This is a genomic window from Bradyrhizobium sp. CIR18 (assembly GCF_014198295.1).
Classification (GTDB): Bacteria; Pseudomonadota; Alphaproteobacteria; order Rhizobiales; family Xanthobacteraceae; genus Bradyrhizobium.
The window spans coordinates 221611-274565 of record NZ_JACIHF010000001.1 but is presented as its reverse complement, the minus strand read 5'-3'; the positions used below and the strand labels follow the sequence as shown (position 1 = coordinate 274565).

At 64.2% G+C, this 52955-nt stretch carries 67 protein-coding genes and 3 tRNA genes (2 of these 70 only partly in view); 34 read left to right on the top strand and 36 right to left on the bottom strand.

The annotated features are described in order from the left end of the window. Positions 1–1131 carry the 5' end (the start) of an alpha-2-macroglobulin gene (locus GGD65_RS01460; RefSeq protein ID WP_183234221.1) on the bottom strand. The gene continues 4074 nt to the left of window position 1, outside the view, so the window shows 1131 of its 5205 coding nt (coding positions 1–1131); it begins with the start codon at positions 1129–1131; its stop codon lies off the left edge, out of view. A 408-nt stretch (positions 1132–1539) separates the two neighbouring features. Between GGD65_RS01460 and GGD65_RS01455 the strand changes: the two genes are divergently transcribed. Both GGD65_RS01455 and GGD65_RS01450 read left to right on the top strand, forming a co-directional pair. Beyond that, positions 1540–1616, top strand: a tRNA-Arg gene (locus tag GGD65_RS01455). Positions 1617–1734: 118 nt separating this feature from the next. Next, positions 1735–1986, top strand: coding sequence for a hypothetical protein (locus GGD65_RS01450; RefSeq protein ID WP_092258365.1), 252 nt, complete (start codon positions 1735–1737; stop codon positions 1984–1986). Between the two features lie 33 nt (positions 1987–2019). On the opposite strand, the gene GGD65_RS01445 is transcribed toward GGD65_RS01450, so the two are convergent. Continuing rightward, on the bottom strand, positions 2020–3306 hold the full coding sequence (locus tag GGD65_RS01445) for a hypothetical protein (protein ID WP_183234220.1): 1287 nt from the start codon (positions 3304–3306) through the stop codon (positions 2020–2022). A gap of 116 nt (positions 3307–3422) precedes the next feature. On the opposite strand from GGD65_RS01445, the gene GGD65_RS01440 reads away from it, so the two are divergent. Then, positions 3423–3650, top strand: coding sequence for a DUF2171 domain-containing protein (locus tag GGD65_RS01440; protein WP_018323146.1), 228 nt, complete (start codon positions 3423–3425; stop codon positions 3648–3650). Between the two features lie 139 nt (positions 3651–3789). On the opposite strand, the gene GGD65_RS01435 is transcribed toward GGD65_RS01440, so the two are convergent. Next, on the bottom strand, positions 3790–4008 hold the full coding sequence (locus tag GGD65_RS01435) for a hypothetical protein (protein ID WP_018323145.1): 219 nt from the start codon (positions 4006–4008) through the stop codon (positions 3790–3792). A 700-nt stretch (positions 4009–4708) separates the two neighbouring features. Between GGD65_RS01435 and GGD65_RS01430 the strand changes: the two genes are divergently transcribed. Further along, the gene (locus GGD65_RS01430; protein WP_183234219.1) at positions 4709–4867 is read left to right on the top strand and encodes a hypothetical protein; all 159 of its coding nucleotides are present in this window, start codon (positions 4709–4711) and stop codon (positions 4865–4867) included. 454 nt (positions 4868–5321) lie between these two features. Here GGD65_RS01430 and GGD65_RS01425 read toward each other — a convergent pair whose 3' ends face one another. From GGD65_RS01425 to GGD65_RS01415, 3 genes are all read right to left on the bottom strand, one after another. Continuing rightward, positions 5322–6113: a hypothetical protein gene (locus GGD65_RS01425; protein ID WP_183234218.1), complete on the bottom strand. Its 792-nt coding sequence runs from the start codon at positions 6111–6113 to the stop codon at positions 5322–5324. A 175-nt stretch (positions 6114–6288) separates the two neighbouring features. After that, positions 6289–6507 carry a hypothetical protein gene (locus GGD65_RS01420; protein WP_092258373.1) on the bottom strand — a complete coding sequence of 73 codons (219 nt, stop codon included), beginning with the start codon at positions 6505–6507 and terminating at the stop codon, positions 6289–6291. Between the two features lie 79 nt (positions 6508–6586). Continuing rightward, on the bottom strand, positions 6587–6823 hold the full coding sequence (locus tag GGD65_RS01415; RefSeq protein ID WP_026202882.1) for a hypothetical protein: 237 nt from the start codon (positions 6821–6823) through the stop codon (positions 6587–6589). A gap of 265 nt (positions 6824–7088) precedes the next feature. On the opposite strand from GGD65_RS01415, the gene GGD65_RS01410 reads away from it, so the two are divergent. Further along, entirely contained in the window at positions 7089–7436 is a 348-nt protein-coding gene (locus GGD65_RS01410) for a DUF6481 family protein (protein WP_018323139.1), read from the top strand. Between the two features lie 109 nt (positions 7437–7545). Here the strand turns inward: GGD65_RS01410 and GGD65_RS01405 are convergent, their stop codons facing one another. Further along, complete coding sequence (locus GGD65_RS01405; protein WP_018323138.1) at positions 7546–7791, bottom strand: pentapeptide MXKDX repeat protein; 246 nt, start codon at positions 7789–7791, stop codon at positions 7546–7548. 333 nt (positions 7792–8124) lie between these two features. Between GGD65_RS01405 and dctP the strand changes: the two genes are divergently transcribed. From dctP to GGD65_RS01390, 3 genes are read left to right on the top strand one after another with little or no spacing between them, the layout of a single operon-like run. Beyond that, complete coding sequence (gene dctP / locus GGD65_RS01400; protein WP_018323137.1) at positions 8125–9147, top strand: TRAP transporter substrate-binding protein DctP; 1023 nt, start codon at positions 8125–8127, stop codon at positions 9145–9147. Further along, positions 9144–9698 carry a TRAP transporter small permease gene (locus GGD65_RS01395; RefSeq protein WP_183234217.1) on the top strand — a complete coding sequence of 185 codons (555 nt, stop codon included), beginning with the start codon at positions 9144–9146 and terminating at the stop codon, positions 9696–9698. The genes dctP and GGD65_RS01395 overlap by 4 nt, the downstream gene beginning before the upstream one ends. Further along, a complete protein-coding gene (locus GGD65_RS01390; RefSeq protein ID WP_018323135.1) occupies positions 9695–11053 on the top strand; it encodes a TRAP transporter large permease in 1359 nt (452 codons plus the stop codon). Before GGD65_RS01395 ends, GGD65_RS01390 begins: the two co-directional genes overlap by 4 nt. Positions 11054–11156: 103 nt before the next feature. Here the strand turns inward: GGD65_RS01390 and GGD65_RS01385 are convergent, their stop codons facing one another. Beyond that, positions 11157–11849, bottom strand: a complete 693-nt coding sequence (locus GGD65_RS01385) for a GntR family transcriptional regulator (RefSeq protein WP_183234216.1) — start codon at positions 11847–11849, stop codon at positions 11157–11159. A gap of 211 nt (positions 11850–12060) precedes the next feature. Here GGD65_RS01385 and GGD65_RS01380 point away from each other — a divergent pair, with 211 nt between their 5' ends. The 4 genes from GGD65_RS01380 (at position 12061) to GGD65_RS01365 (ending at position 15958) form a co-directional block, all read left to right on the top strand. Further along, positions 12061–12684, top strand: coding sequence for a TRAP transporter small permease (locus tag GGD65_RS01380; protein ID WP_018323133.1), 624 nt, complete (start codon positions 12061–12063; stop codon positions 12682–12684). Then, positions 12684–13949 (top strand): TRAP transporter large permease, encoded by a 1266-nt coding sequence (locus GGD65_RS01375; RefSeq protein WP_183234215.1) that lies wholly within the window; start codon positions 12684–12686, stop codon positions 13947–13949. Before GGD65_RS01380 ends, GGD65_RS01375 begins: the two co-directional genes overlap by 1 nt. 24 nt (positions 13950–13973) lie before the next feature. Continuing rightward, complete coding sequence (locus GGD65_RS01370) at positions 13974–14957, top strand: TRAP transporter substrate-binding protein (RefSeq protein ID WP_183234214.1); 984 nt, start codon at positions 13974–13976, stop codon at positions 14955–14957. A gap of 74 nt (positions 14958–15031) precedes the next feature. Next, positions 15032–15958: a dihydrodipicolinate synthase family protein gene (locus tag GGD65_RS01365; protein ID WP_179730528.1), complete on the top strand. Its 927-nt coding sequence runs from the start codon at positions 15032–15034 to the stop codon at positions 15956–15958. A gap of 160 nt (positions 15959–16118) precedes the next feature. Here GGD65_RS01365 and GGD65_RS01360 read toward each other — a convergent pair whose 3' ends face one another. The 4 genes from GGD65_RS01360 to GGD65_RS01345 are packed head-to-tail and all read right to left on the bottom strand — an operon-like array spanning position 16119 to position 21796. Continuing rightward, entirely contained in the window at positions 16119–17030 is a 912-nt protein-coding gene (locus GGD65_RS01360; protein WP_183234213.1) for a hydroxymethylglutaryl-CoA lyase, read from the bottom strand. 1 nt (position 17031) lies between these two features. After that, complete coding sequence (locus GGD65_RS01355; protein ID WP_183234212.1) at positions 17032–19035, bottom strand: acetyl/propionyl/methylcrotonyl-CoA carboxylase subunit alpha; 2004 nt, start codon at positions 19033–19035, stop codon at positions 17032–17034. A 4-nt stretch (positions 19036–19039) separates the two neighbouring features. Then, a complete protein-coding gene (locus GGD65_RS01350; RefSeq protein ID WP_183234211.1) occupies positions 19040–20644 on the bottom strand; it encodes a carboxyl transferase domain-containing protein in 1605 nt (534 codons plus the stop codon). A gap of 24 nt (positions 20645–20668) precedes the next feature. Further along, on the bottom strand, positions 20669–21796 hold the full coding sequence (locus tag GGD65_RS01345; protein WP_085964294.1) for an isovaleryl-CoA dehydrogenase: 1128 nt from the start codon (positions 21794–21796) through the stop codon (positions 20669–20671). Between the two features lie 167 nt (positions 21797–21963). Between GGD65_RS01345 and GGD65_RS01340 the strand changes: the two genes are divergently transcribed. Then, on the top strand, positions 21964–22992 hold the full coding sequence (locus GGD65_RS01340; RefSeq protein ID WP_092258391.1) for an AraC family transcriptional regulator: 1029 nt from the start codon (positions 21964–21966) through the stop codon (positions 22990–22992). An 89-nt stretch (positions 22993–23081) separates the two neighbouring features. Here the strand turns inward: GGD65_RS01340 and GGD65_RS01335 are convergent, their stop codons facing one another. From GGD65_RS01335 to GGD65_RS01325, 3 genes are all read right to left on the bottom strand, one after another. After that, on the bottom strand, positions 23082–23375 hold the full coding sequence (locus GGD65_RS01335; RefSeq protein ID WP_092258394.1) for a DUF3551 domain-containing protein: 294 nt from the start codon (positions 23373–23375) through the stop codon (positions 23082–23084). 243 nt (positions 23376–23618) lie between these two features. After that, positions 23619–24110, bottom strand: a complete 492-nt coding sequence (locus tag GGD65_RS01330) for an Lrp/AsnC family transcriptional regulator (protein ID WP_183234210.1) — start codon at positions 24108–24110, stop codon at positions 23619–23621. 279 nt (positions 24111–24389) lie between these two features. Continuing rightward, positions 24390–24695: an ETC complex I subunit gene (locus GGD65_RS01325; RefSeq protein ID WP_018323123.1), complete on the bottom strand. Its 306-nt coding sequence runs from the start codon at positions 24693–24695 to the stop codon at positions 24390–24392. A 253-nt stretch (positions 24696–24948) separates the two neighbouring features. Here GGD65_RS01325 and GGD65_RS01320 point away from each other — a divergent pair, with 253 nt between their 5' ends. Next, positions 24949–26124: an OpgC domain-containing protein gene (locus GGD65_RS01320; RefSeq protein ID WP_018323122.1), complete on the top strand. Its 1176-nt coding sequence runs from the start codon at positions 24949–24951 to the stop codon at positions 26122–26124. Between the two features lie 110 nt (positions 26125–26234). Here GGD65_RS01320 and GGD65_RS01315 read toward each other — a convergent pair whose 3' ends face one another. From GGD65_RS01315 to GGD65_RS01295, 5 genes are all read right to left on the bottom strand, one after another. Further along, entirely contained in the window at positions 26235–26429 is a 195-nt protein-coding gene (locus GGD65_RS01315; RefSeq protein ID WP_018323121.1) for a hypothetical protein, read from the bottom strand. 761 nt (positions 26430–27190) lie between these two features. Then, positions 27191–27267, bottom strand: a tRNA-Pro gene (locus tag GGD65_RS01310). Between the two features lie 91 nt (positions 27268–27358). Beyond that, positions 27359–27844, bottom strand: coding sequence for a DUF192 domain-containing protein (locus GGD65_RS01305; RefSeq protein ID WP_183234209.1), 486 nt, complete (start codon positions 27842–27844; stop codon positions 27359–27361). A 169-nt stretch (positions 27845–28013) separates the two neighbouring features. Beyond that, positions 28014–28676 carry a cold-shock protein gene (locus GGD65_RS01300; RefSeq protein ID WP_026202878.1) on the bottom strand — a complete coding sequence of 221 codons (663 nt, stop codon included), beginning with the start codon at positions 28674–28676 and terminating at the stop codon, positions 28014–28016. A gap of 197 nt (positions 28677–28873) precedes the next feature. Continuing rightward, positions 28874–29635 (bottom strand): NAD-dependent protein deacetylase, encoded by a 762-nt coding sequence (locus tag GGD65_RS01295; RefSeq protein WP_183234208.1) that lies wholly within the window; start codon positions 29633–29635, stop codon positions 28874–28876. Positions 29636–29873: 238 nt separating this feature from the next. Between GGD65_RS01295 and GGD65_RS01290 the strand changes: the two genes are divergently transcribed. After that, entirely contained in the window at positions 29874–30038 is a 165-nt protein-coding gene (locus GGD65_RS01290; RefSeq protein WP_162832225.1) for a hypothetical protein, read from the top strand. A 68-nt stretch (positions 30039–30106) separates the two neighbouring features. Here the strand turns inward: GGD65_RS01290 and GGD65_RS01285 are convergent, their stop codons facing one another. After that, entirely contained in the window at positions 30107–30397 is a 291-nt protein-coding gene (locus GGD65_RS01285) for a hypothetical protein (RefSeq protein ID WP_091956770.1), read from the bottom strand. A gap of 281 nt (positions 30398–30678) precedes the next feature. Here GGD65_RS01285 and GGD65_RS01280 point away from each other — a divergent pair, with 281 nt between their 5' ends. Next, positions 30679–30909, top strand: coding sequence for a hypothetical protein (locus GGD65_RS01280; RefSeq protein WP_179730536.1), 231 nt, complete (start codon positions 30679–30681; stop codon positions 30907–30909). 85 nt (positions 30910–30994) lie between these two features. Next, positions 30995–31120 carry a hypothetical protein gene (locus tag GGD65_RS40695; RefSeq protein WP_283813642.1) on the top strand — a complete coding sequence of 42 codons (126 nt, stop codon included), beginning with the start codon at positions 30995–30997 and terminating at the stop codon, positions 31118–31120. Between the two features lie 8 nt (positions 31121–31128). Here the strand turns inward: GGD65_RS40695 and GGD65_RS01275 are convergent, their stop codons facing one another. The 5 genes from GGD65_RS01275 to GGD65_RS01255 form a co-directional block, all read right to left on the bottom strand. Then, entirely contained in the window at positions 31129–31326 is a 198-nt protein-coding gene (locus GGD65_RS01275) for a hypothetical protein (protein ID WP_179730537.1), read from the bottom strand. A gap of 326 nt (positions 31327–31652) precedes the next feature. Next, positions 31653–31799 carry a hypothetical protein gene (locus GGD65_RS01270; protein ID WP_183234207.1) on the bottom strand — a complete coding sequence of 49 codons (147 nt, stop codon included), beginning with the start codon at positions 31797–31799 and terminating at the stop codon, positions 31653–31655. A gap of 183 nt (positions 31800–31982) precedes the next feature. Next, positions 31983–32132: a hypothetical protein gene (locus GGD65_RS01265; protein ID WP_018323111.1), complete on the bottom strand. Its 150-nt coding sequence runs from the start codon at positions 32130–32132 to the stop codon at positions 31983–31985. A 224-nt stretch (positions 32133–32356) separates the two neighbouring features. Next, positions 32357–32494 carry a hypothetical protein gene (locus tag GGD65_RS01260; protein WP_162832227.1) on the bottom strand — a complete coding sequence of 46 codons (138 nt, stop codon included), beginning with the start codon at positions 32492–32494 and terminating at the stop codon, positions 32357–32359. A 675-nt stretch (positions 32495–33169) separates the two neighbouring features. After that, positions 33170–33466, bottom strand: a complete 297-nt coding sequence (locus GGD65_RS01255) for an HU family DNA-binding protein (protein WP_018323108.1) — start codon at positions 33464–33466, stop codon at positions 33170–33172. A gap of 347 nt (positions 33467–33813) precedes the next feature. Between GGD65_RS01255 and GGD65_RS01250 the strand changes: the two genes are divergently transcribed. The 5 genes from GGD65_RS01250 (at position 33814) to GGD65_RS01230 (ending at position 37174) form a co-directional block, all read left to right on the top strand. Beyond that, positions 33814–34305 (top strand): hypothetical protein, encoded by a 492-nt coding sequence (locus GGD65_RS01250; protein WP_183234206.1) that lies wholly within the window; start codon positions 33814–33816, stop codon positions 34303–34305. Between the two features lie 113 nt (positions 34306–34418). Further along, positions 34419–34721 (top strand): hypothetical protein, encoded by a 303-nt coding sequence (locus tag GGD65_RS01245; protein WP_018323106.1) that lies wholly within the window; start codon positions 34419–34421, stop codon positions 34719–34721. 184 nt (positions 34722–34905) lie between these two features. Then, positions 34906–35172 carry a hypothetical protein gene (locus GGD65_RS01240; RefSeq protein WP_026202876.1) on the top strand — a complete coding sequence of 89 codons (267 nt, stop codon included), beginning with the start codon at positions 34906–34908 and terminating at the stop codon, positions 35170–35172. Between the two features lie 609 nt (positions 35173–35781). Further along, positions 35782–36234, top strand: coding sequence for a VOC family protein (locus GGD65_RS01235; RefSeq protein WP_018323103.1), 453 nt, complete (start codon positions 35782–35784; stop codon positions 36232–36234). Positions 36235–36535: 301 nt separating this feature from the next. After that, positions 36536–37174 (top strand): glutathione S-transferase family protein, encoded by a 639-nt coding sequence (locus GGD65_RS01230; RefSeq protein WP_018323101.1) that lies wholly within the window; start codon positions 36536–36538, stop codon positions 37172–37174. Between the two features lie 127 nt (positions 37175–37301). Here GGD65_RS01230 and GGD65_RS01225 read toward each other — a convergent pair whose 3' ends face one another. From GGD65_RS01225 to GGD65_RS01215, 3 genes are read right to left on the bottom strand one after another with little or no spacing between them, the layout of a single operon-like run. Beyond that, positions 37302–37469, bottom strand: coding sequence for a hypothetical protein (locus GGD65_RS01225; RefSeq protein WP_183234205.1), 168 nt, complete (start codon positions 37467–37469; stop codon positions 37302–37304). A 5-nt stretch (positions 37470–37474) separates the two neighbouring features. Continuing rightward, positions 37475–37720 (bottom strand): hypothetical protein, encoded by a 246-nt coding sequence (locus GGD65_RS01220; protein ID WP_018323100.1) that lies wholly within the window; start codon positions 37718–37720, stop codon positions 37475–37477. 56 nt (positions 37721–37776) lie between these two features. Continuing rightward, complete coding sequence (locus tag GGD65_RS01215; protein ID WP_018323099.1) at positions 37777–38031, bottom strand: PilZ domain-containing protein; 255 nt, start codon at positions 38029–38031, stop codon at positions 37777–37779. 227 nt (positions 38032–38258) lie between these two features. On the opposite strand from GGD65_RS01215, the gene GGD65_RS01210 reads away from it, so the two are divergent. From GGD65_RS01210 to GGD65_RS01175, 8 genes are all read left to right on the top strand, one after another. Continuing rightward, a tRNA-Glu gene (locus GGD65_RS01210) sits at positions 38259–38333 on the top strand. 245 nt (positions 38334–38578) lie between these two features. After that, positions 38579–39151, top strand: a complete 573-nt coding sequence (locus tag GGD65_RS01205) for a hypothetical protein (protein ID WP_246783177.1) — start codon at positions 38579–38581, stop codon at positions 39149–39151. Between the two features lie 215 nt (positions 39152–39366). Continuing rightward, the gene (locus GGD65_RS01200) at positions 39367–39993 is read left to right on the top strand and encodes a PilZ domain-containing protein (RefSeq protein ID WP_183234203.1); all 627 of its coding nucleotides are present in this window, start codon (positions 39367–39369) and stop codon (positions 39991–39993) included. Between the two features lie 122 nt (positions 39994–40115). After that, entirely contained in the window at positions 40116–41105 is a 990-nt protein-coding gene (locus GGD65_RS01195) for an acyl-CoA desaturase (protein ID WP_183234202.1), read from the top strand. 137 nt (positions 41106–41242) lie between these two features. Continuing rightward, positions 41243–41500: a hypothetical protein gene (locus tag GGD65_RS01190; protein WP_183234201.1), complete on the top strand. Its 258-nt coding sequence runs from the start codon at positions 41243–41245 to the stop codon at positions 41498–41500. Between the two features lie 499 nt (positions 41501–41999). Further along, a complete protein-coding gene (locus GGD65_RS01185; RefSeq protein ID WP_183234200.1) occupies positions 42000–43040 on the top strand; it encodes a PrsW family glutamic-type intramembrane protease in 1041 nt (346 codons plus the stop codon). Positions 43041–43109: 69 nt separating this feature from the next. Beyond that, positions 43110–43688, top strand: a complete 579-nt coding sequence (locus tag GGD65_RS01180; RefSeq protein ID WP_092258444.1) for an HdeD family acid-resistance protein — start codon at positions 43110–43112, stop codon at positions 43686–43688. Positions 43689–43921: 233 nt separating this feature from the next. After that, positions 43922–45007 (top strand): 3-deoxy-7-phosphoheptulonate synthase, encoded by a 1086-nt coding sequence (locus GGD65_RS01175; protein WP_183234199.1) that lies wholly within the window; start codon positions 43922–43924, stop codon positions 45005–45007. 59 nt (positions 45008–45066) lie between these two features. Here the strand turns inward: GGD65_RS01175 and GGD65_RS01170 are convergent, their stop codons facing one another. From GGD65_RS01170 to epmA, 3 genes are read right to left on the bottom strand one after another with little or no spacing between them, the layout of a single operon-like run. Then, on the bottom strand, positions 45067–45327 hold the full coding sequence (locus tag GGD65_RS01170) for a hypothetical protein (protein ID WP_183234198.1): 261 nt from the start codon (positions 45325–45327) through the stop codon (positions 45067–45069). Positions 45328–45370: 43 nt separating this feature from the next. Then, positions 45371–46465 carry a lysine-2,3-aminomutase-like protein gene (locus GGD65_RS01165; RefSeq protein ID WP_183234197.1) on the bottom strand — a complete coding sequence of 365 codons (1095 nt, stop codon included), beginning with the start codon at positions 46463–46465 and terminating at the stop codon, positions 45371–45373. After that, positions 46462–47526, bottom strand: a complete 1065-nt coding sequence (gene epmA, locus GGD65_RS01160; RefSeq protein ID WP_183234196.1) for an EF-P lysine aminoacylase EpmA — start codon at positions 47524–47526, stop codon at positions 46462–46464. The genes GGD65_RS01165 and epmA overlap by 4 nt, the downstream gene beginning before the upstream one ends. Before the next feature lie 162 nt (positions 47527–47688). On the opposite strand from epmA, the gene efp reads away from it, so the two are divergent. The 3 genes from efp (at position 47689) to GGD65_RS01145 (ending at position 50979) form a co-directional block, all read left to right on the top strand. After that, on the top strand, positions 47689–48255 hold the full coding sequence (efp, locus tag GGD65_RS01155) for an elongation factor P (protein WP_018323088.1): 567 nt from the start codon (positions 47689–47691) through the stop codon (positions 48253–48255). Between the two features lie 24 nt (positions 48256–48279). Further along, on the top strand, positions 48280–49902 hold the full coding sequence (locus GGD65_RS01150) for a peptidoglycan DD-metalloendopeptidase family protein (protein WP_018323087.1): 1623 nt from the start codon (positions 48280–48282) through the stop codon (positions 49900–49902). Between the two features lie 84 nt (positions 49903–49986). After that, on the top strand, positions 49987–50979 hold the full coding sequence (locus tag GGD65_RS01145; RefSeq protein ID WP_183234195.1) for a DUF808 domain-containing protein: 993 nt from the start codon (positions 49987–49989) through the stop codon (positions 50977–50979). A gap of 7 nt (positions 50980–50986) precedes the next feature. Here the strand turns inward: GGD65_RS01145 and GGD65_RS01140 are convergent, their stop codons facing one another. Beyond that, positions 50987–51490 (bottom strand): cupin domain-containing protein, encoded by a 504-nt coding sequence (locus GGD65_RS01140; RefSeq protein WP_183234194.1) that lies wholly within the window; start codon positions 51488–51490, stop codon positions 50987–50989. A 20-nt stretch (positions 51491–51510) separates the two neighbouring features. Further along, the gene (locus GGD65_RS01135; RefSeq protein ID WP_183234193.1) at positions 51511–51990 is read right to left on the bottom strand and encodes a carboxymuconolactone decarboxylase family protein; all 480 of its coding nucleotides are present in this window, start codon (positions 51988–51990) and stop codon (positions 51511–51513) included. A 54-nt stretch (positions 51991–52044) separates the two neighbouring features. Between GGD65_RS01135 and GGD65_RS01130 the strand changes: the two genes are divergently transcribed. Beyond that, on the top strand, positions 52045–52572 hold the full coding sequence (locus GGD65_RS01130; RefSeq protein ID WP_179730551.1) for a MarR family winged helix-turn-helix transcriptional regulator: 528 nt from the start codon (positions 52045–52047) through the stop codon (positions 52570–52572). Between the two features lie 7 nt (positions 52573–52579). Here the strand turns inward: GGD65_RS01130 and GGD65_RS01125 are convergent, their stop codons facing one another. Next, positions 52580–52765, bottom strand: a complete 186-nt coding sequence (locus tag GGD65_RS01125; RefSeq protein WP_183234192.1) for a hypothetical protein — start codon at positions 52763–52765, stop codon at positions 52580–52582. An 82-nt stretch (positions 52766–52847) separates the two neighbouring features. Then, on the bottom strand, positions 52848–52955 hold the final stretch of the coding sequence (locus tag GGD65_RS01120) for a hypothetical protein (protein WP_183234191.1). The gene runs 144 nt beyond the window's last position; 108 of the gene's 252 nt are visible here — the last part of the coding sequence; its start codon lies beyond the right edge, outside the window; it ends in the stop codon at positions 52848–52850.

Here is a 52955-nt window from a genome sequence, read left to right as displayed (position 1 = left end):
GCCCGGCTGAAGCTCGCCGAGTGCCTGGTCGACCGGGAATGCCGTGGTGACGTCTTGGTTCAGCGTCATCGCGGTCGCGAGCTCGCCGGTCCAGACTTTTACGCCGCGCTCATCGCCGAGATCGGAGAGCTGGTATTTCGACAGCGTCTTCTGGAAATCGCTGTCGACCACCGTGTTGATCAGATTGCGGTCGCCGATCCGGAACACGTTGATATTGACAGCGGGCGTGTTGACGCTGACCACGGGAATGCCGCGCTGGCCGGTTCGGGGCAGCACATAAGCCCGGCTGGTGAAGCGCACGAACGGCTTGCGGTCGCGCACATAGACGTTGAACTCGGCCGATTTCGGCAGCCCCTCCTTCACGGTGGACGGCAGGCCGGCGCGCAGATTGATGTTGTAGCGCTCGCCGTGCTTCAGCCCGTCGACGCAGAGCTGCTTGCCTTCGGCCGACAGCGCCGGCTTGTCCTGCCCCGCCAGCGCGAGGTACGGCGCGAAGTCGGTGCGTTTTGCCAATTCCTCGGAGAACTGGAAGCAGGCCCGCGGGCTCGCCGAATCCGAGTCCACGGTGTAGTCGAGCAGCCGGAAGCCATGCTCGTCCCGCATCTTCTCATATTGGCCGCGGACGTCGGCGACTTCGCGCAGGTCGAGCGACAGCCGCAGCGAATCCAGCGCCGGCCGCCACAGCTTGCGCTCCGACAGCGACTTGCCGAGCACCGCAAGCGCGTCGGCCTCCTCGCCCGGATTGCCGGCGCGCAGGTAGGCGATGTAGGCCGCGGTCGAGGCGCGTTCCAGCAGGAAGGTCTGCTCGCTCGAGCTCTTCGGCGATATCTGGAAGATGGCTTTGGCAAGCCGCAGCCAGTTGCCAGTGTCTTCCGGCGTGGTCGCCGCGATCTGGCCGAGCACCGACAGGCCGGTGCGGTAATCATTGCGCCGGAAGGCGGCATCGGCGTCCGTCTTCAGCGTCGCATTGGTCTTGGCGACGGGCCCCGCCTCGCTCTTGATCTGGGCCTCCAGCTTGATCGCGGAATCGGCGAGGTCGTCGCGCTTGAACGCCTTGTCGGCAGCGTGTGTTGCGCTAAGGCCGAGCGCCAGCGTGGCGCAGATTGTGACGGCGCGAACAAGACCGATCATGGTGGACTCCCGGAAATCGCGGACAGCCGCCCGCTGGCAGCATGAAATGCGCGGAAAGGTGACGGACTCAAGGCGATGGTACCAAAGGTGCAAATCGTCGCATTCGCCATGGAAAGGCAAGCCCAGAGGAGACCGATCAAGATACCGCCGCTCACGCCGTCCTGATGGCGCAGCGATACCCGACCCGTCGACCGGCGGCCACATCCCGGAAGCTGGCCAGCGTTCCCGGCGATGTGATCCATCGTCCAGTCCGCGGCCGCTCAACCCGGCACCCTGACATGCCACCGTCTCGCTTTGTCGCGGCTCTGAGGAAAAGGGTTCGGTTCAGACTTGGCGAAAGACGATATTTTTCATATTTGGCATGGTAGATGAACCAGCCGGCCTCCCAACGGAGGCTGGCGTAGCGACGGTCCCATAGCTCAACTGGATAGAGTAGCGGATTTCTACTCCGCGGGTTGCAGGTTCGAGTCCTGCTGGGATCGCCAGTCTCATTTATATCCACCGCCCTTCACGAACGCGTGGGTAACCATACGCCGACCTTTGAACGGCGCAGATCAGCCCTATGTATGCGCCGGGCGAATTGCGCCCGCGTTAAGGACTCCGATGCTTCCTACCGAATGGACGAGAATGGCTATCGCATCTGCGGTGGCGATCGTCGCGATGTCGTATCTGGCAATCGACGCAGGCGTGGTGAACACCAGTGTGGTCACAAGGCCCATCAAGGTAGCTCAGGCATCGATCATTGGCGCTGGAATGGGCCAGCATCACCTTGCCTTCGCCGTTCAGGAGTGGGCGCGTCCCAGCCGCGACAACAACGAAAAGCCGGCCCTGGAGCATTGCCTGGCGATCGACTGATCGAGACGCCCTCGTCCGCGCAAGCGACGACATTCATCCTCCGCCACCAGTCGACTGACGAACCTGCCACCAGCGCGCAATCGCTGAGGTGAGATCGCCCCAGACCTCTGTCGGCAAATCCGAGACCGCCACCCGCACACTATATTGGTCCGTGGTCGCGTCGTGAAACCACTCGGTCGCGGCAAAGTCGAAACCGAAGCTGCCGGCATGGCGAATCGGGAGGCCCTCAGCGCGCAGTTCGTTGCTCATGTCCTCGGCGGCCTGCCGCGCGCTCGCCTCGTCGAGAGGACGCCTGCCCCGCAAGGTGACATAGAGACCGTGGGCGAAATGGAGCTCGGCCGAGAGCGCCGGGAGCTTTGCAGCAAAATGGCGGCCCATGCTTCGGCCGTTGCGCAGGATCGCCGCAACACGCCGCTTCGTGAGGGCCCAGTAGACCGCGCTGCCGACAAAGGGCGGGAAGTGCGCCGGCAAAGCGGCGCCGCCGAGAAGCCGCACCGCGTTGCGGGTTTCGGCTGCGAGACGTGTCCAATCAGGCCGCCCTGCCCGCTGCCGGTCCTCATCCCCCTGCACGAAAACCGCCGAGCCGAGGCGGCCATATTCCGCCCCGAGCGAATCGAGCTTGTTGTGACTTCGCACCAGCACCAGTGGAATTCCGTATCGCCGGGCCCAGCTCAGGACGCGCCGGATCCGGCCCGAGCTGCCCGCGAAGCATGTCGTATCGAAAATCACGAGATCGAGACCCGAGCCGTCGCTTCGGATCGCCGCCTCAAAAGCGCCGGCGCGGGAGCAGGAATCCAACAGAAGAATTTTCGGGGAATTCGCCGAAGCAAACGCATCGCTCAGCGGCAGACTCAAAGCCACGAGCCGAAGATGAGGAACAAGACCCCGGATCAGCTCCAGTGTCTCGCCATAGGAGCCGGGAAGCACCAGCAAATCAGCCTTTTCGACGATTTGCGCGGAGGCGAGCAGCACGGCGGAGATCGCAGCCATGCCTGAGGCAGTATAGATCGCCGCGCTCATGCAGCCGCCGTCGAGGTCATAGAAGGAAGGACCGCGCACCGTAAGATCGGCACGCTGGTAATCGTAACTGAACTTGAAGGGCCCGCTGACGGGATCGGCGGTGTGCGACCAGGCTGTTTCCGTTGCCTTCCACTCGTGCAGCTCGTGCTCTGCCCTGAGCGCCGCAGTGATCTGGAATTTGGACCTGACGACCTCGTCGACCGATCGCGGACGCGTCAAATCGAGCCGATGCCTCAGGCAGTCATTGAACAGCCCGAGTTCCCAGTGCTTCCGTTCGAGATAGGCCTGAATGGTCTCCATGCGCGTCTTGGGCAGATCCGATCGGATGACAACGTGCGGAAATCGCCTTGGGTCCAACGCGCGCCCGCTGCAACGAACGTCCATCCTGGCCGTTGAGACGGTGCAAGGAGGACAACATGTCTGAGATCAGAGAGCACATGAAGATCATCGGCAAGGACGGCGCACATGTCGGCACGGTCGACCGCGTCGAGGGCAACCGCATCAAGCTGACGCGGAAGGACAGCCCGGAAGGTCACAAGGACCATCATCACTACATCGACACGAAATATGTGGGTGCCGTCGAAGGCGATGTCGTCAAGCTCTCAATGAATGCCGACGCCGTGCCGAAGACGGAAGCCGCCTGAACATTGAGCCCCTTCGGGGGCTTTTTGTTTGTTCACGATCCGACTCCGCTTCGTTCCAAAAGCACGAATCGTAATCGCAAAATCGGCGCTGCGCTTTTCTTAACATCGCGTTTCGTCAGATCGATCACGTAGCCATCGATCACGTAGCCATGGGCACGAGCGTCGGCCGCAGCAGGTACGCGTCGATCGCAGCGTTCGACAACAACAGCCTGCGGCGCTCTCCTCGCAGCATCAACCTATCGATCCGGTTCAGGATGAAGCGAGCGGAGTCCTCGTGCTCGCCTGTGAGCAGGCCGGATCGGTCGAGATATTTCCAGGCAATGTCGAAGGATTGGGCGCGTAACTCGGGGTCGGTCATGGACGGCCAACGTCCGCGGGGAACGGAGGTTCCTGAGCGTGAGCGAGGCGTTGCCCCGCGCAACGCCAGGCGTATCAAGCAGAGCACAACAAAATGCACAGCGGCGGGGAACGAGATCACGACCTGTACGTTGGATGGCTTGAAATCAGGTGGTGCCGACCTGCCAGCCCCGGTCGGCTTTGAAGGGCCCCGTGCTTGTCCCCCGAGCACGGGGCTTTCTCATGCAGATCAACCTATCGGCCGGGCTCGGCCCGTCATCGTCTGACGCGAAATTCCCCTGCGTTTGCCCTCAGTCCGCCCGCTCGTCGCGCCGCTCGCGGGCCAGCTCGTGCCAGGCCAGCGCCAACTGGATCAGCCGTTGCCGATCGGCGCCTTCCGATGCCGCGGCCCGCTTCATCGCGGCCTCCGCTTCGTGCTGTGGGTCGTACTTGGTACACATGAGACCGACTCTAGCCGGCCATCTGGACAAGCCCATGGCAATTTCGTCCGTATGATTGCGGGGTAACGTCCGCGTCTGCCGGACTGAGGCAAACGGCCGGCACGACTGCTTCACTGCGTGCATGCGCTGATTGCGAAGCCATTTGGCTGGGCTTTCATCCAGGCGATCTGTGAATTGTGTCACAGTCCGCGACCTGCATCTCGGTTAGACCATGTCTCGACGCTCCAGCAGCCCGCGAAGGCATCGATGGTATTTCCCGTCATGACACAAGAAGCAGCAGCTCCGGCCAACGTCCCGACGCAACGAAAAAGGACCGACCTGCTCGGCATCGCCTATCTCGGGACCATCGGCATCGTGATGCTGGCCTGGATCGCCGGCCTGGTCTGGGGCGCGATTGCGTTCTTCAACTGGCTCGTGTGACGCAGGCCGATCCGTCGCGCTGGCGAGCAAGGCTCGCGGCAGCGATCGTGCGCTAAAGCATGATCCGGAAAAGTGCGAAGCGGTTTTCCGGAAAGATCATGCGCAAACAACAACCGAAAGCGCGATGACGATTCATCCAAATCTCATCGCGCTTTAGAACAGGCAGTGCACCACCTGCCCCAGCTTGATCCCGCCGCAAACGATCATGGCCCAAAGCGCCAAGCTGATCTGGATTGCATCCAGCATGTCCCACGTCCCCGCGAATCGTTTTCCCAACGTTTTTTCTTTTGAGAATCGCGTGAAGCGGCACCGGGAGCCAGTGCTATTTTGAGGCAATTGTTGTGCGCCGCCAAACGTCGCGCCGACATACGCATCGAGACATTCGGTTGACGGCACCAGAACAAAAGAGGCGGGCTTTCGCCCGCCTCTTTCAGGTCAGGATGCAACCACTGCCTTAGCGGCACGCTCGCGGATCGGTCGCCACGTACTGCCCGTCCGGATAGCGGTAGTAGCAATTGCCCTGCGCCCAGTAGTAGCCGGGCTGAGAGGCGGCGGTGGCACCGGCGATGGCTCCGGTCGCGCCGCCGAGAACCGCGCCCGCGGCAGCCCCTGTGGCGTTACCCGAGATCAGTCCGCCCAGCACGCCGCCGACGATGGCGCCGCCAAGCGCGCTCGCGCCGGGATCAGCCGGCGGCGGCGGAGGTGGCGGTGCATAGGCGACCGGAGGCGGCGGCGGGGCATAGGCCACCGGCACGTCGTCGTAATACTCCTCGGAGATGTAGGCCGGCGGACCGGCCATCCGCTGCGGATAATAATACCAGACGCCGCCAACGTCCCACCACCAGCCGGAGCGGCCGTTGTGGACTTCGTGGCGCCAGCGCCCACCGTCCCAGGAGCGATTGCCACGATAGGCCTGTCCGCCCCAGTCGCGCGTCGGAGCGGGACCACGGGCGACATGGCCTCCCGGCGGCGGGCCGCCGGCGCCGTGCGGACCGGGACCAGCATGGGGCTGGCCACCGGGCTGCGGCGCGGGTCGGGCCGCCTGCTGCGGCGGCGGGCCCCTGCGCATGTTCTGACTGTCCGGAGGCGGTGCCCCTGCGCCCGGGCGGGCCGGAGGCTGGCCGGCGTCCCTTGGTGGCCTTGCGTCCCTCGACGGCCCGGCGTCCTGGGCCTGTGCCGAAAGCGCGAGCAACGACATGGCCGAAACCAAGGAAATGATGATCTTCATGCGGCTGGACGCACTCATGCGTGCTTGACCCCTACTCTCTCGAATGCCGTGGTGCCTGGCGCGATAGACGATTCGGATCGCGCTCGGCTTGATGCCGGCTGACATAGCTGACCTGCTTTGGTCAGCTATGTCGCGTTACAAATGGTTAAGATCACGGCATTTTTTCGGCTCGACGGGCCGTGCTGGACCGCTTCTAGCGGGCCGGCTCGATCACGTTGCAATTGCTCCGCCCGGACATCAGGCAGTCCTGCATCTTGCTGGCCGCGGTGAGGTCCCGCGCGAGCCACCAGCCGACACCGAGGATCAGGATCGCGATGATCAAGCCGGCGATCGCGCCACGGCGGTTATCACCGGGTTGGGATTTCGGCTTTTCGCCCCGTTCGGGCTTGGACTCGAGCTTGGACGTGGACATGGCTACCTACCGCGCGGGCGTGCCGGCTTACCACCTCTGCGACGTCCCGTCACATCCCGATCAGCCCAGTTCGTCGGGTTCAGCCTCGGGTCGCCCGGATCGCATCCTTGCGCGAGGTTTCGACCGCCGGGATCGCCTGTTGGAGCCGCGGTGCACAGGTCGTGAGCACGAATGCGGTCTGGGTGCATTCCCAGTCGGCACCCAGGACGGCACTCTCGATGGGCTGCGGACGAGCGAGCAGCAGCGCCGCGCCGGCAACGGCTATCAGGGCCAAGGCGATTGCGAGCGCCTTTTGGTGGAAGCGGAAGAACGTCATGCCCGTGCTCCGTCTCGTATCGGGGCGGACGCTAGGCGTCGCCCGCGTGCTCCCTTATGAGGGACATCACAATTCGGCAGTTTTTCCGGGCTACGAGATCGTCGGGGCGGCGATTTTTCGTCTACCTGATCGGCTGCGATTATGGGTGGCTTCGCGACGCGCGCCGATGTACACGCTTCTGCGTCGCGTGGCGCCCGCTATGCCCAGCCGACGTACCAACACGCAGTGATGTAGGGCTGAAAGTGAGGAAGACAAGGTTCGTTCGATGAGTGGATTCAGGGAACCAGGCTTCTCCGACCGACAAAAGGCGGCGCAGGAAGCACGCAAAAATCTTTTGAACAAATTCAAGTCGCAGCCCGGTCACGACGATCCGGCGGTCGCGGCACGACGCGCCGAGCGCGAGGCCCTCGCGGCCAAGCGCGCCGAGACAAAGGCAGCGCGCGAGGCCGAAAAGGCCGAGCAGAAGCGTATCGCGGAAGAGGCCGCAGCGGCAGAGGCAGCCCGGATCGCCCGCGAGGCGGAGGAAGCGATCGCCAAGCAGGCTGAAATCGAAGCCGAGCAGAAGGCCAAGCGCGACGCCCGCTACGCCGCCCGCAAGGCCAAGCGCAAGTAGCATTCCCGGTCGCGTTCAACTGAAGTTGAACTGACTATTCCGGGGCGGTCCACGTGACCGCCCCTGGGTTTTCGACGCACGTCCGTCTGCTGCGGACGACAGTCGAAGATCAGTTCTTCTTCATCATCCCGTCGTCCTTCTTCATCCCGTCCTTCGACATGTGATCCTTTTTCATGCCGTCGTCCTTGGACATGGTATCCTTCTTCATCATGCCGTCCTTGGACATCGTGTCCTTTTTCATCATGCCGTCGTCCTTGCCCATCTTGTCCTGAGCAAAGGCGGCCGGCGCGAGCGCGAGGCCGAGCGAGAGAGCGGCAGCGGAGACGCCGAGCACGATACGGGTGCGAATGGTCATGGATCATCTTTCCTTCGAGATGGTGTTTGTCAGCGACGGACGCCGCTATTCAATCTCGACGGATGGACACCCCGCATTGTTACCTCGCCGCGAGATAAATTTGACGAGCCTGCTGCGATCCGCCGTTCTGAGGAGGCCGGGGCCTGCGGTGGAAAGCGGATGTGTGCAGCGCAGCACGGTCACCACCCCTTGCCGCGGCATTCGGTCTCGAACTATCAGATGAGAGAATATCGGGTGAAAGACCGGCTAGGATGGGCCTACGTGCCGGTCAGATGACCCGCCCAAATCACGCCAACAAGAACCGTTCGAAGAAACGCTCAGAGGGATCACACCATGCTCACGCGCCGCCATCTGCTCGCGACCGCGGTCGCCGCACCCGCCATTCTCCGCTTCGGCACCGGCACCGCGCAGGCCGCGACCACGCTGAAGATCTCGCACCAGTTCCCCGGCGGCACCATCGACAAGGGTGATTTCCGGGACCGGCTTTGCCGTATGTTCGCTGCTGAAGTCGCTAAGCGCAGCAACGGCGACATCGCCGCCGAGATCTATCCGAACTCCTCGCTGATCAAGACCAACGCGCAGTTCTCCGCGATGCGCAAGGGCGCGCTCGACATCAGCCTCTATCCGATGCCCTACGCCGGCGGCGAGCTGCCGGAGACCAATATCGGCCTGATGCCCGGCCTCGTGACCACCTACGACCAGGGCCTGCGCTGGAAGAAGGAGCCGGTCGGCAAGGCGCTGACCGACTTCCTCGCCGACAAGGGCATCATCCTGCTCTCCTGGGTGTGGCAGGCCGGCGGCGTCGCCAGCCGCTCCAAGCCAATCGTCGCGCCGGAAGACGCCAAGGGCCTGAAGGTGCGCGGCGGCTCGCGCGAGATGGACATGGTGCTGCAGACCGCCGGCGCCTCGGTGCTGTCGGTGCCCTCGAACGAAATCTACGCGGCGATGCAGACCGGCGCCTGCGATGCCGGCATCACCTCCTCGACCAGCCTGATCTCGTTCCGTCTGGAAGAGGTCGCCAAGTCCCTGACCTCGGGCGCGGGCGCCTCCTACTGGTTCATGCTCGAGCCGCTGATGATGTCGAAAGCGATCTTCGACAAGCTGCCGAAGAACCAGCAGGACATCCTGCTCGCGGTCGGCACCGAGCTCGAGGCCTTCGGCCGCAAGGGCGCGCAGGACGACGACGTCGAGGTCGCCAAGGTCTACGAGAAGGCCGGCGCCAAGGTCTCGGTGCTCGACGCCGCGACCGTCGGCAAGTGGCGTGACATCGCCCGCGACACCGCCTGGAAGGACTACAGCGCCAAGACCGCGACCTCGGCGAACCTGCTCAAGCTCGCCATCGACGTCGCCGCATGAGCCACGGTCCGCTTCCGGATCGTGACGATCAAACCATCGCTGCCGCAGGGACCGGCCTTGTGGCGGCGATCGATCGCGGTCTTGCCATCCTCAACAGCATCATCGTCGTGTTCGCCGCGATCGCACTGGTCGCGGCCTGCGCCATCCTGAGCTACAGCGTGCTCAGCCGCGCGCTGTTCAAGGCCGCCAATTACTGGCAGGACGAGGCCGCCGTGTTCCTGCTGGTCGGCGCGACCTTCATGACGGCCGCCTATGTGCAGCAGAACCGCGGCCATATCGGCATCGAGGCCTTTGTCGGCCTGCTCTCGCCGCTCGCGAACCGGATCAGGCTCTGGCTGGTCGACGCCTTCACGTTCCTGTTCTGCGCCTTCTTCACCTGGAAGTCCTGGACGCTGGCCCATGAGGCCTATGTCGACGGCCAGGTCTCCAACTCGATGTGGTCGCCGCCGCTCGCCATTCCCTATTCGCTGATGGCGTTCGGCATGAGCCTGCTCTGCATCCAGATCCTCGTGCAGCTTGCGCTGCCGTTTACCGGAGCCAAGCGTTCATGAGCGTGTTCGGTATCGGCGTTGCCTACGGCGTTGCGACGCTGCTCGTGATGTTCTCGGGCATGCCCATTGCGTTCGCGCTCGGCGCGGTCGCGGTCGTGTTCATGGGCATCTACATGCCGGCGGCGTCCCTCGATACGGTGACGCAAAACGTCTACGAGGAAATGGCCTCGATCACGCTGTTGTCGATCCCGCTCTTCATCCTGAAGGGCGCCGCGATCGGCAAGTCGCGCGCCGGCCAGGATCTCTATTCGGCCCTGCATGCCTGGCTGCATCGCGTGCCCGGCGGGCTCGGCGTCGCCAACGTGTTCGCCTGCGCGTTGTTCGCGGCGATGGCGGGCTCCTCGCCTGCGACCTGCTCGGCGATCGGCTCGGCCGGCATTCCGGAGATGCGCAAGCGCGGCTATTCCGGCGGCTTTGCCGCAGGCATCATCGCTGCCGGCGGCACGCTCGGCATCCTGCTGCCGCCCTCGATCACCATGATCCTGTTCGCGGTCGCCGCCGAGAAATCGCTCGGACGGCTCTTCCTCGCCGGCATCGGACCGGGCCTGCTGCTGGTCTCGCTGTTCGGCGCCTACGCCGTGATCCGCTTCCGTCAGGAATACGCCGCCGCAGAAGCGATCTACAAGAACGGTGGCCCGGAAGCTGCGATTCTCGCCCGCGACGAATACACGCTCGCCGAACGCTTCAGCGTGCTGCCGCGTGTGATCCCGTTCGTGCTGCTGCTCACCGGCGTCATGATCGCGCTCTATGGCGGCTACGCCACGCCGTCAGAGACCGCCGGCCTCGGCGGCCTGCTGGCGCTGGCGCTGATCGCGGCGATCTACAGCGTGTGGCGGCCGAGCGACCTTGCGCCCATCATGAAGTCGACGATCCGGGAATCGACCATGCTGATGATGATCATCGGCATGTCGCTGCTCTATTCCTACGTGATGAGCTATCTGCACATCTCGCAATCGGTCGCCGAATCCATCGTTGCGATGCACCTGCCGCGCTGGGAGCTGCTGTTCGCGATCCTCGTCATGGTGGTCGTGCTCGGCTTCTTCCTGCCGCCGGTCTCGATCATCCTGATGACCGCGCCGATCATCCTGCCACCGCTCCGCGCCGCCAATTTCGACATCATCTGGTTCGGCGTGGTCATGACCATCGTGATGGAGATGGGGCTGATCCATCCACCCGTCGGCCTCAACATCTTCGTCATCCGCAACGTCGCGCCGGACATTCCCTTGCGCGAAGTGATCTGGGGCACGCTGCCGTTCGTGCTGCTGATGATGCTGGCAGTGCTGCTGCTGTGCTTCTTCCCGGCGATTTCGACCGGGCTGCCGGATCTGGTGATGGGGCCGGACGGGAGCAGGTAGCGGCGATCACGGCTGCCGTAGGGTGGGCAAAGCGAAGCGTGCCCACCACCTGTCGCGTTCACTGAGAGATGGTGGGCACGGCGCTACGCGCCTCTTGCCCACCCTACGATTTCTCTTTCCGCCGCGCCTTCGGCGCGACCACGCTGCCAGCCACCACCTGCAACAGATCCTTGCGCACGGCTTCGATATGCCGTTCCAGGAAGCGGCAGGCCTCCTCGACCCTCTGTGCGCGGCAGAGCGCGATCATATGGGCGTGCTCCCTTTCGGCTGTCCCCATCGCTTTGGTGTTGGAGAGCTGGAGACGCGTGTAGCGGTCGCTGGTCTGGAGCAGCGACAGCACGATCGCCCGCGTGCGCGGCTGCGGGGCGTGGACATACAGCGCCATGTGGAAGTCGGCGTTGAGCTGTCCCCATTCGCTGACGTTCTTCGCCTTGATCGCCTTCTCGAAGCGCTTGTGGATGTCGTCGAGCCCGTCGAAATCGTCAGCGCAGAAACGCGGCGCCGACTGCGCCAGCAGCCGCGGCTCCAGGATGCAACGCAGATCGAACACGTCGTTGATCTCGTCCAGAGACAGCTCCGAGACGATGGCGCCCTTCTGCGGCACGATCCGCACCAGTCCCTCGGCCTCGAGCTGGAACAGCGCCTCGCGAACCGGAATGCGGCTGACGCCATAGGCCTCGCCGAGCGCATCCTGCCGCAACTGCGACCCGGCCGGATAGGTGCCGTCGAGGATCGCCTGCCTGAGCTGGTCGACGATCGCGGCCGACAGGGTGCGATGCTTCAGAGGCTGTTTCATCTGACCTTCTGTTGTCCTTCCCGTCCGGCCGAAGCGGTCTCTCTCTTGCATGTCGGGCGCTCCAGCAAAAGCCGGGCGTCCCACAAAGCAGCGTGACCAGCAAAAGCGCGGCCTGCCGCCGAAATGACCGCAATCTCCGTTTGACACTCAAATTGTATAAATTATACATTTGTCGATAGCACGACAATTTTTGGGGTGTGGGGCCTCTTTCATGATCGAGCAGACGATCCCGGCCAACCGCGCGTTCAGCGTTCGACGGATGGTCATTCGCGCCTCCAGCGCCCTGCTCGCCGTGGAGCGCCTTGCGCTGATGGGCCTGATGTACGTGCTGACCGGCCTGATCCTGGTGAACGTCGTCACTCGCTACGCGCGCTTTCCGATCTACTGGATCGACGAATCCGCTGTTTATTGCGTGGTCTGGCTGACCTTCATCGGTGCCTCCGCGATGACGCGGCTGCGGCTCGACTTCGCGGTCACCATGCTGACGGAGCGTCTTTCGGGGCGACACCAGAAGATCGCGAAGGTGATCTCGACCGGCCTCGTCGTCGTGTTCGGCGCCGCCCTGATCGTCACCTGTGTGCTCTGGATGGATCCGATCGGCCTTGCCCGCGCCGGCTTCGACGGGCGCAAGCTCGCGGCCGAAACCTTCAACTTCCTGTACACCGAGCACACCCAGACGCTGAACTGGCCGACCTGGGTGCTCTACCTGACGCTGCCGATCTTCGCGGTGTCGATGACCGTTCACGGCCTCGCCAATTTGCTGGAAGATCTCGGGCTGGTGCCGCGTATGCCGCCAAAGGGCTTCCAGCTCTCCGAGCTCGACGGGGTCAACTGATGATCACGTCGGCGGCCTTTATGGTTTTCATGCTGGTCGGCGTGCCGATCGGCCTCTGCCTGTGCCTCGCCGGCCTCGTCTACATTGCGGCATCCGGCAATCCCGTGCTGTTCCAGTCCTATCCGCTGCAGCTGTTCGGCGGCGTCGACAGCTACGGCCTGATCGCGATTCCCCTCTTCATCCTGATCGGCGAGATCATGAATGGCGGCGGCATCACACGGCGCATCGTCGACATGGCGATGGCCTTCGTCGGCTCGCTCAAAGGCGGGCTCGCCTACGTCAACATCCTCGCCAACATGTTCATCTCCTCGATCCTGGGATCGGCGACCGCGCAGGTCGCGATCATGGCCCAGATCATGGTGCCGGAGATGGAGAAGAAGGGTTACGACAAGACGTTTGCGGCGGGGCTGACCGCTTATGGCGGCATGCTCGGCCCCATCATCCCGCCCTCGGTGATGTTCGTGGTCTACAGCGTGCTCGCGCGGGTCTCGGTCAGCGACATGCTGATCGCAGGCATCGTGCCGGGCGTCATCCTCACCGTGATGTTCTGCCTCGTCATCGCCTTGATGGGCTATGTCTACAATTATCCGCGCGCGGATTATCAGACGCCGCGCCAGCGCGTCATGACGATCCTGCGGACGTCGCCGACGCTGCTGATCCCCGTCGTCATCGTCGGCACGATTCTGAGCGGCCTCGCCAATGCGACGGAGTCCGCCGCGGTCGGCGCTGTGGCCGCCGCACTCGTCGGAAAATACTGGACCCGGGAGTTCGAGTTCTCGCAGCTGCCGCAGATGATGCTGCGCAGCGCGATCTATTCGGCGATCGTGCTGTTCCTGGTCGCGGCCGCCGCGGTGTTCTCCTGGGTCCTGATCTTCGGCAAGGTGCCGCAGGAGACGGCTGCCTGGATCCAGACGGCCGCCAAGGACCCGGTCAGCTTCATGCTGATCTGCAACGTCATCCTGCTGGTGATCGGCACTGTCATCGACGGCATTCCCGGCCTGATCATGACGGTGCCAATCCTGCTGCCTGTTGCAACCGAGGTCTATCACATCGATCCCCGGCATTTCGGCGTCGTGGTGGTGATCAATCTCGTGCTCGGCCTGCTGTCGCCGCCGGTCGGGCTCTGCTTCTTCGTCGCGGCCGCCGTCACCGGCGCCAAGCCCGGCAAGATGTTCATGGTGACGCTGCCCTTCTTCGTCATCTCCTGCGTCCTGCTGGTGCTGCTCTCGCTCTATCCGTCGCTCTCGCTGATCCTCATCAAATAGTCCCGTTCAAAAGGAAGCCCGACCATGCCGCTTACACGCCGCCGCTTTCTCGCCGCCAGTGCCGCCGCATCGGTGTTTGCGCCGTCGCTGGCGCTCGCCCAGGCCAAGGAATTCCGCCTCGGCCTGATTACTCCGAACGGCCATTCCTGGAACAAGGCCGCGCTCAAATTCGGTGACGATCTCAAGGCCGCAACCAACGGCCGCCTGACCTTGACCGTCTTCCACTCCGGCCAGCTCGGCAACGAGCCCGCGATGATGCAGCAATTGCAATCCGGCGCGCTCGACATGGGCTTCATCCAGGCCGCCGAGCTCGGCTCGCGCGTGCCGCACATCGCCGCGATCAACGCGCCCTACATCGTGCGCTCGACGCCGGCGGTGGCGAAATTTGTGCGGCATCCGGCGGCCGTGAAGCTGTTCGAGGTGCTGCCGCAGGAGACCGGCACCATCGGCCTCGGCTGGGGCATCACCGGCATGCGCGCGGTGTTCTCATCGAAGGATTTGACGACGCTCGCCGACATCAAGGGCATGAAGCTGCGCATCAACCCGACGCCGGTCTATCGTGATTTCTATTCGTCCCTCGGCGCAGCGCCGACACCGATCCCGACGCCGCAGGTGTTCGACGCGATGGCCAACGGCCAGGTCGACGGCCTCGAGGCCGATCTCGAATTCTCCTGGAACCAGCGTTTCGACAAGGTGTCGAAGGTGATCCTGCAGATGAATGCCGTCTTCATGCCGATGGCGGCCGTCGTTTCCGGCCGGGTCTGGCAGTCGCTCCCCGCTGCCGACCGCGAGCTGATCACCAAGACTGTCAAGGCGACTCTGGATGCGCAGATCGACGAACTCGCCGGCAACGAGCCAGCGCTGATCGAGAACTTCAAGAACGCGCCGATCCCGATCCGCCAGGTCCCGGCGGGCGACACCGAGGCCGTCATCGCCGAATTCGACAAGATCTGGCTGCCCAAGGCACCGATTCTCGCCGAGCTGCGCAAGGTCGGCGCGACGCTCTGATCCCACCCGCCATCCTCTTCACCACGCCCGGCGGATCCAGCCCCCCGCCGGCAATCTTACTTGGAGTCAAATCAATGAGCCGCCGCGTTTCCTGGGAAGGCGTCTTCCCGGCCGTCACCACCCAATTCCATGACGATCTTTCGCTCGACATCGACGCAACCGCGAAGGTGATGGACGGTCTGATCCGCGACGGCGTCTCGGGCCTGATCGTCTGCGGCTCGGTCGGCGAGAACACCTCGCTGGAGCGCAAGGAGAAGGTCGCGATCATGGAGACGGCGAAGTCGGTCGCTGCCGGCCGCGTGCCCGTATTGTGCGGCATCGCCGAATTCACCACGGCGTTTGCGGTCGAGACGGCGAAGGAAGCCGCGCGCGTCGGCATCGACGGCGTGATGGTGATGCCGGCGCTGGTCTATTCGTCCAAGCCGCACGAGACCGCCGCGCATTTCCGCGCCGTCGCCTCCGCGACCGACCTTCCCGTGATGCTCTACAACAATCCGCCGATCTACAAGAACGACGTGACGCCTGACATCCTGGCTTCGCTCGCTGACGTCGAGACCGTGGTGTGCTTCAAGGATTCCTCCGGCGACACCCGGCGCTTCATCGACACCAGGAACATGGTGGGCGACCGCTTCGTGCTGTTCGCAGGCCTCGACGACGTCATCGTCGAGAGCATCGCCATGGGCGCCGTGGGCTGGGTCTCCGGCATGTCGAACGCCTTCCCGCGCGAGGGCGAGACGCTGTTTCGCTTGGCCAAGGCCGGGCGTTTCGCCGAGGCGATGCCGATCTACGAATGGTTCATGCCGCTGCTGCACCTCGATGCGCGCCCCGACCTCGTCCAGTGCATCAAGCTGTGCGAGCACATCATGGGCCGCGGCACCGCGCTGACCCGCCCGCCGCGCCTCGCGCTGCTGCCGCAGGAGAAGGCCGAGGTCGAGGCCATGATGGCCAAGGCACTGAAGAGCCGGCCGCGCCTGCCGGATGTGGGCCTGAAGGCGGCCTGAAAGCAGGTCTCGTAGGGTGGGCAAAGCGACTTGTCCGCCGTAGCTCGAAGAGCGAAGGCGGAAGCGTGCCCACCACCTGTCTCGATCATAAAAAGATGGTGGGCACGGCGCTACGCGCCTTTGCCCACCCTACGGCACCTGCGCTTACCATGGCGCAGACCTACGTCGCCGCCCGCTTCCTCTTCGCATTCAGCGCGGACGCCACCCGGCTCATCGGCGGCTTGCCCAGCACGCGGCTCATCTCGTTCGTCGCGGCCAGCAGCTTGTCCATGTCGATGCCGGTCCTGACGCCCATGCCCTCGAGCATGTAGACGACGTCCTCGGTCGCGACATTGCCGGTCGCACCCGGCGCGTAGGGGCAGCCGCCGAGGCCGCCGGCGGCAGCGTCGATGACGCGGACGCCCTCCTCCAGGCCGGCATAGAGATTGGCGAGCGCCTGTCCGTAGGTGTCGTGGAAATGCATTGCGAGATTGGCGGCGGGAATGTTGGCGGCAACCGCGCGCAGCATCGCCTTGGCCTTATCAGGCGTGCCGACGCCGATGGTGTCGCCGAGGGAGACCTCGTAGCAGCCGAGATCCCACAGCGTCTTGGCGAGATCGGCGACGGCCTTCGGTTTGATTTCACCGTCGAACGGACAGCCGAGCACGCAGGAGATATAGCCGCGCACCTTGACGCCATCAGCCTTGGCACGAGCCAGCACCGGCTTGAACCGATCGATGGACTCGGCGACCGTGCAATTGATGTTGGCGCGAGAAAATCCCTCGGAGGCCGCGGCGAACACCGAGACCACTCTCGCGCCCGCGGCGCGCGCTGCGTCATAGCCCTTCTCGTTGGGCACCAGCACGTGGAATTCGGCGCCCTTGATGTGGTTCACGCCGCGCAGCACGGCATCCGAGCTCGCCATTTGCGGGATCGCCTTGGGCGAGACGAACGCCCCGACCTCGACCGTATCGAGGCCGGCCGCGACCAGCGCCTCGACGAAGGCGATACGGGCTTCGACGCTGACGGGTGTCTTCTCGTTCTGGAGGCCGTCGCGCGGCCCCATTTCGATGATGCGGACGGGGTCGCTCATGTCACTCTCCCGCAGGTTCGACCACCGCGAGCTCGACGCCCTCCTGCACGATGTCGCCGACCTTGCACTTGATGGACTTCAAGACGCCGGCATAGGGCGCGCGCAGCGTCTGCTCCATCTTCATCACTTCCAGCGTCAGGATCGGCGCGCCCTTCTCGAGCTTGGCCCCCTCCTCGGCCAGCACGGCGACGACGGTGCCCGGCAGCGGCGCTGCGATCTTGTCCTCGCCGATATGCTCCTCGCTCTCGCCGCCGAACGGATCGACCCAATGCAGGTCGAAGCGGCCGTTGCGCGTGCGCAGGTAAAGCTCATGGCCGGCGACGACCGCGGCGACCGACGACTTGACGCCGTCAAGCGTCAGGTCGAAGCCGCCGTCGCGCAGCGCGATCGCAAATGCCAATTCGCGTTCGCCGATGATCAGCGTCGACGGACCGCTGCCGTAGTTCAGCACGATCTTCTGCTCGGGGCCGTGACCGACGCGAAAAGCAAAGCTGCGCTGGCGGCGGCCGACCGGCTGCCAGCCAAAGGTCCGCCAGGGCGAATTCGCCTCCGCCTGTGCCGCCTGTCGTTCGTCGCTGATAATAGCGGCCACCGCGGCGCACAGCTCGAGCTCACCCGGCGCCGGCGCGGCCTGTGTCAGCACCGCCAGCTCACGCTCGATGAAGCCGGTGTCGATCGCATTCGTCCGTACCTTCGGATGCGTCATCAGCGCCGACAGGAACGGGATGTTGGTGACGATGCCGCGGACATCGGACTCTTCCAGCCCGCGGTTCAGCCGTTCGATCGCGACATCCCGCGTTGGCGCCCACGCGATCATTTTGGCGAGCATGGCGTCATAGTAAGGCGAGACGCTATCGCCTTCGCGGTAGCCGGCGTCGATGCGCAGGCCACCGGTCTCCGCGGGCAGCCGCCAGGTCGAGATCCTGCCGACCGACGGCATGAAGTTCTTGGTCGGATTTTCCGCGTAGACGCGCGCCTCGACCGCGTGGCCGTTGAGCTTGATCTCGTCCTGCCTCAAGGGCAGCGCCTCGCCGAAGGCAACGCGCAGCTGCCATTCGACGAGATCGACGCCTGATATCAGCTCGGTCACGGGATGCTCGACCTGCAGACGCGTGTTCATCTCGATGAAGAAAACGTCCTTGCCGTCGGAGACGAACTCGATGGTGCCGGCACCGACATAGTTCACCGCGCCTGCGGCCTTTCGCGCGGCGGCGCAGACCGCCTCGCGCTGCGCTGGATTGAGCGTCGGCGACGGCGCCTCCTCGATCACCTTCTGGTGCCGGCGCTGCAACGTGCATTCGCGCTCGAACAGCGAGAGCAGATTGCCGTGGCTGTCGCCGATGATCTGCACCTCGATATGCCGGGGATTGTCGACATATTTCTCGATCAGCATGCGGTCGTCGCCGAACGCGGCCTTGGCCTCTCGCTTGGCGCTGACGATCGCGGGCGCAAGCTCATCGGCCGAGCGCACGATCCGCATGCCGCGGCCGCCGCCGCCGGCGGAGGCCTTCACCAGGATGGGAAAGCCGATCTTGTCGGCCGCCTTCGAAAGCGTCGCCTCGTCCTGGGCCTCGCCGTGATAGCCCGGCACCAGCGGCACGCCGGCCTTCTCCATCAGCTCTTTCGAGCCGGACTTCGAGCCCATCGCCGTCATCATCCCGGCGGTCGGGCCGACGAAGACCAGTCCTGCATCGAAGCAGGCCCGTGCGAATTCGGCATTCTCCGACAGGAAGCCATAGCCGGGATGCACGGCTTCGGCGCCGGTCTTGCGCGCGGCCTCGATCAGCCGCTCGACATTGAGATAGCTGTCGCGGGCCCGCGCCGGCCCGAGCAGCACGGCTTCATCCGCAAGCGCGACATGCATCGCATCGCGATCGGCCTCGGAATAGACCGCGACCGTGCGCAGCCCCATGGCGCGCGCGGTGCGGATGACGCGGCAGGCGATCTCGCCGCGGTTGGCGATCAGGAGGGTGCGAAAACGGCGGTAGAGCTTTGAGCGGTCCATCGCATCACATCCTGAACAGGCCAAATTTCGTCGGCTCGATCGGCGCATTCGACGCCGCCGAGAGGCCAAGGCCGAGCACGAGGCGGGTATCGGCCGGGTCGATCACGCCGTCGTCCCACAGCCGCGCCGTGGCATAATATGGGTGCCCCTGGCTCTCATATTGCGCGCGGATGGGCTCGCGGAATTTGTCTTCCTCTTCCCTGGACCAGCTATCGCCCTTGGCCTCGATATTGTCGCGGCGGACCTGGCTCAGCACCATCGAGGCCTGCTCGCCGCCCATCACCGAGATGCGCGCGTTCGGCCACATCCAGAGGAAGCGCGGTGAGTACGCCCGGCCGCACATGCCGTAATTGCCGGCGCCGTAGGAGCCGCCGATCACCACGGTGAATTTCGGCACCGATGCGGTCGCAACCGCGGTCACCAGCTTGGCGCCATCGCGCGCGATGCCGCCGGCCTCGTACTTCTTGCCGACCATGAAGCCGGTGATGTTCTGCAGGAACACCAGCGGAATGCCGCGCTGGCAGCACAGCTCGATGAAATGGGCGCCTTTCAGGGAACTCTCACTGAAGAGAATGCCGTTGTTGGCGATGATGCCGACCGGATAGCCCCAGATATGGGCAAAGCCGCACACCAGCGTCGTGCCGTAGAGTTTCTTGAACTCGTCGAACTCGGAGCCATCCACGACGCGGGCGATGATGTCGCGCACGTCGAACGGCTTTCTGCCGTCGACCGGCACCACGCCGTAAATCTCCTCCGCAGCAAACAGCGGCTCACGCGCCGGATGCATATTGAGGTTCGGCCGCACCGACGGCTTCAGCGTGCCGACGATACGCCGCGCGATGCGGATCGCATGGGCATCGTTCTGGGCGTAGTGATCCGTGACGCCCGACTGGCGCGAATGCACGTCGGCGCCGCCGAGCTCCTCGGCGCTGACGACCTCGCCGGTCGCGGCCTTCACCAGCGGCGGGCCGCCGAGGAAGATGGTGCCTTGATTGCGCACGATGATGCTCTCGTCCGACATCGCGGGGACATAGGCGCCGCCGGCGGTGCACGAGCCCATCACGATCGCGATCTGCGGGATGCCCTGGGAGGACATCTGCGCCTGGTTGTAGAAGATGCGGCCGAAATGCCGCTCGTCCGGGAAGATCTCATCCTGCAGCGGCAGGAAGGCGCCGCCGGAATCGACCATGTAGACGCAGGGCAGATTGTTCTGCCGCGCCACGTCCTGCGCACGCAGATGCTTCTTCACGGTCATGGGGTAATAGGTGCCACCCTTGATCGTGGCGTCGTTGGCGACGATCATGCATTCGCGCCCCGAAATGCGCCCCACGCCCGTCACGACGCTCGCCGAATGCACATCGCCGCCATAGAGGCCGTAGGCCGCGAGCGGTGACAGCTCCAGGAACGAGGTGCCGGGATCGACCAGCAGGTCGACGCGCTCGCGTGCCAGCATCTTGCCGCGCGAGGTGTGGCGGTTGCGCGAGACCTCGCCGCCACCGCCGGCGACCTGGCTGAGCTTTTCACGCAAGTCCGCGACCAGGGTGCGCATCGCCTCGGAATTGCGCGCAAAGTCGGATGAAGACGGATCGATGCTGGAATGGAGCGGCATGTTGATTCCAATGAGTGAAGGTTTTTAAGCCGTCTCGGACATCAGTTCGCGGCCGATCAGCATGCGGCGAACTTCGGACGTCCCCGCGCCGATCTCGTACAGCTTGGCGTCGCGCCACAGACGCCCCACAGGGAATTCGCTGGTATAGCCGACGCCGCCGAGCGCCTGGATCGCCTCGCCGGCCATCCACGTTGCCTTCTCCGCGGAATAGAGGATCGCCGCGGCCGCATCCTTGCGCAAGCTGCGGGCGTGGTCGGCGCGGTCGCAAGCGCGTCCCACCGCATAGACATAGGCGCGCGTGGCCTGCCAGGTCGCGTACATGTCGGCGAGCTTGCCCTGCATCAGTTGGAAATCGCCGATCGGCTGGCCGAACTGCTTGCGCTCGTGCATATAGGGCACGACCGCGTCCATGCACGCCGCCATGATCCCGAGCGGGCCGCCCGACAGCACCGCGCGCTCATAGTCGAGGCCGGACATCAGCACCTTGACCCCCTCACCCACCTTGCCCATCACATTCTCCTCCGGCACCTCGCAATCGTCGAAGAACAAGGGATAGGTGTTGGAGCCGCGCATGCCGAGCTTGTCGAGATGCTGGCCGTGGGTGAAACCCTTGAAGCCCTTCTCGACGAGGAAAGCCGTCATGCCGCGCGGGCCGGCCTCCGGATCGGTCTTGGCGTAAACCACCAGCACGTCGGCGTCGCCGCCATTGGTGATCCACATCTTCGAGCCGTTGAGGACGTAGCGGTCGCCGCGCTTGTCGGCGCGCAGCTTCATCGAGACCACGTCGGAGCCGGCGCCCGGCTCGGACATCGCGAGCGCGCCGACATAGTCGCCGGAGATCAGCTTCGGCAAATAGCGCTGGCGCTGCGCGTCATTGCCGTTGCGGCGGATCTGGTTGACGCAGAGGTTGGAATGGGCGCCGTAGGACAGCCCCACGGCAGCGGAGCCGCGCGAAATCTCCTCCATGGCGACGATGTGGGCGAGATAGCCCATGTTCGAGCCGCCATATTGCTCCGGCGCGGTCATGCCGAGCAGGCCAAGGTCGCCGAAGCGCTTCCAGAGGTCTGCGGGGAACAGATTGGCCTTCTCGATGTCGGCCGCGCGCGGGGTGATCTCGGCCTCCACGAAGGCGCGAAGCGTGTCGCGCAACATGCCGACGTCTTCGCCCAGATCGAAGTCGATGCTCGGGATGTTCAAGGCGATTCCTCCGTATTTGGGGACCGAACCTAGCGGGGTCAGGGCCCTCTTGCGGTCGAAAAGGTTGCATTTTCCGCCAAACTTGGCGAGGATTTTCCCGAGGGAATTCCCAAAGGTTCGCAATGCCCTTTCAAGCCGCAACCGCGATCCCGCGCCGCGCCGTCACCCCCGCCGCCTTCGTGCGGGGCGTGGTTGCCGCCTATGCGCGATACGGACGGGATCCGGCCGAGGCGTTGCAGCGGGGTCAGGTAGCGCCAGACCTTGTCAATTCTCCGGACGGGCGGGTCACGGCCGCCCAGTTCGAGGCCCTGGCGGGCCATGCCATGCGCGAGCTCGACGACGAGGCGCTCGGCTGGTTCTCGCGCCGCTTGCCCTTTGGCACCTACGGCATGCTGTGCCGCGCCTCGATCACAGCGCCTACGCTGGAGGTGGCGCTCAAGCGGTGGTGCCGGCATCACCGCCTGCTCACCGAGGACGTGCTGCTCGATCTCGAGCTCAGTGAGGAGACCGCCGTGGTCTCCATCCGGGAGCTGCGCGATCTCGGGCCGCTGCGTGAATTCTGCCTGGTCACCCTGCTCCGCTACGTGCTCGGCTTCTCCTGCTGGGCCGTCGATTCCCAGATCGCGCTCCGCGCGGCGGAGTTCCCGTACGCGGAGCCCGGCCATGTCTCGGTCTATCCGACCATCTTTTGCCGGACCGTCCGCTTCGATGCGGACCGCGCCGCTATCATCTTCGACAAGCATTATCTCTCGCTGCCGCTGACGCGCAGCGCCGCCGATCTCGACAACATGCTCAAGGGCGCGCTCAGGCTGACCGTGCTGCCCTATCGGCGCGACCGGCTGCTGGTTGAGCGTGTCCGCCGCGTGCTCCGCAATGCGCGCGGACGCAGTCTCGGTGCCGAGGACGTCGCGAGCGAGCTTGCGCTCTCCACCCGCACCATGCATCGGCGCCTGCGCGAGGAGGCCACCTCGTTGCGCGACCTCAAGGAAGAGGCAAAATTCGAACTGGCAAAACAGGAGCTGATGCGAGGCCGCACGCCGATCAAGCGCATCGCCGAGATCGCGGGCTTCCGCAACGAGAAGAGCTTTTCCCGCGCGTTCCGCACCTGGACCGGTGCCTCGCCGCGCGAGTTTCGCGGCCGGTATCGCTGAGACACGCCCGCTGTCGCATCACTGTCATGAATTTGCGGCCTCCGAGATGAATTCTCGGAGGCCGCAGTCTCGAAACCCGTCTTCAGGCGTTAATTCGAGTTGGTCTGCGCGCCCGGGCGAAGCTTGGTGCGCGACTGCTTCGGCTGATAGGCCAGCGCGTCGTTCGAGGTCTTCGCGCCGCCGCTCTGCGAGCAGGTGCCCCCGATCCCGCCCGCCGCAGCCCGGCAGGCTTCCATCGTCGGATAGCCGCAACCATGAGCGGCCTGGGCGCCGTTGGTGATGCAGTACTCTTCCGCCTGCGCGGCGGGTGCGGTCATCATGAGAAACGCCGATGCAAACAGCGTCGCAGCGGATGCGACAATCGTCTTCGAGGTCGAGGTCATGGTGTCTTTTCCAGCTTCAGGGTCCCACAAAAGAGTCCTCAGGATGCGACGCAGGCTGAGGTTCACCCCTTGCATCTAGGCGGCGCACCGAGACCGGCAATCACGTCTCAGCGCATCGCAGGACTTCCGAAATCACATGTCACAGTTATGTGAGTTAATCAGCATTATAGTGCTGACGTCGACGACGCGTAGCGCCGTCCGATTTTTCGCGATCTTGGAGTAACGGCGGCCTGGAACGTTCCCCTATCCCGCCGATACCGCCGCGACGTCCTGCAGAGGCAGCGGCACATCCTTCGCGACGCCCAACACCGGAAAGCTGCGGACGTTCTTCACGTCAGGCATTGCCGCGAAATGCAGCAGCTGCTGGCGCATGCTCTCGACGCTCGGCGCCACGCATCTCAGGAGATAGTCGGTGTCGCCCGAAATCCGCCAGCACTGCTGGATGCGCGGGATCGCAGCGATCGAGCTCTCGAACGCCTCCAGCACCGGCTGGGCCTGGCTGCCGAGCTGGATCGAGACGAACGAGATCACCTCATACCCGAGCCGCCGCTCGTCGATGACGGCCCGCACCGCCCGGATCACGCCGCGGCTGAACAGCGATTTCAGCCGCCGCAGGCAGTTGGGCGCGGACACGCCGACGCGCAGCGCCAGCTCGTTGTTGCGGATACGCCCGTCCTGCTGCAGCTCGGATAATATCTTCAGATCGACGCCGTCGAGCTGGTCACGCCCCGCCATAGCCCACCCCGTCGTGGTCCCGATGTCAGGACCAGCGAAGCACGTGGCGGAATTGGTGCCAAGGGTCCGAACCCCGGGGCGCGACGCTATCGCGTTCGGGAGGAATGCCTCCCACGACCGTCATGGCCGGGTTGACCCGGCGATCCACGTTCGTTCACGCCCACCCAAAACGTGGATGCCCGGGCCTCTGCCTCGCCGAAGCGGCTTCGGCCGCGCAGGCGGGACGAGCCCGGGCATGACGAGAACATCAAGTCGTTTGAAGTCGAAGCAGCCGCCTTCTCAATGCGTCCAGGGCTCGCCGCGACGGAACGAGAAGTTGTCGGCATAGGCGACTGGGCGGCGGATTGAATCCTGCGGTTCGATCACCTGGTAGGCGATGCCCTTGCGCTCGCAATAGGCGACCGCCTCTTCCTTGCTGTGGAAGCGTAGCGTGATCTGCTGCTTCATGTCGCCCGACGAGGTCCAGCCCATCAGCGGCTCGACCGCGCGGGGCTGCTCCGGCTCGTAGTCGAGCTGCCATTCCTTCGTCTTGGACCGGCCGGATTGCATCGCGTTCTTGGCGGGCTTGAAAATGCGTGCGGTCATTGGCGGTCCGGCCTCTTCGTCTTTTCGTTCGATTTCGATGCGTCACGGTAGCAGTTGGTGGAAACCTCAGGGATAGTATACAGACACCGATTGGGAACTGATCGGTGATTCCGGCCCGGGCACCCTTCACCACCGGTATAGTCATTATGCTGCACCGTGACAATTGCGTACCCACCTTTCGCGCTGGGGGCCCGCCCGGCGGCACTGCTTCGACGACATCAGCGTAACCGCCCCTCCCGAAAGCTCCCGTCGCATGGCCTTCCTGAACATCAACGCCACGCTCCCTGAAAAAGGCCGTGACCTCAGGCTCGACCTGTTTCGCGGGGTCGCGAACTGGGCGATCTTCCTCGACCACATCCCCGACAATGTCGTGAACTGGGTCACGACGCGCAATTACGGCTTTTCCGACGCCGCCGACTTGTTCGTGTTCATCTCCGGCTATACCGCCTCGTTCGTCTATGCGCGGATGATGCTGGAGCGCGGCTTCCTGGTCGGCGCCACCCGGCTGACCAAGCGGGTCTGGCAGCTCTACGTCGCCCACATCATCCTGTTCGTGATCTATATCGCCTCGATCAGCTATCTGGCGCTGCGCTTCGGCGATAGCGAGATGATCAACGAGTTCAACGTCGCCGGCCTGGTCGACAACGCCACCGAGACGCTGCGCCAGGGCCTGTTCCTGCGCTTCAAGCCGCTCAATCTCGACGTGCTGCCGCTCTACATCGTGCTGATGGGCCTGTTCCCGCCGGTGCTGTGGTTCATGCTGCGCAAGCCCGATTTGACGATGGTGCTGGCGATCGTGCTGTGGCTGGCGGCGCGTCACTTCGGCTGGAATCTGAACGCCTATCCGGCCGGCCAGTGGTACTTCAACCCATATTGCTGGCAGGTGCTGTTCGTGTTCGGCGCCTGGTGCGCGATGGGCGGCGCGCGGCGCTCGATGACGCTGATCAACGCGCCGATCACGCTCTATCTCTGTCTCGGCTATCTCCTGTTCGCGCTGGTCATGACCATGGCCGGCCGCTTCCCCACGTTCGGCGGCATGTTCCCGGAGTGGCTGTTCTCGGCCTTCAACCCGAACGACAAGACCAACCTTGCGCCCTACCGCTTCATCCACTTCGTCGTGATCGTGATCCTGGTGATCCGCTTCGTGCCGAAGGAATGGCCGGGGCTGGAATGGAAGGTGTTCGATCCCCTGATTGTCTGCGGCCAGCAGTCGCTCGCCGTGTTCTGCGTCGGCGTGTTCCTGTCCTTCGTCGGCCATTTCGAGCTGTCGATGAGCTCGGGCTCGCTGCTCGCACAGATCTTCGTCAGCGTTGCCGGCATCGCGATCATGACGACGGTGGCCTATTACATCTCGTGGTCGAAGAAGCAGGACAAGCCGCTGAAGCCACCGCCGCCCAAGCCGGCGGCAGCCCCGGCGAAAGCGGCCTGATTCGGGAACGCCTGGCGGTTGAAGCGCGACCTTCAACCGCCATGGCCGAGATCGACGGCCTCAGCAAAAGCCCAAGGCGCGATGATGGTTCATTCCGAGCTCGTCGCGCTTCAGGCGGCTTCTTCGCCATCGAACTCGGTGAATTTCTTGTAGATCCAGTCGCGGCCGTCATGGCGGCGCCAGACCTTGCCGACCACGAGCTGCCCGTTGATCGAGCGACGGGGCACGATCACGGTCCAGAGGTGCCAGATCTCGCTCCAGCTCGATTGCGGACCGGCGGTTTTGAAGTTGCGATCGAAAGACATGACGCAGAACTCACAGATATGCGCGCTGCGACGAACCGTGACCTTGTGTGAGCACGACTTGCAGGCAGCCCGTCGCGAGCCGGAATCGATCTGATAACGATCGCCGAAGCGGCCGCAACAAGCGCTCATCCTTAACCTAACCAGTCAACCTTACTTCGCGCGGCCTGGGGCCGGGATCGGTTGAAAGCCGGCGCCGATTTATCTACAATACGCGCGCGATTTGAGAATGACCGCGCCATCTTGGGCGCGTGGCGATTTGATTGAGCTGACGTCCAATTTTGTGAATTGAAATTTCGAGAATCTCGTCAGGGCGACCACAATGAATTTGCAGTGTGAACGTCTGCGCCTGGCGCTGCGATCGACGCCTCCTGCGCCAATCGCAAGGATGCCAGGGCATGAGCTGCCGAAAGCCGCCAACGACAACCACGGGATTTGGCCCCTGCTGCCGTTTCCGCTCGGCTGGTACGCCTCGAGCTGATGGGTCGGATCCGAAAAGGCGACACCTGAAAAGCGCAACGCCGCGCAAGCGGAATATCATCGCTTGGCGGCGTCCGTTTAGACATTGGGCGCTGAAATCCCCAACACACTTATGTCTATGGCGACAGCCAAAGGTTCGATCCGGCGTCGGCAATTCTGTCCCGATCCGCGAGGGCGCAGTGGCCTGAAACATCGCGCGGAAATCGCGGGGACGCCATAAGCCCTGCCTGTCAGATCACGTCGGAGGTCGCAGGGAAAAAGCCTAGGAGATTCCCCCCCAGAATTGGTCGGGGCAGCTGGATTCGAACCAACGACCTGCAGTACCCAAAACTGCCGCGCTACCAGGCTGCGCTATACCCCGAATGTCCGGCGAGCCCCGTCGATACACGCTTCCCAAGGCGCCAGCAAGGCTTCCAAGACGCCGTCAAGCCCCGAGGCGCCCGCCTGCCCGCCTATTTGCTGCCGAACAGCGGATGGCCGACGCGGTCGCCGGGGCGGATGCCGTATTTCTGCGCCGTTCCCGCCACCACCTCCAGCACGGCCCTGGCGGGCCCCCGGGACGAGATGATCTTTGTCGACATCGGTTCGGTATTCTCGGCGATGCGCAGGATGCGGCCGTCGGCGCGGATGAAGATCATGTCGAGCGAGACATAGGTGTTCTTCATCCACATCGACACCTCCTGCTCGGGATTGAAGTCGAACAGCATGCCTTTGCCGTCCGCCAGCTCCTTGCGGTACATCAGGCCGGTCTGCTTCTCCTCCTCGGTCGTGGCTACTTCCACCGAGAACACCTGCACGCCGTTCTTGGTGACGATCTCGAGCGGCTGGAAGCTGGCGGCGCCGGTGGGCGCGCCGGCAACGACACAGCCGGCGATAACGAGGACGGCGGCAAGCCAGCCCTTCAGAGCGGACCAGACAGCCTTACGATCAGGATTCATGGGGGCACTCGAGGCGTGGGACTGGAGCAGTCCTTACGCGGCGGTCGCCGGAAAAGCCAGAGGCGCACCGGTCTGCCGACGCGGCCCTGCTCACGATTGCGGGAGGTGGAAGCTTGGGCGATTTGAAGCTTGCAGGGACTTGGAGGCTAGAGCGCGAGTCTCCTCGCGCTTAGTGCGACTGCAATCCCGGCGATCCGGTCTCGGGATGGATCTCGGCCGCCATCATGCCTTTCGAGCCGGGCCCGAAGCGGACCAGGACATACTGGCCGGGCCTGAGCTCAGTCATGCCGAAGCGTCGCAAGGTCTCCATGTGCACGAAGATGTCGGGCGTGCCCTCGCCGCAGGTTAGGAAGCCGAAGCCGCGCAGCCGATTGAACCATTTGACCTGGGCCCGTTCCAGCCCGCTGGTCGCGGTGACGGTGACATGGGTACGCGGCGGCAGCATCTGCGCCGGATGGATCGCGGTCGACTCGTCCATCGAGACCACGCGGAACGCCTGGTAACCCTTGGCGCGCTGGATGCACTCGACGACGATGCGGGCGCCCTCATAGGCGGTCTGGAAGCCGTCGCGCCTGAGCACGGTGACGTGCAGCAGCACGTCCGGCCAACCATTGTCGGGAACGATGAAGCCATAGCCCTTGGAGGCGTCGAACCATTTGATGACGCCGTGGACTTCGACGAGATTGGCGCTGGTCTCGCCGAGCCCGCTGAACGGACTGAGCCCGCTCTCGCGACCGGCGCTGCCGTGCTCGCCCGGCGTAATCCGCCCGGGCGATGCCCCCTGCCCGGGAACCCCGAGCTTCTTGGACTCAAATCCGTCCGACGACCCCATAACCCCGGACCCCACACTGTCATGCGACCCGCCTCAGCAGCGGCATCGAATCACGCGTCTTTCGAGAACCTTCTCAACTGGACGCGACGCGAATCTTTCGACTCAAAAGATAACACTCCCGGTTGCGAGGCATAGACAAAAAAGAGATTCGCCGGAACCTATGAACAGCTTGCACAGCCGCGAATCAAATTGATGCCTCAATTGGCGACAAAGGGCCCGAGCGCTTCGCCGATGTCGTGATGGATGACGAGATCGGCAATGTCGTCCTGTTCGGTCGCCTCGCGATTGATGATCACCAGGCGTGCACCGGCGTTCTTTGCCATCATCGGAAAGCCCGCCGCGGGCCAGACCACGAGCGAGGAACCGATCGCAATGAAGAGGTCGCAGGCTCGCGAGAGCGCGGTGGCGCGCTGCATTTCATCATCGGGCATCATCTGGCCGAATGAGATCGTGGCGGTTTTCACCGGCTCGTCGCACGCGGTGCAATTAGGCGCGAGGCCGTCGTCGTCGAAGCGACGCCTCACCCAATCGAGCGGATAGGCCTGCCCGCATCCAATGCAGCGCGCATAAGTGGTATTGCCGTGAAGTTCAACTACGTCCTCGCCGGCGAAGCCGGAGGCCTGGTGCAGATTGTCGATGTTCTGGGTGATGACGGCGGGAACCTTGCCGGCACGGTAGAGCGAGGCGAGCGCCCGATGGCCGCGGCCGGGTTTCGCCGCCGCGAAGACCTCCTCCATCGCAAAACGGCGGCGCCAGGATTCGTCCCGCGCTGACTGGCTCGCGACGAATTCGTCGAACGGGATCGGACGGTTGCGTGTCCAAATTCCGCCCGGCGAGCGGAAGTCGGGAATGCCGCATTCGGTCGAGATGCCGGCGCCGGTGAACGGCACGATGACCCTCGCCTCGGCGATCATGTCGCCGAGCCGCTCAACGCCGCTCTGAAGATTCGATGCAATCAATCGCGGCCTCCCGATTCGTCTTTGCCTGACAGCATCATGCGCAAGCGGCAAGATTGTTGACGCTCTTATCAAGCGCCAACGCGAAGCGCTCGGCAATTTCTTCCGACCTTCGCATATCACAATCCTGCAATGCCTCCTCCCCATTGACGCCCCATTCAGGAGCCCCAATGGATGTGTCAATGCGACTCAAGATGATGCGGCGGCAGTGCTTGAGTTAAGTAAACCCGAGGGGATGGTCATGACCGAAGACGAAGAACGCAAAGCTCGTGAGCGCGATGAAATCGCAGCCCGTGTCGCCGCCTTCCGTGCCACGCAGGAAAAATTCAAGCGCGAGCGCGAAGAATATTTCGTGTCGACCCTGGAGAACGCCCGCAAGGTCGAACGGCCCTCGCTCTGGCCGTAGTTCACGTCCCGATCAATGCACGTGAAAAAAGCCCGGAGCATCGCTCCGGGCTTTTCGCTTGAGAGTGGCTACCAATGGCGCCAGTGGTGATGGCGCCGGTAGTACGGTCCGCCGCCGTAATAGGCGTAGGAGCCCGGCCCGTAATAATAGTCGGGGCCGTCATAATAGCCGTAGCGCGGGCCGTAATAGCCGTACGGATGGGACGCTGCGACCGCACCCGCGGTGATCGCACCGGCGGCGAGGCCGAATGCGAGGCCCGGGCCGATGCCGCGCCCGCGCGCCTCGGCAGGCGCAGGGGCCGCAACCGCGGTCACGCCAACGGCTGCGACGGTGGCCAGAACTGCCAGTGTTTTCTTCATGCTCTCCTCCTTCGCGTCTCGCCGAGATAACCACGAGCGCCAGCGATGGTTGCGCGCAGGGCGCGGAACCGGGCGGGGCAAAAAAAGCCGATGCGGGCGGAACGAAATCGCCGGCCAGCGATTGCCTCCTTAAGTGCGGGAGCCTCCGCCATCCGGGTTGAGGCAACAGCACGAAGCCCCGTCAGCATCTCCGCGATGCTGGCGGGGTTTTCAGTTTCACGGGAGCAGATGGCAGCAGACGAGGATTGCTGCCAGCGGGGCGAACGACCGAGGAGGAGAGTTTGCCGCTATCCGCTTTGCTGGCCCGTATCCGGAAGCTGGTTCCCAGATCCGAAGATCAGCACTACGACGAGATCGTTCGCAGCTTCGGTGTCGGCACCCTGCATCCGCCGCCGACGCCGATGAGCGACGGCGAGCTGGCGCGGGCGATCGCCGAGTTCCTGAAAGAGCAGCCGTCGAGCGAATCCGTCGCGACCCTCGGCCGGCGGCTCGACCCCTCCTCTCCGCTTTGAAGTTCTTTCGAGTTCCTTCCGGGAGAACGGAACCAGAATTGCGCGCGGACGTTGAATCCCTCTTCAGAGAGCGGAAGAGGCCGACATGCCCGCGTGGCTCGAAGTTTTGCTCAATTTGTCCGGCTATGCCGGTTTCGTGGCGCTCGCCTCGCGCGGCACCGCGAGCCCGCAGGTGCCGGCCGACGATCGCATCCACAGCGACGATCGCTAGCGCCGCCTCTAATTGGCGTGCGCCGCCTGGCCCGCCGTGCGCACCAGCCGGTCGGCCTTGACCGCGACGCGCGTGTCCTCGGCCTGCGGCTGCAGCGAGAAACTGATCACCACGAAAGCGAGACAGAACAGCGTGCCGACGATGGCAACGCGCCGGTAGGTCTGTCGGTCGCCTTGGTAAAAGGACGGCTCAGAAAAAGGTGTCATGATAAAAATGCTTCTTGGCAAAGGTCGTTTCTTGCTTGTCGTTGCCAGACACCTATCGCAACGAGGGCCAAGCGCAATGCGATTGGGCTTTTAACCTAACCGAATAGGGTTATCGGCTTCCGCGCAAATGATCATTAGGGTTTGCGGAGCGCCTGGGATTTCCAGCTAGCCGCTTGCCATATCGCAGGAAGCCGAAGCGACCGTAGCCTGGCGACCGGCTTTGTTCCAGCTTCGACACCATTTCGTTCTCGAAGAACGAATCGGAATCGAAGAAATCGGCGCGGAGCAACTCTTAACAAAACGTGCGCGCGGGCACGACGAACGGCTCACGTCGCATCGGGAGACGAGGCCACGGGAGGCTTCGGTCCCGGCGGCGGCACTTGCGGCACTGACGGTTTGCCTTTGCGCAAGCGCGGGTGCCGATCGTACCAGAACACTTTCGCGATCTCGACGAGAAACCAGCACGCATTCATCTCGCTCTCCCTCGCCTCACTCCTTACGGAGAAGGCGTGGACGCGACTGTGCGAAGCATCACGCTGTCTCGTTTTGATGCGTGTGGCCGCATCGCGTGCGGCAGGCGCGACATGTTCTGCATCCGACTCCATTTCGTTCTCAAAGAACGAATCGGAGTCGGAAAAATCAGTGCGAAGCGATTCCTAACGATCGATGAAAGCGCGCGACGCAACCTCTTCAGCGACGTAGCTCGGCACAATCTTCGGCGGCAGGAATTTCGACACGACCGCAAACACGATGACGATCTCGCGGCAAGGTTCGCATCGAAAGCTGTTGGCGGAAGTCGCCATCATCGGCTTGGCGCATCGCGGGCAAGTCATGCAGGCCGAACGCTGACGGCACATGTTCGTTCCTGAATCATCAGCGGCGAATGCTCGCAGCAGCGACCACACCCCGCCAAGACGGACTTCAAGTTGGTCGCCTCGTCGCCCCTACGAAGCCGCCCGACCAAGCGCGAGCCGTCAGACCAGACGGCGCCTGCCGGATCCCTGGCGGGGTCGGCGTCCGCCGGAGCAGATCAAGCCGCCCGCTTCACTTTTTCCTTTTCCGAGAAGCATTCCAGGATCTGGATCCGGAGCTCTTCCGCGGCCGGGCCCTCGAGCTTCCTGAGCTCGTTCCAGAGCCTGATCACTTCGCGCTGTTTTTCGACGGTCATGAGTCACCTCCCAAGCGGACCTTAAGGCGGCTCACTAGAACAAAATGAGAACAAAAAGTCCAGTCCCTCGCGTGCGATTTCCCGCCATATCGCGTTGAACCTTTTCAACGCCGCCTGGACCCATTGAAGCTGGGGATTTCAGCGCCCAGTCATATGGCAGCGCTGCGGTGAACGAACATACTCCGTCATCGCGGCGCTGTTGCTTTTTGGACTTTCAACTTTAAGTTAGAAATACGGCTGGCGGCCAGGCGCTGAAATCCCAACGCCGTCAGCCAGAAGAGCCCCGTGCGAAAGCGCGGGGTTTTTCTTTGAAGGCAACGGCTGCCTGCCAGGTGCAGCGGGGTCGTAGCCACGGGAACGAATCTTCCAGCGTTCGCATTGACCGGCCGAATGAGGCGGCATCCCGCGTTACCGCGTCCGACTCCGGAGCCGGTGCCCTTCATCATCGAGGCGCCGATGATCTGCGAGTTCTGTGAGACCGAGATCCCGATCGGCCTTTCGGTCTGCCCGGCTTGCGGGAAACCGCAGAGCGCGCGCGGGACAAACCGACCGGCGCGCTCTGTGGTTCGTCCTGATCGTCGTGGTGATGTTCGGCATCGCCGTCGCCGAGCATCACCTTGTCCTCAGCCATTGATCGTTGCGGCATCGGCTCGCCGCAACGACATCGCCGGCGCCTTAGACGGCGTCCTTGGCAACCTTCAGCGGCGAGGCCTTGACCGACTTGCTCGCCGGCTTGGCCGCGAACTGCATCGGCTCCTTGGTGAAGGGATTGACGCCCATGCGGGCTTCGGTCGCCGGCTTGTTCACGACCGACATCTTCACGAAACCGGGAATGACGAACTCACCGGACTCGTTGAGCTCCTTGTAACCGACCGTCGCCATGTACTCGATCACCGACTTCACGTCGTTCTTCGAAAGCTGCGTGCCCTCGGCAATTGCATCAATCAATTGAGTCTTCGTCATCTTCGCCATGTCTGAATTCCTTTTGTGCGCGCGAGCAACTCTGCTGGGGACGCGGCCTGAAGCGCGGGGGCGCGCTGATTTCATGCCAGAGGTCATGAAGTGACGGGGCTTAGAACCCATCGAGGCCGAAAACGCAAGCAGGGCTTCTGCGGGGTTCCCTACTTCCTGTGAAGATGCCGCAGGACCTTCCGATTTCCGTTTGAACCATTTTGCGGCCGGCGCGTCATATCATTGAAGTCCCTAAGCTTCACCCCACCAGAGAGCCCCGCTTCCCCCAGGCGGGGGTTTCGCTTTTGGGGGCATGGTAGAACGGCCCGGCTGCCTATAATGGTCTGTAGGTTGCTCGTGGGGTGCTCATGAAGGTCGCTATCGTCATCGCAAGTTTGATCGTTGTCGCCGTCGCAGCCCTCGTCGCGATCCAGCCGAGCTTCCTGAAGCCTGCGTCCCTCGCCCTCGTGAAGAAGTCCGACATCTTCGGCTTCTCGCCCGGGATGACATTCGACGAGACCAGCAAGTTCGTCAGTCAACGCCGCTATCTCTGCCGCCGGAGCCGCGACTCCTACACCTTCGAATGCGACATCAACGGCGCCAAGGTCACGGTCGACAGCGAGGAGGTCGACGCCAGGCACCCGATCTGGCGCGTCAAGGCGGAGTTGAACAATCCGGGGGCGCAGGACGCTGCCGTCAAATCGATCTCCGATCAGTTCAACGCGCAACCCATCAAGGAGCGAGAGGGATGGACATGGATCGTCGGCCGCGGGCTCAAGCTGAGTTATGACGGCCTCGCCTTGAACCTCGTGGACGAGGCCGCGGAGGCCCGGCTTCGCAAGGAGGAAGCAAAGCGCTAGAGCGTGAAGTCACCTCGTCGTGAAACTTGTGGCTCGGCACGCCTTGTTGACACTTCAGTAACCCAACGCCGCCAAGCTCCATTCAGTCTCGTTGCGTTTGGAGTAACCCCACAGTGCTGGATTTTGACGAGCTGCGTGAACTCGCGGCTGATGTTCGTGTTTTCGTCGACGTCGCCGAGGACAAGGCTGAAGCACTCAGGGCCGTCATCGCGGCCTATGACGTGGTGCTGGCGATCTTCCCCACTGACGAGGGCATGGGCCTTCACGTCATCAAGGGCAGCCAGATCCTGGACAAGATTGCAAAATCGCGCAGCCATGCGATCTACAGCCACACGGCGATCGCGGTCCCCGACCTGCAACACGCACAAGCGCTCAAGCTGCTGACGGCCCCGGTCGAACAACGGATTGCAGCCTAGTTGCAGCCGGAGACGACGTCGGCGTCGCCCCAGGCAGCTCGCCCCCGCACAAGAACGCACGCCTGCTGACATATATCGCGGGCGGCGACTTCCGGCGTCGGAGAATTCTTTCCTCCTGAACGTCAAGCCGAGGAACATGGCTTCCGCGTTCCCGTTGGCCCATGCAACCAACGAGGAGCTTGCGATGAAGAAGTTCATGATCGCGACCGCCGCACTCGGTCTCATGTGCGGCTCCGCCTTTGCCCAGACCGGCCCCGCCCCGCAGTCCGACAACATGCAGAAGCCCGGCATGAAAAACCCGAACAAGGGCTCGATGACCAAGGGCACGACCGGGATGAGCAAGGACGGCATGAGCAAGGGCGGAATGGTGAAGCCCGACGCCTCCGGCCAGGGCGGCTCCGGCCCGGGTAGCGACCAGGGCGGCACGAAGACCCGCAGCAACATGAAGTAGGCCGGCGTTCTGCACGGCTGACTGCGTCGCTCCCCACGGAACGGCGCGGCCATCTCGTACCGATTGCTTCAGCGGCCGTTGCGGTCGAGTCCTGTCGAGGCAGGGCAATCGCATCCGAAGATCAACGTGGCGAGAAGCTCGCCTGCGGTGATCTCTGACGATTGCCCTAGTCAGCCCGAGCAACAAGACCGCAGTGCCGATCACGATACAGCCAAAGCCGAAGATCGCCGTCACGATCTCGACGACGTTTTCCAGACCGAAGAATCTGACGACGGCGCTCCATGCGGCAGACAGGAGGATATCCACGATCGCGCTGAGCACGGCTTGGAGCATATGGATGGGTCGCGCCGGCGGAGTTGGGGTTCAACCGCAACCGTCGCAGAGCAGTCCAGAGGGACCTTGGCCGCGATAGGGCTGCTCAGGTCATTTGCCATCGCTAGCCCGCCTACTCCGCGGCTTCAGTCCATGCTCGGCTGGCTCGGTTCACCAACCTTTCCCCTTCGCACACATTTGCCCCGCCCCCTGCCCCTCCTCCCACTTTCCTGCTATCTCCTACTCCCGCCGCCTCGGCCCAAAGCAAAACCCTCCGAACGTTAGGGAGCAACAACCATGCGATACCTCCACACCATGCTGCGCGTGCGCAATCTCGATGTCGCGCTGAAATTCTATGTTGATGCTTTCGGGTTGAAGGAGGTGCGGCGGATCGAGAACGACAAGGGGCGGTTCACGCTGGTATTCCTGTGCTCGGCGGACGATCTCGAGGCGCTGAAGAAGCAGCCGCAGACGCGTGGCGCGCCCCTGGTCGAGCTCACCTGGAATTGGGACGAGGAGAAGTATGGCGAGGATCGCTTCTTCGGCCATCTCGCCTATGAGGTCGACGACATCTACGCCACCTGCGCGCAGCTGATGAAGGCCGGCGTCACCATCAACCGTCCGCCGCGCGACGGCAACATGGCCTTCGTCCGCTCGCCGGACCTGCACTCGATCGAGCTGCTCCAGAAGGGTGAGCCGAAGCCGCCGCAGGAGCCCTGGGCATCGATGCCCAATACCGGCCATTGGTAAGGCCCCGGCAGGAACAAGCTTTCGCGCCCGACGTTCTCTCTTCAACGAAGCCGATTGGAGGAGGATGTGATGGCGAGAGGGCTGTTGCTGTGGATGCTTGGCGTGCCGATCCCGGTGATCATTCTGTTGTGGCTGTTCTTCGGCCGCTGACGACGGGTTCAAGTTTGCGAGTTGTTTTGCAACGAAAGCTTCGCCTCGGGCGGAGCTTTTTGCATGAGAGGCGCGCCGCAATCGCGCATCGCTCCGAACGGCGAATTCCGCTATCACCCGCGGCAAGCGACAACGCCGCGGGAGACGCCTCATGCCTGACACCAAGCTGACGATCTGGGGCCGCGCCAATTCGGTCAACGTGCAGAAGGTGCTGTGGTGCCTCACCGAGCTCGCTTTGCCCTATGAGCGTATCGACGCCGGCATGAGTTACGGCCGGACCCGCGAGGCCGATTATCTCGCGATGAACCCCAATGCACGGATCCCGACGCTGGTCGAGGGCGACTTCGTGCTGTGGGAGTCCAACTCGATCATGCGCTATCTCTGCCTCGCGCATGGAAGCGGCACGCCGATCTATCCGGAGGCGCCGAAGAGCCGCGCATCGGTCGATCGCTGGCTCGACTGGACACTGTCGACGGTGCAGCCGGTCGACCGTCCGGTGTTCTGGGGCATCGTGCGCACGGCGCCCGCCGAGCGCGACATGATCCAGGTGCAGCGCGATGCCGATGCCGCCGCCGAGGTCTGGGCGATCGCCGACCGCCTGCTCTCCTCGCGCCGCTTCATCGAGGGCGATGCGTTCACGCTCGCGGACATCGCGCTCGGCTCCTATGCGCGGCGCTGGCTCGGCGTCGAGGGCATCACCCGGCCGGCGCAGCCGCATCTGACGCGCTGGCTCGCCGAGCTCGGCAAACGGCCCGGTTTTGCACAGCATGTCGCACCGCCGATGTCGTGAGCCGGCAGCGCGGCGCAAGCTGCGGCGAGAGCGCGATGAATCCGCGTTTCGGCGCAATCCAGCGGCGTCAACTCAGCACTTGACGCTACTGTGCATGGGGTTGTTTTCGCGTTTTTTAGTTTTGGCTTTACCGCCAGCCGCGCTCTACCATCAGCACGCAGACGATCAGCACCAGGGTCACCGCCGCGGTCGCCAGCCGCGCCGTCCAGCTCAGGCCGCGGCCGACCCACCACAGCAGCGCGCAGTACATCAGCAGGGGAACGACGAGGTCGAGGCGCAGCAGGTCCACCGGCATGGGCTCTAGCGCCTCACGGTGGTGTCGATGCTGATCGAGCCGCCGATCTTCACGCAGGTCCCGGTGCCCTCGACCATGACGAAGCGCGGGCCGTAAGTGGCGCAGGAGCCCGCCCGTGCCTTCCCGGCCGCGCCTTTCAGCGGCAGGGCCTTGCCGGCCTGCGGCCGCTCCGCAGGCGGCAGACGCAAGGCTTCTGCCGCGGCGGCGGATGTGGCCAGCAACGAGATCAGGATGAGAAGCGGCGTGCGCATGGCGGCGTTCTAGCCCGGAGCGGTGCCGGGCGCCATCGGGGCGGCCGCGGCCGCGATCAGATGAACTTGATGCCGGCTGATTTGCCGCGGCGCCAGACCACCTGGCAGCTCCGCCCGGTGCGGGCGTCGCGTGCGAAGGCGAGCCGGATCACGCCTGGGAGCTGGCTCGCGTCCTCGTCCAGCGTGATCTTGGCGCCGGAATCCGAGATGTCCTGGACCAGGCAATGCCGCGCGGCGAAGCCACCGTCGAGCGTGATCCAGGCATGCTGCGACAGCAGCTTGCGGGCTGCGCGCTTTTTCGGCGGTGGCATTGGCGAAAGATCTCCTATTCCAGCGCTACTCAGGGAACCCTAAGAAACCGTTGAAATCGCCTCCGGATCACCCCGGGGGCCGGCGCTGTCCACCGGGGCCAAAAGACCGGTCCCGGACGGCTTGCCGGAAGCCGGAAAGGCCACTATACGTTCGCCCGCTGCAAGCCGCCGGGCCCGACTCGGCCGGCCAGCGGCCGTGCCGGGAACAACGGCAGGGCCCTGCGTTTGCTCCCTTCGTCTATCGGTTAGGACGCCACCCTTTCACGGTGGAGAGAGCGGTTCGATTCCGCTAGGGAGCGCCAGTGCACGCGACGGCGATAGATGGCGCCGCAATGGGCCGCCAATGACAGCCCGGCTGCAATTTCCCCCGCTCCCGCATGAACCTCCCCGCTGCTCGCCACCGACCAACGTCAGTTGGAACCGGTCCAGGCCCATGGCGCAGTGTAACCCCGAGATAGAACGTTCGTCCGCCGCGTCCGCAGTGACGCCGCGCCTTCCGCCGTGGCTAAGCCATCCTCGCCAGCATCCATCGGACCGGCGCGCCAAAATGCTGGAACACATGGCGCGCGACGGATCGCTGCCGCAGCGTCACGCAGATTCTGCGCCGGCGGCGCTCGTGCCGTCAGGCAGCAGCGCCAAGAACGTGATCGGCGACACTCTCGGCGACGTCATCGGCCACGTAATCCTGTTCGGTATCCTCGCCCTGCTCTTCCAGTCGCGCATTCCGCTCTATCTCGGCACGTTCGTCGTCCTGACAGACGGCGAGCGCATCGAAGGCGCGCTGGCAACGATCGGTATCCGCCTCGAAGCCGAAACGATCGGCCCCGACATCGTCAAGCGCTCCGCATTCTGGTTCGGCTGGTTCGCGTTGCTCGCCGCCTTAAAGGGCTCCGTCCCGGCCTGGCTCGCGCCATGGATGCCTCCGACCGAGTCATGGTCTTTCATCGCCGGCATCGCCCTCCTGCTCGCCATTGTCGAAGCCTTCACGGCGCTGGCGATGCGGCGCGCGTTGCCGCCGTTGGGATTGGAGATCAGACCGAACGGACTGGTCTGGACGACGATCCAGTTCGCGATGGCCATGGGCTCGCTGGCTTTGCTGGTGATGTTCGGATCTCTCTAGGCGCCGCGGCGCGTCGTTGCTTGACTGCGCCATCAATGACGATGTTGTGAGACGGCCTGCAGCATAACGGGTCCTTATGCCGCGCTTTCAGCCGGGCGAGCGAGGCGCGCATTTACCGGAAATTTACCCCTGCTCCTGCGCGCTAGTATCATTTGCTTAGAATTTGACCGCTACCGTGGAATTACGGAAGCAATCCCGAACATCATTGGCACCTCATGTCCGTCGCAGAGTTCCTCAGGCAGCGTGCAGTGGACGTCACGGTCAGCGGCAGCTACTCGCTGCCCCGCTGGTATGATTGCGAGGGCAAGCTGCGCAGCTTCGCCTGCCGCACCAAGCGCGTCTCGCCCTTCCGCATGATCGTGGACGTGCCCGTCGTCGGCAAGGTCGGCGAGCGCCTCACCTCCTACTTCCAGGATTTCGGCGAATTCCAGTGCACGATCAGCGCGACGCTTAAATCGGGCTTCCTGATGGAGCTCGATATGACGCGGGCGCGGCGCGCCTGGATGTCGGAAAAGCTGACCTGGCTCGAGAAGAAGCAGAAGGATGCCAGCGTCCAGGAGCTGCGGAACGACGCGCGTTTCGTACCGCAGGTCTCGCACACGTTCCTGACGCTCGCCAACGGCAGCAGCCATCCGTGCTTCATCATCGACGTCTCCACGGCTGGCGTCGCGATCTCCTGCGAATACGATCCGCCGGTCGGAACCCCGCTTGCGGTCGGCGCCTGCGTCGGGCGCGTGATCCGCAAGTTCGAGCACGGGTTTGCGGTCAAATTCGCCGAAAAACAGTCACGCGATGACCTCCTCCGCCTGATCGTCCGCACGCCCTTGCTGCAGTCGGCCTGAAGCCGGCCCGATCAATCTTAACTCTTTTTTAACTAAATACTGGAGATGGCGACCCCTGCGCGGTAGGGTGTGACCCGGTACGTCCGCAATCACTGCGGGCCTTGAGTATTGGAAGCCCCGGAATGTCCATCGCCGACGCCGAGTTCGCCCCGGCAGAGATCGCGCTGAAGCCGCAGCTTCCACCCGGCGTCGTCACCGAAGGGCCGCTGGTCCAGGCCAAGCTGCGCGAGAGTTATCTCCTGCTCGGCATCCTCTATGTCGGCGCGGTCGCCGGCATCATCTGGGCCGTGACGCAAGGCGTCGGCAAGGTCGAGCTGTTCACGTTCGCCTGGATGTTCGCGCTGACGACGTTCGGCATCGGTGCCGGCATGCACCGCCTGTTCGTCCATCGCAGCTTCCGTACCGGCCCGATCATGCGTGTCTTCTTCTGCGCCATCGCCCAGATGGCTGTGCAGGGCTCGATCGCCAAATGGGTCGCCAACCACCGCCGCCACCATCTCTACGCCGATGACGTCGGCGATCCCCACAGCCCGCAATTCGACGGCTTCGGCAATCGCTATGTCAGCGCGTTCAAGGGCTTCCTGCACGCCCAGGGCAGCTGGGTGTTCGACCAGGCTACCACCGACAACGAATACTATGCCAAGGACATCCTCGCCGATCCGATCGCGATGTTCTTCGTGCGCACGCGCTGGGTCTGGTACGGGATGTCGGCAGTCTTCATCCCCGGCGTGATCGGCTACACATGCGGCGGCGTGCACGCCATGATCGGCTGCGTGCTGTTCTCCGGCCTGCTCCGCGCCTATCTGCTGATCCTCACCAGCCAGCTCACCGGGTCGGTCTGCCACGCCTACGGCTATCGCCGCTTCGACGTCGAAGACGCCTCGACCAACGAGTTCGTGACCACGATCCTCACCTTCGGCGAGGGTCTGCACAACAACCATCACCGCTTCCCGCGGGACGCCTACATCTCGCACGCCTGGTGGGAGATCGATCTCAACGGCCTGATCATCCTGGGCCTGGAAAAGATCGGCCTCGTCCACGACGTCTTCCACGCCTCGCACCGTCAATTGGAGCGGGCGGCCGAAGCAGAGGCGGCCTCGACGGCGCGCTGAATCGGCTGGCAGCGGCCTCCGACAGGCCGTCTTGCCTCCGCATCGCCGCCCTATCGCGGCCCCATTGCGGGATCAGCTTTTGAACGTCCGTGCCTCCAGGCCGGGCGTCATTTGCAGACTTGCGATCGGGGGACCGAATGGCAGTCGACAAAGTTACGGTGGACAAGATCACCTGGGACAGGGTCGGCCGGGTCACCGAGCCCGGACGCTACATGTACACGTTCGGCTGGCTCACCATCACCGCCGGCGATCTGGAGATCTGGAAGATCTACCCGCAGGCCGCGTTCACGCTGCTGGCGCAACCGGGCGAGGCTGACACATCCGTCGGCGAGGAATTCCATCTCGGCGCCTTCGACGTGGCTCCCGGGGCGCCGCCGCCGTTCACCACGCACTGAGGGCGGAAAGCGCCGGCCGTTGCAGGAACGCATGGCATGGGCGTTGCTTTATCATCGCCATGCTACATATTCCCGCGGTCGACCAGGCTTTCCTGTTGTTGCTCATCGTCGTCTGTCTCGGCGCGTGCCTCGTCCGCGCCTTCTGGGAGCTCGAGCAGTCGCGGGCGCGCCGGATCGCCTCGCCGCCCCGCGAGGGCCCAACGAAGCGCAGCTAGCTGGCCTGCCCCGGCGCACGGCTACGCCGTGAATCGAAGAAACTCACGCATTTCCTTGATACGGCTTGCCAATCGCGCCTCAGGCTCGGTGACGCGAGCGTTATCATGGATGACGAACAGGTGCTGTCATGCAATTGATTACGCTTGCATTCTACGGCGGGGCGGGCGACGGCAGATGAACGAAGGCTGTCGCGCTCGTTAAGCGAGCCGACAGCAAGCGCATGACACATGGTCGCATCGGTGAATGTAGATAAGCGGATCAAGGGAACCTATTTTCGGCGCCGATGTACCTGATTGAAGCATTGCCCACCGTCATCGGAACGGCCGCCATCGCCCCGGCGCTGCTGATGCTGTGGCTTGTCATCGCCGCCGAGGAACGTCCGGGACCGCCGGCCCAGGTCTGGACCGCGTTCCTGTTAGGAGCGGCCAGCATCTCGCTGCTGGGCCTCGCCCGCGCCCCCTTCGCCAAGATGGTCGCCGCGCCCGACGACCCCTGGGCGGCGCTGGCCATGCATTCGATCTTCGGCGTCGCGCTGCCCGAGGAAGCCGTCAAGGTGATCGCCATCGTGGCGATCTCCTCGACCAAGCGGCGGACCTTTGCCAATCCGATGGACACCGTGGTCTATGGCGCCGCGGTCGGCCTCGGTTTCGCCGCTTACGAGAACCTCGCCTATCTGGTCCAGCACGCCGAGATGTGGCGCTCGCTGGCCGCCTTGCGCAGCGTGCTGACCGTGCCGTTCCATGGCGCGCTCGGCATCATCGCGGGCGCCTACCTGACGATCGCGCGCGCCGGCACGGCGCTGGGCGCAAACCGGCACCATCGCGACTGGGCCCGCCTCTCCAGCCGCCTCCTGATGCTGGCCGGCCCGCTCGCGCTGCATTCGGCCTTCGACTTTCCGCTGCTGACCCTGCAAAGAATGCCCGACCTCGATCCGACGCTGCGGATGTGGCTGGGCGCTTCCAGCCTCTTGATCGGCTTCAGCTCGATCGCCTTCGCGATCCGCCTGGTCCGGCGCGTCGCCCGCCACCACGCACCTCGGACCGATATCGCGCGGGAGCGGCTCAGCCAGCTCCGCCGGATGTGGGCGCTGCTGCTCGCCGGCGGCGGCGTCGGCTTTCTCGGGCTCGCCTTCGTGCTGACCTCGATCCATCACTGGCTCATCAACCCCGAGCGCAATCTGACGCTGGCCCTGATCCCGATCGGCTTCGTCTCGATCCTGCTCGGCCTGGCGCTTCTGATTGTCACAACGGCGATCTATGTTCTCGGCCGCAACCGCATCCGCACCAGCGCGGAAGGTTTTTCCTCGGCGCCCGGCGGCGGGTGAGCCGCGGGATGGCGAGCGCGCCGCGTGCATACTAGATTGAGCGCTGACCTTTCGATCTGGAGCCTGCGGATGACGTCGCCCGAGGATTTTTCACGGCTGCAATCCATCATGAGCCAGACGGTCAAGGCGCACTGGAAGGCCTTTCTGTTCGAGGGCATCCTGCTCGCCATTCTCGGCGTCGCGGCGCTGATCCTGCCGCCGCTGGCAAGTCTTGCGATCACGATCTTCCTCGGCTGGATGTTCTTGATCAGCGGCATTGGCGGGCTGATCGTGACCTATTGGGCGCGCAGCACGCCGGGCTTCTGGTGGTCGCTGATCTCGGCTGCGCTCGCCGTGCTCGCCGGCATGCTGCTGCTGGCCCGGCCGATGCAGGCCGTGCTGACGCTGACCATCGTGGTCGGCGCCTACTTCCTGGCCGAGGGCGTCGCCACTATCATGTACGCACTGGAGCACCGCCGCGAGCTCAGCGGCCGCTGGTCGTGGCTGCTGATCTCGGGCCTTGTCGACATCGCGATCTCCTTCATGGTGATCACGGGACTGCCGAGCTCGGCTGAATGGGCCATCGGCGTCCTCGTCGGTATCAACCTCCTGTTCGGCGGTGCCAGCCTGATCGGCCTGGCGCTGGCGGCACGCAACAGCAACACCTGACCTGCCTCGTCGCCTGCCGCGCCGATTGGGGGGTGACAATCCGCTGATGGCGCGCTATATGCCCCTCCATGATCACCGTCGCCACCAGCTATTTTTGGTACTTTAGCTACGACAGCTCGCTGGCGGCAGGAGGATCGCGCTCAATCTGAATATTGAAGCAAACGTCCGAACAAGCCGCCAGACCTGGCGGCTTTTTTATTGGCCGGCAGGTTCGAAACAAACAGGAGCCCGCCGTGCTGAGCACGACCGACGATCTTCGTATCCGCGAATTGAAAGAGCTGAGCACGCCGGAAGAGGTGATGCGGGAAGTCCCGCGCACGCTCACCGCGACGCGCGTCGTGATGGCGGCGCGCAACGCCATCCACGCCATTCTCGCCGGCCAGGACGACCGCCTGCTGGTCGTGGTCGGCCCCTGCTCGGTGCATGACCCTAAGGCCGCGCTGGAATATGCCGAGCGCCTCGCGAACTTGCGCGAAGAGCTCGCCGACCAGCTCGAGATCGTGATGCGGGTCTATTTCGAGAAGCCGCGCACCACGGTCGGCTGGAAGGGCCTGATCAACGATCCCGATCTGGATGGCAGCTTCGACATCAACAAGGGCCTGCGGCTGGCGCGCAACGTGCTGTCGGCGGTGAACAATCTCGGCCTGCCCGCCGGCACGGAATTCCTCGACATGACGACGCCGCAATACATCGCCGACCTCGTGTCCTGGGCCGCGATCGGCGCGCGCACGACCGAGAGCCAGATCCATCGCGAGCTGGCCTCGGGCCTGTCCTGCCCGGTCGGCTTCAAGAACGGCACCGATGGCAATGTGCGGATCGCAGCGGACGCCGTGAAGTCGGCCTCGCATCCGCATCACTTCATGGCGGTGACGAAGCTCGGCCGCTCGGCGATCGCCTCGACCGCGGGCAACGAGGACTGCCACATCATCCTGCGTGGCGGCAGCAAGCCGAACTATGATGCGGCAAGCGTCGCGGCCGCCTGCAACGAGCTGACCAAATCCGGGGTCGCGCCACTGGTGATGGTCGATGCCAGCCACGCCAATTCGAGCAAGAAGCCTGAGAACCAGCCGCAGGTGGCGGCCGACATCGCCGGCCAGATCTCAGGCGGCGAAGGCCGCATCATGGGCGTGATGATCGAGAGCAACCTCGTTGCCGGCCGTCAGGACGTCGTGCCGGGCAAGCCGCTCACCTACGGCCAGAGCATCACCGACGGCTGCATCGATTGGCCGACTACGGCGACCGCGCTCGAGCAGCTCGCCGACGCGGTGGAAATCCGCCGCAACGCCCGGCGCGCCGGACTGCAGGAGCGCTCGGCCTAGTTCAGAGCGAACGCGCGTTCGCTCTCCTCACCTCTCCCCGACGGGGAGAGGTGAAAGGATCAGCAGCCGCGGCAGATGCTCTTGATCTTGCGATCGAGCTCCGCGTCTTCCTTGTTCGCGGGGGTGTTCGGATTGCTCAAATTCTTCTCGCTCGGCACGTCAGCCGCGCGCGGCTGGCGGTGACCGACCGGTGCCGGCAACACCGATCCGGAAGTTCCGCCGCTGCCGCCGGACGTCGATCCCTTGGAACCGCCGGTCTGTGCTGCCGCCGTGCCGCCAAGCAAGACCACGAGCGATGCTGCCACCATGATCTTCTTCATTCTTGCTTCTCCGTTCTCGAACCGGCGCGCTCTCCAACACCGCTCACGTCTCGGGCGGATAGAGATGAACGTCGCCGCAATAGTCCACGATACGATAGCGCGTTTCGGCTTCCGCATCACCCGCATGGGGTGCGGTATTATGCGGCGCCAGGACGTAGCTCGGCCCCACCGGGGATTTGCCGGCGCCCCCGGGAATGTCGATGACATAGTCCGGCTGACATAGCCCTGACACCCGCCCGCGCAACTGCCGCATCAACTCCTGCCCCTCCGCCAGCGTCGTGCGCAGATGCGCCGTGCCCGGCGCGAGGTCGCCGTGATGCAGATAATAGGGCTTGATCCGGCATTCGACGAAAGCTCGCATCAAATCCGACAGAGCGGCAATGTTGTCATTGACCCCGCGCAACAGCACCGACTGGCTCACCAGGGGAATTCCGGAATCGACGAGCCGCGCGCACGCGGCGCGCACCGGTCCCGTCAGTTCGCGCGCATGATTGGCGTGCAGCGCCACCCAGGTGGCCGCGCCCTCGACCTTGAGTGCCGCAACCAACTCGTCGCTGATGCGCGCGGGATCGGCCACGGGCACGCGGGTGTGAAGGCGAATGATCTTGACGTGATCGATTGCCGCGAGTTCGGCCATGATCTCGCCCATCCGGCGCGGCGACAGCATCAGGGGATCGCCGCCGGTCAGGATCACTTCCCAGATCTCGTGATGCGAACGGATGTAATCGATCGCCGCGCGATAGGCGCCGTCCGACAGCGCGCTGTCCTTGCCGGGGCCCACCATCTCGCGGCGGAAGCAGAAGCGGCAATAGACCGCGCAGACGTGAACGAGCTTGAACAGCACGCGATCGGGATAGCGATGCACAATCCCTGCTACCGGCGAGTGCGGATGATCGCCGATCGGATCGGCGTCCTCGCCCGGCTGCATCTCAAGCTCCGCGGCGCTCGGAACGAATTGCCGTGCGATGGGATCGTCGGGGTCAGATGTATCGATCAGTTCGACCAGCGCCGGCGTGATCGCCACAGCATAGCGTGCGGCAACGCGTTCGAGCGCCGGCAGCGCTGTTGCAGGCGCCAGACCTTCGGCGACGAGCTCAGCCGGCTCGCGCAAAGTGCGTGCAAGGTTCGTTTTCGTCATGTCTCACTAGACGCTTCATTTGCAGGTGGCGTCCAAACTACCTGATCGATCCGCGATGCGCCGCTTGCCAGCATCACCAGCCGGTCGAGGCCGAGGGCGACGCCGCTGGCCTCCGGCATTGCCGCAACTGCGGCCAGAAAGTCCTCGTCGAGCGGATAGGCCTCGCCGTAGCGGCGCTGCTTCTCCGTCATCGATTCCGTGAAGCGTTTTCGCTGCTCCTCGGCATCGGTCAGTTCCCCAAAGCCGTTGGCGAGTTCGACGCCGCAGGCGTAGACCTCGAACCGCTCGGCAACCCTGGGATCGTCAGCCTTCACCCGTGCCAGCGCCGCCTCTGGAGATGGGTATTCGAACAAAATGGTCAAACGCCCCTGCCCCAGATGCGGCTCGATGTGCTCGACGAGCACCTTGCTGAAGATGTCGGACCAGGTGTCGTCCCCGGCCACACGGACCTTGCTACTCGCCGCCTCGGCCAGAGCGGCACGGTTACCCTCGCCGTCCCTGATTGTCGACAGCAGGTCGATGCCGGCGAACCGTTCAAAGGCCCCCGCTACGGTCAGCAGCTCGGGCTCGGCGAGGGGATCGGCGGTCCGCCCCCGGAACGAGAAGGTCCCGATGCCGGTCGCCTGCGCCGCACGGGCGATGACGACGACGCAATCGGCCATGATGGCGTCATAGGAGGCGCCTGCCCGATACCATTCCAGCATGGTGAATTCGGGTAGATGAAGGTCGCCGCGCTCACGGTCGCGGAACACCCGGGCGAGCTCGAAAATCCGCGTCTCGCCCGCCGCCAGCAGCTTCTTGCAGGCGAATTCGGGCGAAGTCCGCAGATACCGGAGGGCTCGGCTGCCGTCCGGCCGCATGATCTCGGTCCGGGGGGCGTGCAGATGGGTCTCATTGCCCGGGGAGACCTGGAGAACGGAGGTTTCGACCTCCACGAACCCCTGCTCGGCGAAAAAGCCCCGTAGAGACCCGGTAATGGCCCCCCTGGCCTGGAGGAACGGCCGACGGTCGAGATGTCGCCCGGGCGACCAGAACGGTGAGATGGGCTTGTCCCCAGCCATTACCTGACCGCCCCACGGCCGAGCAAAATGCTGGCATCTAACGGCAAAATCAGTATGTTGCGGCCCGAAACGGGCGCCGAGGTCCGATTTGAGACCCCAAGTCCCCCATCGAATTGATCACGTCCTGGCCGGTGCCGGGCCAAGCAAGCAGGAAATACAGCTTTGAGAGTCATCGCCAGTTCTATTCGCAAAGGCAACGTGATCGAGCAAGACGGCAAGCTCTATGTCGTCGTCAGCGCCGAAAACATCCACCCCGGCAAGGGCACCCCGGTCAGCCAGATCGAGATGCGCCGAATCTCGGACGGGGTAAAGATCTCCGAGCGCTACAAGACCACCGACCAGGTCGAAAAGGCCACCATCGAGGAGCGCAACTACACCTTCCTGTATGAAGATGGCGACGGCTTCCACTTCATGAATCCGGAGACCTACGACCAGGTCCAGGTCTCCAAGGACGTCGTCGGCGACGCGGCCTCGTATCTTCAACCGGACATGACCGTCAAGCTGTCGACCCACGACGTCAACGTGGTCTCGCTCGCGCTGCCCCAGCGCGTGACACTGGAAGTGGTCGAGACCGAGCCGGTGACCAAGGGCCAGACGGCCTCGTCCTCCTACAAGCCGGCGGTGCTTTCCAACGGCGTGCGCACCACCGTGCCGCCGCACATCGCAGTCGGCACCCGCATCGTCGTCATGACGGAGGACGGCTCCTACTCAGAACGCGCCAAGGACTGACGGGGAACAGAGCGATCGCAGCAGGTGCCGCCGGGGGGCGAGACAGTGGTTGGGAAGGGTTTCCGCTTCGTCTCGCTTCTTTTGGCGTCGCTTTCGCTCCTCATTGCCACTCCGCTCGCTGCGGATGAATTCCGCAGCCCCTCGCTCACGGCCCTGCGCGTCGACTGGCGCGCAGCGCTCGACCAGCTCCGCACCGAGATCAACAGCCGCCCCCGGGTCGCGGACGATTTCATCTTCGCCCCTCGCCGTTCGGTGCCGCGCTACGATCCCCGCGCGATGCCCGCATTGGTGCAGCTCAACGCGGTATCCTCGCGACTCTTCACCGGCATCACCCGCAGTCCCGTACCGGTGCTGCTGCCGTTCGACGCCGCCGCTTACCTCGAGGCGCAGCGCAGCGGCGCGACGGCGACGCTCGCGCTGTCGCGCTATCAGGCGGACTTCAATCCCGTCGACATGTTCGATGCCGGCCCCGCCGGTTACAGCGCGACCTTCTCGCTCGAGCCCGGCGCCGGCGACGGCATGCCAAGCCGGGTGTTCACAAGGCCGGTCGAAGTGCAGATCACGGGATCGGCGCTGGTCTACGACATCGCCGATCCCACCGGCGGCAAGGGCGAGCAGATCAAACCGCTCATAGCGCTCTATCCGGACCTGCGCAGGTTTATCCGGGAAGGCTATGTACGCTACGCTTTTACCCGTTTCGGCGTCGCCTATGTGGTGTCGATTCAGTGCCTCGACAGCGTCGCCAAGCCGCGGCGGCTGGCCTGCAAGGAAGCCTATCCGGTCGCCGAGCGCTTCCTGAAGGCCCTGCGCGTCGCCGGCGGCCAGCGCATGCGACCATTGACGGACATCGCCTCCAACATCCTCGATCGCCCGACGGGCCGTTCACCGGATTTCAGCTACCGGCCGAGCGGCGACATCATCCCGAACACCGGCTACCGCAAGCAGGGCGGCCATCCCGACGCAATGGCCTATGCACAGATCCGCTTTCCGCTCGAAAAGGCTCCAGCCTTCGTCCGCTCGCAATCCTATGCCAAGCGGGACAGGACGGAGAGCACGACCGCCTATCCCTGGCGCGACAATTTCTGCGAGTCCCGCAGTTTCGAGGTTTGGCAATGCGCGGGCGGTTACGGCCACCAGGGCGAGGACATCCGCGCCGCCGACTGCCCACCGCCCGGCGAAGGCCGCGAGCCCTGCGATCCCAAGCAGCGCGGTGTCGTCGCGGTGCGCGATGCCATCGTGATCCGCGCGTCCAGGGACCAGGCCGCGACGCTTCAAGTCAACAGCCGCACCGAGCACATCCGCTTCCGCTACATGCACATGAATCCGCACGCAATGAACGCCGATGGCGTGCTCAATGGCCGCATCGTCACCGAAGGCGAGAAGATCGGCGTGATCTCGAATTATCTCGACCATCCCGCCGGTACCTCGATGCATCTGCATTTCGACGTGCAGGTGTTCACACGCGACGGCTGGATCTGGGTCAGCCCCTACGTCACCCTGGTCTCCGCCTACGAACGCCTGATCCACGCCCGCGGCCGCGAGGTCGGCCCGGAGATCGCCGTCACGTCGCAGCCGGTCGCCCATGCACTGCCGGACGACGTGATCAAGCCGGATCTGCGCGAGGGATCGAGCGGCGAGGAGAATTGACGGCTTGCTCGCTCCAACGAAGGGCGGTGCAAGAGCTTGTTGTCGCGCGCACCGCCGGCTCAAACAAAAACAGGGATCGGGGTGATGAGTGTCGGACTGATCGGTCTTCTCGACGATATCGCGGCGATTGCAAAGGTGGCAGCGGCCTCGCTCGACGATGTGGCGAGCCAGGCTGCCAAAGCAGGCGCAAAGGCGGCTGGCGTGGTCATCGACGACGCGGCCGTCACGCCGAACTACGTCATCGGTTTTGCCTCGAAGCGCGAACTGCCGATCGTCGGCAAGATTGCAGTCGGATCGCTGCGCAACAAATTGCTGATTTTGCTTCCCGCTGCCCTGCTGCTTGGTTATTTCCTTCCCACCGCGGTGACGCCGCTGCTCATGCTGGGCGGAGCCTTTCTCTGCTACGAGGGTACCGAGAAGGTGCTCGAAGCCGTAATGCCGCATCATGCGCACCACCATGAAGCCCAGCTCGAGTCGATCGCGCTGAATGCCCGGTCGGTCGAGGACGAGAAGGTCGCGAGCGCCATCAAGACGGATTTCATCCTGTCGGCAGAGATCATGGCGATCACGCTGGCGGCCCTTCCGGCAGGCAGCATCTGGACGCAGGCATTGGTGCTGGCGCTGGTCGGCTTCGGTATCACGGTCGGGGTCTACGGCGTGGTGGCCCTGATCGTGAAGGCTGACGATGCCGGCGTAGCCCTTGCGGGCTACGACGGCGCCTCAGTCATTGGCGCCGCGATCCGCTCGCTTGGACGCGCGCTGGTCCGCGGTATGCCCACGTTCCTGACGGTGCTGAGCACCATCGGCACCGCCGCCATGATCTGGGTTGGCGGCGGCATCATCCTGCACGGCATCGAAAAATACGGCCCGCCCGTGGTCGGCCGCACGGTCCATGCCGCAACCGAGGCGGCCGCACACGCCCTTCCATCCATTGCCGGCATCATCGAATGGTCGGTCGAGGCAGCCATCTCAGGCGTGCTTGGACTGCTTGTCGGCGCGGTTGCGATTCCGGCAGTCCAATGCGGTCTCTCGCCGGCATGGAAACGGCTGAGGCGATCGCGGGATCGCGCCTCCTAGCCGTGCTCTACTCCAAGAACGTTGTGAGCTGCGCGCCCTCGTCCGCCACGAACACCGCGATCAATTCCGCAGGCTCCGTCAGGCTGGCATTGGCCGAGACCAGATGCGTCGAGCCCGGCGGCTCGAAGAAGGACTGGCCGACGCCAAACGTCGCGACAGGACCGCCGCCAAGCTGGGAGCGGATCTCGCCCTTGGTGATGTAGGCGGTCACGGATCCTGCGTGACGATGCGGGCGCGAGAATCCTCCCGGACCATAGGTGACGCGCACGATGGTGACGCGCTTGCCCGGCACGTTCGGCAATGCGTAGGAGCCGATCGGTTCGACCTTGTCGAGCGGCGAGCTCTCCGCCGCCGTGGCGCAGAGCGGCGCCAGCGCGCCGGAGACGGCATCCATCGTCTCCGGCAGCGCCTTGCCGATCGCCAGCGCACAGGCCAGCCCTGCAACGACGGCGAGCGCGGTCGAACGTGACGGTGCCGGACGCTGTACGGCAGATAAGCTCATTGCTGTCATCATGACCTCCCTTGTGCCGATCAGGATGCCGCAGCATTCGCGGCCACCGGCCGCGGCGCCGGCGTCCAGCGAAATGCAGCCCCAAAGCGATTCCAGACATTGATCGAGGCGACCGCCGAGGTCAGGTACATCAGTTCGGTCTCGGAGAACTCCCGGGCCGCTTCGGCATAGACGTCCTCGCTGACGCCGTCGGGCAGGACGGTCAGAGCCTCAGCCCAGGCCAGCGCGGCACGCTCACGCGGCGAAAAGATCGGCGCCTCGCGCCAGACCGCGACCAAATGGAGCTTGTCGACGGGAACGCCGATCCGTTCCGACAGCAGGACATGATGCTGCACGCAGAAGGCGCAGCCGTTGATCTGCGAGGCGCGCAGCTTGACGAGCTCGATGAGCTGCTTGTCCAGGCCGGCCTTGGTTGCAAACTGACCCAGCGCCAGCACCAGATCATAGACGTCGGGCGCGATCTTCTTGAAATCCTCGTATTCGCTACGGGCATGTGACATTGCGGTTCACCTGGTCTTATTATAAGTGTACTTACATGGTATAAGAGCTCTGACATGTCACGCAAGACCGATGCCGTCACCAGATCGAAAACCCGCCCGGTGCCCGAACCTGCGGGCGACGCGGCGGTGCGTGTTCCCGCTGCCGGCGAAGGCAAGCGCGGCGAGCAGGGCTATCTCGGCTATCTCTTGCGCCAGGCTCACGCCGCAGTCCGTCTGACGACCGAGCGGACGCTCGCCGATCTCGGTGTAACCTCGCCGCAATTCGCGGTGCTGACGATGCTGAATGCCTATCCGGGACTATCAGGCGCCGATGTCGCCCGCCTCACCTTCCTCACGCCGCAAACGGTCGGGGTCATCATCCGCAATCTCGAACGCGACGGCGCGATTCTGATGACGCCTCATCCCGTCCATGGCCGCATCCAGCAATGGACACTGACCAAGCGCGGAACGACGTTGTTGAAGGCGTGCCGGGAACGGGTGATGGTGCTGGAGAAGCGTCTTGCCGATGGCCTCGATGCCAAGGCCGAAGCGAGCATTCGGCGATGGCTCGCCAACGTCGCGACCGAGCTGCAGGGGGACTAGGCGAGGCCTAGTCGCCGCCTCCCCCGTCGCCGCCGTCACAGCCGGCGGCATCCCAGAAATCGCCACCCGCACCGCCGTCGCCGCCCTGAATACCGCGGCCAAAGTTCTCGGCGATGATCATCAGAACGACGACGAAGAGCCCGGCACCGAAGGGCCAGGGATTGGCACGGATGATGTCGAACAGCTCCCGCATGCCGCATCTTACGCAGGCGGAAGCGAACCGACCGTAAAACGACAGGCCTAAAGTCAGGGATATCGGGAAGCGCGGGAGCCGACTACCCGCCCTTCAACAGTTTCTTAACCTCACCGTCGACCCAGGTCTCGTCCGCTGCGATCACCCGTACGCGGCTGTTGTCGGCAGCATTCACCAGCACATGCGAGCT

Bases quoted from the DNA above. Each gene is read 5' to 3' on its own strand.
- GGD65_RS01300 (WP_026202878.1), bottom strand. From the start codon at position 28,676: ATGGGGTCGTCGGACGGATTTGAGTCCAAGAAGCTCGGGGTTCCCGGG.
- GGD65_RS01220 (WP_018323100.1), bottom strand. From the start codon at position 37,720: ATGCGCACGCCGCTTCTCATCCTGATCTCGTTGCTGGCCACATCCGCC.
- GGD65_RS01410 (WP_018323139.1), top strand. From the start codon at position 7,089: ATGAGTGGATTCAGGGAACCAGGCTTCTCCGACCGACAAAAGGCGGCG.
- GGD65_RS01350 (WP_183234211.1), bottom strand. From the start codon at position 20,644: ATGCCGCTCCATTCCAGCATCGATCCGTCTTCATCCGACTTTGCGCGC.
- GGD65_RS01320 (WP_018323122.1), top strand. From the start codon at position 24,949: ATGGCCTTCCTGAACATCAACGCCACGCTCCCTGAAAAAGGCCGTGAC.
- GGD65_RS01255 (WP_018323108.1), bottom strand. From the start codon at position 33,466: ATGGCGAAGATGACGAAGACTCAATTGATTGATGCAATTGCCGAGGGC.
- GGD65_RS01375 (WP_183234215.1), top strand. From the start codon at position 12,684: ATGATCACGTCGGCGGCCTTTATGGTTTTCATGCTGGTCGGCGTGCCG.
- GGD65_RS01335 (WP_092258394.1), bottom strand. From the start codon at position 23,375: ATGACCTCGACCTCGAAGACGATTGTCGCATCCGCTGCGACGCTGTTT.
- GGD65_RS01420 (WP_092258373.1), bottom strand. From the start codon at position 6,507: ATGTCCACGTCCAAGCTCGAGTCCAAGCCCGAACGGGGCGAAAAGCCG.
- GGD65_RS01345 (WP_085964294.1), bottom strand. From the start codon at position 21,796: ATGTTGCGCGACACGCTTCGCGCCTTCGTGGAGGCCGAGATCACCCCG.
- GGD65_RS01250 (WP_183234206.1), top strand. From the start codon at position 33,814: ATGAAGGTCGCTATCGTCATCGCAAGTTTGATCGTTGTCGCCGTCGCA.
- GGD65_RS01450 (WP_092258365.1), top strand. From the start codon at position 1,735: ATGCTTCCTACCGAATGGACGAGAATGGCTATCGCATCTGCGGTGGCG.
- GGD65_RS01180 (WP_092258444.1), top strand. From the start codon at position 43,110: ATGACGTCGCCCGAGGATTTTTCACGGCTGCAATCCATCATGAGCCAG.
- epmA (WP_183234196.1), bottom strand. From the start codon at position 47,526: ATGGCTGGGGACAAGCCCATCTCACCGTTCTGGTCGCCCGGGCGACAT.
- GGD65_RS01445 (WP_183234220.1), bottom strand. From the start codon at position 3,306: ATGGAGACCATTCAGGCCTATCTCGAACGGAAGCACTGGGAACTCGGG.
- GGD65_RS01305 (WP_183234209.1), bottom strand. From the start codon at position 27,844: ATGAATCCTGATCGTAAGGCTGTCTGGTCCGCTCTGAAGGGCTGGCTT.
- GGD65_RS01355 (WP_183234212.1), bottom strand. From the start codon at position 19,035: ATGGACCGCTCAAAGCTCTACCGCCGTTTTCGCACCCTCCTGATCGCC.
- GGD65_RS01140 (WP_183234194.1), bottom strand. From the start codon at position 51,490: ATGACAGCAATGAGCTTATCTGCCGTACAGCGTCCGGCACCGTCACGT.
- GGD65_RS01435 (WP_018323145.1), bottom strand. From the start codon at position 4,008: ATGACCGACCCCGAGTTACGCGCCCAATCCTTCGACATTGCCTGGAAA.
- GGD65_RS01365 (WP_179730528.1), top strand. From the start codon at position 15,032: ATGAGCCGCCGCGTTTCCTGGGAAGGCGTCTTCCCGGCCGTCACCACC.
- GGD65_RS01395 (WP_183234217.1), top strand. From the start codon at position 9,144: ATGAGCCACGGTCCGCTTCCGGATCGTGACGATCAAACCATCGCTGCC.
- GGD65_RS40695 (WP_283813642.1), top strand. From the start codon at position 30,995: ATGCCCGCGTGGCTCGAAGTTTTGCTCAATTTGTCCGGCTATGCCGGT.
- GGD65_RS01235 (WP_018323103.1), top strand. From the start codon at position 35,782: ATGCGATACCTCCACACCATGCTGCGCGTGCGCAATCTCGATGTCGCG.
- GGD65_RS01440 (WP_018323146.1), top strand. From the start codon at position 3,423: ATGTCTGAGATCAGAGAGCACATGAAGATCATCGGCAAGGACGGCGCA.
- GGD65_RS01385 (WP_183234216.1), bottom strand. From the start codon at position 11,849: ATGAAACAGCCTCTGAAGCATCGCACCCTGTCGGCCGCGATCGTCGAC.
- GGD65_RS01265 (WP_018323111.1), bottom strand. From the start codon at position 32,132: ATGATGGCGACTTCCGCCAACAGCTTTCGATGCGAACCTTGCCGCGAG.
- GGD65_RS01225 (WP_183234205.1), bottom strand. From the start codon at position 37,469: ATGCCGGTGGACCTGCTGCGCCTCGACCTCGTCGTTCCCCTGCTGATG.
- GGD65_RS01165 (WP_183234197.1), bottom strand. From the start codon at position 46,465: ATGACGAAAACGAACCTTGCACGCACTTTGCGCGAGCCGGCTGAGCTC.
- GGD65_RS01325 (WP_018323123.1), bottom strand. From the start codon at position 24,695: ATGACCGCACGCATTTTCAAGCCCGCCAAGAACGCGATGCAATCCGGC.
- GGD65_RS01170 (WP_183234198.1), bottom strand. From the start codon at position 45,327: ATGAAGAAGATCATGGTGGCAGCATCGCTCGTGGTCTTGCTTGGCGGC.
- GGD65_RS01190 (WP_183234201.1), top strand. From the start codon at position 41,243: ATGGCAGTCGACAAAGTTACGGTGGACAAGATCACCTGGGACAGGGTC.
- GGD65_RS01185 (WP_183234200.1), top strand. From the start codon at position 42,000: ATGTACCTGATTGAAGCATTGCCCACCGTCATCGGAACGGCCGCCATC.
- GGD65_RS01130 (WP_179730551.1), top strand. From the start codon at position 52,045: ATGTCACGCAAGACCGATGCCGTCACCAGATCGAAAACCCGCCCGGTG.
- GGD65_RS01415 (WP_026202882.1), bottom strand. From the start codon at position 6,823: ATGACGTTCTTCCGCTTCCACCAAAAGGCGCTCGCAATCGCCTTGGCC.
- GGD65_RS01330 (WP_183234210.1), bottom strand. From the start codon at position 24,110: ATGGCGGGGCGTGACCAGCTCGACGGCGTCGATCTGAAGATATTATCC.
- GGD65_RS01215 (WP_018323099.1), bottom strand. From the start codon at position 38,031: ATGCCACCGCCGAAAAAGCGCGCAGCCCGCAAGCTGCTGTCGCAGCAT.
- GGD65_RS01285 (WP_091956770.1), bottom strand. From the start codon at position 30,397: ATGAAGAAAACACTGGCAGTTCTGGCCACCGTCGCAGCCGTTGGCGTG.
- GGD65_RS01205 (WP_246783177.1), top strand. From the start codon at position 38,579: ATGCTGGAACACATGGCGCGCGACGGATCGCTGCCGCAGCGTCACGCA.
- GGD65_RS01340 (WP_092258391.1), top strand. From the start codon at position 21,964: ATGCCCTTTCAAGCCGCAACCGCGATCCCGCGCCGCGCCGTCACCCCC.
- GGD65_RS01370 (WP_183234214.1), top strand. From the start codon at position 13,974: ATGCCGCTTACACGCCGCCGCTTTCTCGCCGCCAGTGCCGCCGCATCG.
- GGD65_RS01315 (WP_018323121.1), bottom strand. From the start codon at position 26,429: ATGTCTTTCGATCGCAACTTCAAAACCGCCGGTCCGCAATCGAGCTGG.
- dctP (WP_018323137.1), top strand. From the start codon at position 8,125: ATGCTCACGCGCCGCCATCTGCTCGCGACCGCGGTCGCCGCACCCGCC.
- GGD65_RS01230 (WP_018323101.1), top strand. From the start codon at position 36,536: ATGCCTGACACCAAGCTGACGATCTGGGGCCGCGCCAATTCGGTCAAC.
- GGD65_RS01360 (WP_183234213.1), bottom strand. From the start codon at position 17,030: ATGAGCGACCCCGTCCGCATCATCGAAATGGGGCCGCGCGACGGCCTC.
- GGD65_RS01430 (WP_183234219.1), top strand. From the start codon at position 4,709: ATGACACAAGAAGCAGCAGCTCCGGCCAACGTCCCGACGCAACGAAAA.
- GGD65_RS01390 (WP_018323135.1), top strand. From the start codon at position 9,695: ATGAGCGTGTTCGGTATCGGCGTTGCCTACGGCGTTGCGACGCTGCTC.
- GGD65_RS01260 (WP_162832227.1), bottom strand. From the start codon at position 32,494: ATGACCGTCGAAAAACAGCGCGAAGTGATCAGGCTCTGGAACGAGCTC.
- GGD65_RS01195 (WP_183234202.1), top strand. From the start codon at position 40,116: ATGTCCATCGCCGACGCCGAGTTCGCCCCGGCAGAGATCGCGCTGAAG.
- GGD65_RS01405 (WP_018323138.1), bottom strand. From the start codon at position 7,791: ATGACCATTCGCACCCGTATCGTGCTCGGCGTCTCCGCTGCCGCTCTC.
- GGD65_RS01270 (WP_183234207.1), bottom strand. From the start codon at position 31,799: ATGAATGCGTGCTGGTTTCTCGTCGAGATCGCGAAAGTGTTCTGGTAC.
- GGD65_RS01380 (WP_018323133.1), top strand. From the start codon at position 12,061: ATGATCGAGCAGACGATCCCGGCCAACCGCGCGTTCAGCGTTCGACGG.
- GGD65_RS01290 (WP_162832225.1), top strand. From the start codon at position 29,874: ATGACCGAAGACGAAGAACGCAAAGCTCGTGAGCGCGATGAAATCGCA.
- GGD65_RS01145 (WP_183234195.1), top strand. From the start codon at position 49,987: ATGAGTGTCGGACTGATCGGTCTTCTCGACGATATCGCGGCGATTGCA.
- GGD65_RS01200 (WP_183234203.1), top strand. From the start codon at position 39,367: ATGTCCGTCGCAGAGTTCCTCAGGCAGCGTGCAGTGGACGTCACGGTC.
- GGD65_RS01125 (WP_183234192.1), bottom strand. From the start codon at position 52,765: ATGCGGGAGCTGTTCGACATCATCCGTGCCAATCCCTGGCCCTTCGGT.
- GGD65_RS01425 (WP_183234218.1), bottom strand. From the start codon at position 6,113: ATGAGTGCGTCCAGCCGCATGAAGATCATCATTTCCTTGGTTTCGGCC.
- GGD65_RS01240 (WP_026202876.1), top strand. From the start codon at position 34,906: ATGAAGAAGTTCATGATCGCGACCGCCGCACTCGGTCTCATGTGCGGC.
- GGD65_RS01275 (WP_179730537.1), bottom strand. From the start codon at position 31,326: ATGACACCTTTTTCTGAGCCGTCCTTTTACCAAGGCGACCGACAGACC.
- GGD65_RS01135 (WP_183234193.1), bottom strand. From the start codon at position 51,990: ATGTCACATGCCCGTAGCGAATACGAGGATTTCAAGAAGATCGCGCCC.